This window comes from Nitratireductor arenosus (genome assembly GCF_009742725.1).
GTDB classification, from domain to species: Bacteria; Pseudomonadota; Alphaproteobacteria; order Rhizobiales; family Rhizobiaceae; genus Mangrovimarina; species Mangrovimarina arenosa.
Genome location: NZ_WPHG01000006.1, coordinates 1 through 55,168 on the forward strand (window position 1 = coordinate 1; position 55,168 = coordinate 55,168).

At 65.5% G+C, this 55,168-nt stretch carries 57 protein-coding genes and 2 pseudogenes (1 of these 59 cut by a window edge); 30 read left to right on the forward strand and 29 right to left on the reverse strand.

Annotated features, from left to right (window positions below; translation table 11 throughout):
• Positions 1-119, forward strand: a pseudogene (locus GN330_RS19610) (IS5/IS1182 family transposase); the annotation flags it as partial.
• On the opposite strand, the gene GN330_RS19615 reads toward GN330_RS19610, so the two are convergent.
• The 3 genes from GN330_RS19615 to GN330_RS19625 form a co-directional block, all read right to left on the reverse strand.
• Positions 116-757, reverse strand: a complete 642-nt coding sequence (locus GN330_RS19615; RefSeq protein ID WP_156714684.1) for an MBL fold metallo-hydrolase — start codon at positions 755-757, stop codon at positions 116-118. The pseudogene GN330_RS19610 and the gene GN330_RS19615 overlap by 4 nt on opposite strands.
• Before the next feature lie 142 nt (positions 758-899).
• Positions 900-1,184, reverse strand: a complete 285-nt coding sequence (locus tag GN330_RS19620) for a hypothetical protein (RefSeq protein ID WP_156714686.1) — start codon at positions 1,182-1,184, stop codon at positions 900-902.
• 153 nt (positions 1,185-1,337) lie between these two features.
• Positions 1,338-2,234 (reverse strand): branched-chain amino acid aminotransferase, encoded by an 897-nt coding sequence (locus GN330_RS19625; RefSeq protein WP_156714688.1) that lies wholly within the window; start codon positions 2,232-2,234, stop codon positions 1,338-1,340.
• Positions 2,235-2,472: 238 nt separating this feature from the next.
• Between GN330_RS19625 and GN330_RS19630 the strand changes: the two genes are divergently transcribed.
• From GN330_RS19630 to GN330_RS19650, 5 genes are all read left to right on the forward strand, one after another.
• Positions 2,473-3,006: a MarR family winged helix-turn-helix transcriptional regulator gene (locus GN330_RS19630; protein WP_156714690.1), complete on the forward strand. Its 534-nt coding sequence runs from the start codon at positions 2,473-2,475 to the stop codon at positions 3,004-3,006.
• Positions 2,999-3,703 carry a response regulator gene (locus GN330_RS19635; protein ID WP_156714692.1) on the forward strand — a complete coding sequence of 235 codons (705 nt, stop codon included), beginning with the start codon at positions 2,999-3,001 and terminating at the stop codon, positions 3,701-3,703. Before GN330_RS19630 ends, GN330_RS19635 begins: the two co-directional genes overlap by 8 nt.
• 58 nt (positions 3,704-3,761) lie before the next feature.
• Complete coding sequence (locus tag GN330_RS19640; protein WP_156714694.1) at positions 3,762-5,177, forward strand: ATP-binding protein; 1,416 nt, start codon at positions 3,762-3,764, stop codon at positions 5,175-5,177.
• A gap of 61 nt (positions 5,178-5,238) precedes the next feature.
• Positions 5,239-5,664: an antitoxin Xre-like helix-turn-helix domain-containing protein gene (locus tag GN330_RS19645; RefSeq protein ID WP_246188774.1), complete on the forward strand. Its 426-nt coding sequence runs from the start codon at positions 5,239-5,241 to the stop codon at positions 5,662-5,664.
• A complete protein-coding gene (locus GN330_RS19650; protein WP_156714696.1) occupies positions 5,661-6,341 on the forward strand; it encodes an RES family NAD+ phosphorylase in 681 nt (226 codons plus the stop codon). Before GN330_RS19645 ends, GN330_RS19650 begins: the two co-directional genes overlap by 4 nt.
• A 25-nt stretch (positions 6,342-6,366) precedes the next feature.
• On the opposite strand, the gene GN330_RS19655 is transcribed toward GN330_RS19650, so the two are convergent.
• Genes GN330_RS19655 through GN330_RS19665 form a run of 3 tightly spaced genes read right to left on the reverse strand, consistent with a single transcriptional unit; the run spans position 6,367 to position 11,094 of the window.
• Positions 6,367-7,491 (reverse strand): osmoprotectant NAGGN system M42 family peptidase, encoded by a 1,125-nt coding sequence (locus tag GN330_RS19655; protein ID WP_156714698.1) that lies wholly within the window; start codon positions 7,489-7,491, stop codon positions 6,367-6,369.
• Positions 7,488-9,314 (reverse strand): N-acetylglutaminylglutamine synthetase, encoded by a 1,827-nt coding sequence (gene ngg, locus GN330_RS19660; protein ID WP_156714701.1) that lies wholly within the window; start codon positions 9,312-9,314, stop codon positions 7,488-7,490. The genes GN330_RS19655 and ngg overlap by 4 nt, the downstream gene beginning before the upstream one ends.
• A 4-nt stretch (positions 9,315-9,318) precedes the next feature.
• Positions 9,319-11,094 (reverse strand): N-acetylglutaminylglutamine amidotransferase, encoded by a 1,776-nt coding sequence (locus GN330_RS19665; protein WP_156714703.1) that lies wholly within the window; start codon positions 11,092-11,094, stop codon positions 9,319-9,321.
• A gap of 102 nt (positions 11,095-11,196) precedes the next feature.
• On the opposite strand from GN330_RS19665, the gene GN330_RS19670 reads away from it, so the two are divergent.
• Positions 11,197-11,670 carry a MarR family winged helix-turn-helix transcriptional regulator gene (locus GN330_RS19670; protein WP_156714706.1) on the forward strand — a complete coding sequence of 158 codons (474 nt, stop codon included), beginning with the start codon at positions 11,197-11,199 and terminating at the stop codon, positions 11,668-11,670.
• A gap of 70 nt (positions 11,671-11,740) precedes the next feature.
• Here GN330_RS19670 and GN330_RS19675 read toward each other — a convergent pair whose 3' ends face one another.
• Together GN330_RS19675 and GN330_RS19680 are read right to left on the reverse strand one after the other, a co-directional pair.
• Positions 11,741-12,997: an MFS transporter gene (locus tag GN330_RS19675; RefSeq protein ID WP_156714708.1), complete on the reverse strand. Its 1,257-nt coding sequence runs from the start codon at positions 12,995-12,997 to the stop codon at positions 11,741-11,743.
• A gap of 38 nt (positions 12,998-13,035) precedes the next feature.
• Positions 13,036-14,523, reverse strand: coding sequence for a carboxylesterase/lipase family protein (locus GN330_RS19680; protein ID WP_197435253.1), 1,488 nt, complete (start codon positions 14,521-14,523; stop codon positions 13,036-13,038).
• A 98-nt stretch (positions 14,524-14,621) separates the two neighbouring features.
• Here GN330_RS19680 and GN330_RS19685 point away from each other — a divergent pair, with 98 nt between their 5' ends.
• Both GN330_RS19685 and GN330_RS19690 read left to right on the forward strand, forming a co-directional pair.
• Positions 14,622-15,557, forward strand: a complete 936-nt coding sequence (locus tag GN330_RS19685; RefSeq protein WP_156714712.1) for a LysR substrate-binding domain-containing protein — start codon at positions 14,622-14,624, stop codon at positions 15,555-15,557.
• Positions 15,558-15,574: 17 nt separating this feature from the next.
• On the forward strand, positions 15,575-16,006 hold the full coding sequence (locus GN330_RS19690; RefSeq protein ID WP_156714714.1) for an SAM-dependent methyltransferase: 432 nt from the start codon (positions 15,575-15,577) through the stop codon (positions 16,004-16,006).
• 99 nt (positions 16,007-16,105) lie between these two features.
• On the opposite strand, the gene GN330_RS19695 is transcribed toward GN330_RS19690, so the two are convergent.
• The 3 genes from GN330_RS19695 to GN330_RS19705 all read right to left on the reverse strand — a co-directional run bounded on the left by GN330_RS19695 (position 16,106) and on the right by GN330_RS19705 (position 17,659).
• Positions 16,106-16,465 (reverse strand): tRNA-binding protein, encoded by a 360-nt coding sequence (locus tag GN330_RS19695; protein WP_156714716.1) that lies wholly within the window; start codon positions 16,463-16,465, stop codon positions 16,106-16,108.
• A 75-nt stretch (positions 16,466-16,540) separates the two neighbouring features.
• A complete protein-coding gene (locus GN330_RS19700) occupies positions 16,541-17,041 on the reverse strand; it encodes a type III secretion system chaperone family protein (protein ID WP_156714717.1) in 501 nt (166 codons plus the stop codon).
• Positions 17,042-17,368: 327 nt separating this feature from the next.
• A complete protein-coding gene (locus GN330_RS19705) occupies positions 17,369-17,659 on the reverse strand; it encodes an accessory factor UbiK family protein (protein ID WP_156714720.1) in 291 nt (96 codons plus the stop codon).
• A 217-nt stretch (positions 17,660-17,876) separates the two neighbouring features.
• Between GN330_RS19705 and lgt the strand changes: the two genes are divergently transcribed.
• From lgt to GN330_RS19735, 6 genes are all read left to right on the forward strand, one after another.
• Positions 17,877-18,719, forward strand: a complete 843-nt coding sequence (gene lgt / locus GN330_RS19710) for a prolipoprotein diacylglyceryl transferase (protein WP_156714983.1) — start codon at positions 17,877-17,879, stop codon at positions 18,717-18,719.
• Positions 18,716-19,804, forward strand: a complete 1,089-nt coding sequence (locus tag GN330_RS19715) for a class I SAM-dependent methyltransferase (protein ID WP_156714722.1) — start codon at positions 18,716-18,718, stop codon at positions 19,802-19,804. Before lgt ends, GN330_RS19715 begins: the two co-directional genes overlap by 4 nt.
• A 60-nt stretch (positions 19,805-19,864) precedes the next feature.
• A complete protein-coding gene (gene pgeF / locus GN330_RS19720; RefSeq protein ID WP_156714723.1) occupies positions 19,865-20,653 on the forward strand; it encodes a peptidoglycan editing factor PgeF in 789 nt (262 codons plus the stop codon).
• Complete coding sequence (locus GN330_RS19725) at positions 20,653-21,804, forward strand: M24 family metallopeptidase (RefSeq protein WP_156714726.1); 1,152 nt, start codon at positions 20,653-20,655, stop codon at positions 21,802-21,804. Before pgeF ends, GN330_RS19725 begins: the two co-directional genes overlap by 1 nt.
• Before the next feature lie 91 nt (positions 21,805-21,895).
• Entirely contained in the window at positions 21,896-22,480 is a 585-nt protein-coding gene (locus GN330_RS19730; RefSeq protein ID WP_156714728.1) for a hypothetical protein, read from the forward strand.
• Between the two features lie 168 nt (positions 22,481-22,648).
• Positions 22,649-23,581, forward strand: a complete 933-nt coding sequence (locus GN330_RS19735) for a ribose-phosphate pyrophosphokinase (protein ID WP_156714730.1) — start codon at positions 22,649-22,651, stop codon at positions 23,579-23,581.
• A 12-nt stretch (positions 23,582-23,593) separates the two neighbouring features.
• Here the strand turns inward: GN330_RS19735 and chrA are convergent, their stop codons facing one another.
• The 3 genes from chrA to GN330_RS19750 all read right to left on the reverse strand — a co-directional run bounded on the left by chrA (position 23,594) and on the right by GN330_RS19750 (position 26,732).
• Positions 23,594-24,937, reverse strand: coding sequence for a chromate efflux transporter (chrA, locus tag GN330_RS19740; RefSeq protein ID WP_156714732.1), 1,344 nt, complete (start codon positions 24,935-24,937; stop codon positions 23,594-23,596).
• A complete protein-coding gene (locus GN330_RS19745) occupies positions 24,937-25,746 on the reverse strand; it encodes a chromate resistance protein ChrB domain-containing protein (RefSeq protein ID WP_156714734.1) in 810 nt (269 codons plus the stop codon). Before GN330_RS19745 ends, chrA begins: the two co-directional genes overlap by 1 nt.
• Before the next feature lie 137 nt (positions 25,747-25,883).
• Positions 25,884-26,732: a LysR family transcriptional regulator gene (locus GN330_RS19750; protein WP_156714736.1), complete on the reverse strand. Its 849-nt coding sequence runs from the start codon at positions 26,730-26,732 to the stop codon at positions 25,884-25,886.
• Between the two features lie 131 nt (positions 26,733-26,863).
• Here GN330_RS19750 and GN330_RS23545 point away from each other — a divergent pair, with 131 nt between their 5' ends.
• Entirely contained in the window at positions 26,864-27,091 is a 228-nt protein-coding gene (locus GN330_RS23545; RefSeq protein WP_197435254.1) for a DUF1127 domain-containing protein, read from the forward strand.
• A 177-nt stretch (positions 27,092-27,268) separates the two neighbouring features.
• Here GN330_RS23545 and GN330_RS19760 read toward each other — a convergent pair whose 3' ends face one another.
• Positions 27,269-27,664, reverse strand: coding sequence for a (R)-mandelonitrile lyase (locus tag GN330_RS19760; RefSeq protein WP_156714741.1), 396 nt, complete (start codon positions 27,662-27,664; stop codon positions 27,269-27,271).
• A gap of 289 nt (positions 27,665-27,953) precedes the next feature.
• Between GN330_RS19760 and GN330_RS19765 the strand changes: the two genes are divergently transcribed.
• The 6 genes from GN330_RS19765 (at position 27,954) to GN330_RS19790 (ending at position 32,327) form a co-directional block, all read left to right on the forward strand.
• Positions 27,954-28,619, forward strand: a complete 666-nt coding sequence (locus GN330_RS19765; protein WP_156714744.1) for a 50S ribosomal protein L25/general stress protein Ctc — start codon at positions 27,954-27,956, stop codon at positions 28,617-28,619.
• Positions 28,620-28,646: 27 nt separating this feature from the next.
• The gene (pth, locus tag GN330_RS19770; RefSeq protein ID WP_343040958.1) at positions 28,647-29,369 is read left to right on the forward strand and encodes an aminoacyl-tRNA hydrolase; all 723 of its coding nucleotides are present in this window, start codon (positions 28,647-28,649) and stop codon (positions 29,367-29,369) included.
• Positions 29,370-29,507: 138 nt separating this feature from the next.
• Positions 29,508-30,611: a redox-regulated ATPase YchF gene (gene ychF, locus GN330_RS19775; RefSeq protein ID WP_156714987.1), complete on the forward strand. Its 1,104-nt coding sequence runs from the start codon at positions 29,508-29,510 to the stop codon at positions 30,609-30,611.
• A gap of 49 nt (positions 30,612-30,660) precedes the next feature.
• Positions 30,661-31,296, forward strand: a complete 636-nt coding sequence (locus GN330_RS19780) for a hypothetical protein (RefSeq protein ID WP_156714745.1) — start codon at positions 30,661-30,663, stop codon at positions 31,294-31,296.
• 99 nt (positions 31,297-31,395) lie between these two features.
• Positions 31,396-31,863: a MaoC family dehydratase gene (locus tag GN330_RS19785; protein ID WP_156714747.1), complete on the forward strand. Its 468-nt coding sequence runs from the start codon at positions 31,396-31,398 to the stop codon at positions 31,861-31,863.
• Positions 31,860-32,327 carry a MaoC family dehydratase gene (locus GN330_RS19790; protein WP_156714749.1) on the forward strand — a complete coding sequence of 156 codons (468 nt, stop codon included), beginning with the start codon at positions 31,860-31,862 and terminating at the stop codon, positions 32,325-32,327. The genes GN330_RS19785 and GN330_RS19790 overlap by 4 nt, the downstream gene beginning before the upstream one ends.
• Before the next feature lie 2 nt (positions 32,328-32,329).
• Here the strand turns inward: GN330_RS19790 and GN330_RS19795 are convergent, their stop codons facing one another.
• From GN330_RS19795 to GN330_RS19825, 8 genes and pseudogenes are all read right to left on the reverse strand, one after another.
• A complete protein-coding gene (locus tag GN330_RS19795; RefSeq protein WP_156714751.1) occupies positions 32,330-32,917 on the reverse strand; it encodes an HD domain-containing protein in 588 nt (195 codons plus the stop codon).
• A gap of 96 nt (positions 32,918-33,013) precedes the next feature.
• Entirely contained in the window at positions 33,014-33,559 is a 546-nt protein-coding gene (locus GN330_RS19800) for an adenine phosphoribosyltransferase (protein WP_156714753.1), read from the reverse strand.
• 100 nt (positions 33,560-33,659) lie between these two features.
• A complete protein-coding gene (locus GN330_RS19805; RefSeq protein WP_156714755.1) occupies positions 33,660-34,523 on the reverse strand; it encodes a cytochrome c1 in 864 nt (287 codons plus the stop codon).
• Positions 34,524-34,557: 34 nt separating this feature from the next.
• Positions 34,558-35,862, reverse strand: a complete 1,305-nt coding sequence (locus GN330_RS19810) for a cytochrome b (protein ID WP_156714757.1) — start codon at positions 35,860-35,862, stop codon at positions 34,558-34,560.
• 19 nt (positions 35,863-35,881) lie between these two features.
• Positions 35,882-36,445, reverse strand: coding sequence for a ubiquinol-cytochrome c reductase iron-sulfur subunit (gene petA, locus GN330_RS19815; RefSeq protein ID WP_343040960.1), 564 nt, complete (start codon positions 36,443-36,445; stop codon positions 35,882-35,884).
• A gap of 260 nt (positions 36,446-36,705) precedes the next feature.
• Positions 36,706-36,819: pseudogene (locus GN330_RS24145) on the reverse strand (DUF6665 family protein); the annotation flags it as partial.
• Between the two features lie 152 nt (positions 36,820-36,971).
• Entirely contained in the window at positions 36,972-38,867 is a 1,896-nt protein-coding gene (locus GN330_RS19820; RefSeq protein WP_156714761.1) for an ABC transporter ATP-binding protein, read from the reverse strand.
• A 75-nt stretch (positions 38,868-38,942) separates the two neighbouring features.
• Positions 38,943-40,790, reverse strand: a complete 1,848-nt coding sequence (locus GN330_RS19825) for an ABC transporter ATP-binding protein (RefSeq protein WP_156714763.1) — start codon at positions 40,788-40,790, stop codon at positions 38,943-38,945.
• A 547-nt stretch (positions 40,791-41,337) separates the two neighbouring features.
• Between GN330_RS19825 and GN330_RS19830 the strand changes: the two genes are divergently transcribed.
• Complete coding sequence (locus tag GN330_RS19830) at positions 41,338-41,811, forward strand: tRNA (cytidine(34)-2'-O)-methyltransferase (RefSeq protein ID WP_156714765.1); 474 nt, start codon at positions 41,338-41,340, stop codon at positions 41,809-41,811.
• Between the two features lie 36 nt (positions 41,812-41,847).
• On the opposite strand, the gene GN330_RS19835 is transcribed toward GN330_RS19830, so the two are convergent.
• Entirely contained in the window at positions 41,848-42,105 is a 258-nt protein-coding gene (locus GN330_RS19835) for a hypothetical protein (RefSeq protein WP_343040961.1), read from the reverse strand.
• 159 nt (positions 42,106-42,264) lie between these two features.
• On the opposite strand from GN330_RS19835, the gene hemF reads away from it, so the two are divergent.
• On the forward strand, positions 42,265-43,176 hold the full coding sequence (hemF, locus tag GN330_RS19840) for an oxygen-dependent coproporphyrinogen oxidase (RefSeq protein WP_156714768.1): 912 nt from the start codon (positions 42,265-42,267) through the stop codon (positions 43,174-43,176).
• Positions 43,177-43,283: 107 nt separating this feature from the next.
• A complete protein-coding gene (locus GN330_RS19845; protein WP_156714770.1) occupies positions 43,284-43,469 on the forward strand; it encodes a DUF1059 domain-containing protein in 186 nt (61 codons plus the stop codon).
• Positions 43,470-43,524: 55 nt separating this feature from the next.
• Here GN330_RS19845 and GN330_RS19850 read toward each other — a convergent pair whose 3' ends face one another.
• The 3 genes from GN330_RS19850 to GN330_RS19860 are packed head-to-tail and all read right to left on the reverse strand — an operon-like array spanning position 43,525 to position 46,057.
• Positions 43,525-44,799: a CCA tRNA nucleotidyltransferase gene (locus GN330_RS19850; RefSeq protein WP_343040962.1), complete on the reverse strand. Its 1,275-nt coding sequence runs from the start codon at positions 44,797-44,799 to the stop codon at positions 43,525-43,527.
• Positions 44,796-45,425 (reverse strand): CoA pyrophosphatase, encoded by a 630-nt coding sequence (locus GN330_RS19855; RefSeq protein WP_425487187.1) that lies wholly within the window; start codon positions 45,423-45,425, stop codon positions 44,796-44,798. The genes GN330_RS19850 and GN330_RS19855 overlap by 4 nt, the downstream gene beginning before the upstream one ends.
• A gap of 2 nt (positions 45,426-45,427) precedes the next feature.
• The gene (locus GN330_RS19860; RefSeq protein WP_156714995.1) at positions 45,428-46,057 is read right to left on the reverse strand and encodes a DUF1285 domain-containing protein; all 630 of its coding nucleotides are present in this window, start codon (positions 46,055-46,057) and stop codon (positions 45,428-45,430) included.
• A 133-nt stretch (positions 46,058-46,190) separates the two neighbouring features.
• On the opposite strand from GN330_RS19860, the gene GN330_RS19865 reads away from it, so the two are divergent.
• From GN330_RS19865 to GN330_RS19880, 4 genes are read left to right on the forward strand one after another with little or no spacing between them, the layout of a single operon-like run.
• A complete protein-coding gene (locus GN330_RS19865; protein WP_156714772.1) occupies positions 46,191-47,198 on the forward strand; it encodes an AAA family ATPase in 1,008 nt (335 codons plus the stop codon).
• A complete protein-coding gene (locus GN330_RS19870) occupies positions 47,198-48,121 on the forward strand; it encodes a DUF58 domain-containing protein (RefSeq protein WP_156714774.1) in 924 nt (307 codons plus the stop codon). The genes GN330_RS19865 and GN330_RS19870 overlap by 1 nt, the downstream gene beginning before the upstream one ends.
• Entirely contained in the window at positions 48,118-50,940 is a 2,823-nt protein-coding gene (locus GN330_RS19875; RefSeq protein WP_156714777.1) for a DUF4159 domain-containing protein, read from the forward strand. Before GN330_RS19870 ends, GN330_RS19875 begins: the two co-directional genes overlap by 4 nt.
• A gap of 9 nt (positions 50,941-50,949) precedes the next feature.
• Positions 50,950-53,019 carry a hypothetical protein gene (locus GN330_RS19880; RefSeq protein WP_156714779.1) on the forward strand — a complete coding sequence of 690 codons (2,070 nt, stop codon included), beginning with the start codon at positions 50,950-50,952 and terminating at the stop codon, positions 53,017-53,019.
• Between the two features lie 82 nt (positions 53,020-53,101).
• Here GN330_RS19880 and GN330_RS19885 read toward each other — a convergent pair whose 3' ends face one another.
• Positions 53,102-53,611 (reverse strand): GNAT family N-acetyltransferase, encoded by a 510-nt coding sequence (locus GN330_RS19885; RefSeq protein ID WP_156714781.1) that lies wholly within the window; start codon positions 53,609-53,611, stop codon positions 53,102-53,104.
• Positions 53,612-53,884: 273 nt separating this feature from the next.
• On the opposite strand from GN330_RS19885, the gene GN330_RS19890 reads away from it, so the two are divergent.
• Positions 53,885-54,874, forward strand: a complete 990-nt coding sequence (locus GN330_RS19890) for a glutathione S-transferase family protein (RefSeq protein ID WP_156714783.1) — start codon at positions 53,885-53,887, stop codon at positions 54,872-54,874.
• A gap of 14 nt (positions 54,875-54,888) precedes the next feature.
• Here GN330_RS19890 and GN330_RS19895 read toward each other — a convergent pair whose 3' ends face one another.
• A protein-coding gene (locus tag GN330_RS19895; protein WP_156714785.1) for an NUDIX domain-containing protein crosses the window boundary here: on the reverse strand, positions 54,889-55,168 show its 3' portion. The gene runs 221 nt beyond the window's last position; 280 of the gene's 501 nt are visible here — the last part of the coding sequence; the start codon falls outside the window, past its right edge; its stop codon occupies positions 54,889-54,891.

Consider the following 55,168-nt stretch of genomic DNA (forward strand, 5'->3'; position numbering starts at 1 on the left):
AACTCAAACACTTCAGGGCCATCGCCACTCGATACGACAAGCGCGACGACAATTTCCTCGCATCTGTCCAACTCGCCTCAATCCGCATCTGGTTGCGCAGTTATGAGTCGGTGACCTAGACCAGAAACGGATTGCCGCGCCGTTCCTCGCCGAAGCGGCCGCCCGGCCCATGACCGCAAATAAAACCGACCTCGTCGCCGAGCGGCAGCAATTTTTCCTTGATCGAGCGGATCAGCGTCTCATGGTCGCCGCCCGGCAGATCGGTGCGCCCGATCGAACCGTTGAACAGGACGTCGCCGACATGGGCGAACTGGGCCGCGCGGTTAAAGAACACGACATGGCCCGGCGCGTGGCCGGGACAATGCAGGATCTCGAATTCGTGAGCGCCGAAACGCACCGTTTCGCCCTCGGCCAGAAACCGGTCGGGCACGCAATTGCGCACGGGGTCGGCAAGGCCGAACATTTTTGCCTGTTCTTCCAGATTGAGCAGCATCTGCCGGTCGGCCTCGTGCGAACCGACGATGTCGACGCCGAGCGCCTCCTTCAGTTCCATCGCGCCGCCGGCATGGTCGATATGGCCGTGCGTCAGCCAAATCGCCTCGATCGACAGCGCATTCTCCTCGATCGCCGCGCGGATGCGCTCGACCTCGCCGCCCGGATCGACGACCACGCCGTGCTTGGTGTCGGTATCGAACAGGATGGTGCAGTTCTGCTGGAACGGCGTGACTGGAATGATACCGGCGTTGAGCTGTCCCATCGCGCTTTCCTCGTTGATCGACCACTCCCATAAAGGCCGGGTGCGGGAGCGTCCACCCGCGCCGAAAGAAGAATGGTTATGGACGGCGAACGGAGAAGGGCGGCCCCAAGGCCGCCCCCACCCAGGAATGAAACAGGCTGACTCAGCTCTTTTTCATCGATTGCATCACCGCCCCGACGATGCCGGTCAGGATGCCGCCGCCGGCAACCCCGCCGACCGCGTCACCAAGCATGCCGCCAAGCGCACCGGCGGTCGCCGGATCGCCGAGCAGCGAGCCGAGGATCGTCCCGCCGCCGACGCCGCCGATCGCCCCGACGACGGTGCGCAAAATCGCACTGACCGCCTGCTGCTTGAGAGCGCCCGAAACCGCGTGCCCGCCAATGGCGCCGGTTACCAACTGAACAATGATGGGGAGTATCGCTTCCATGCCGTTTACCCTCTGTGGCCAAGCCGGTTCCACTGCCGGCCTGATCATGGAAGAGCCAATTTGCCCCAGAGTCAAACATATGGCGATGCCACTTCACATATTACTTTAAATCGCAGCCATAAATTACCGACCTGGATGAAATATGAGAGGGCCTTACTCCGCCGCTTCGACCGCGCGCTTGGGATGGACCTCCGCCGAATAATCGGCCATCAGGTTGCGCGCGACCTCACCAGGCTGGAATCGATAAGGCCCGATTTCCGACACCGGCGTCACCTCGGCGGCCGTACCGGTCAGGAAACATTCCTGGAAACCGTCCATCTCCTCGGGCAGGATCGTGCGCTCCACGACCTCATAGCCGCGTCGGCGAGCAAGCTCGATCACCGTGCGGCGCGTGATGCCGTCGAGGAAGCAGTCCGGGTTCGGCGTATGGATGACGCCGTCCTTGACGAAGAAGACATTGGCGCCGGTGGCCTCGGCGACATGGCCGCGCCAGTCGAACATCAGCGCGTCGGCATAACCCTTGGCCTCGGCCGCGTGCTTGGACAAGGTGCAGATCATGTAGAGGCCGGCCGCCTTGGACTTGCAGGGCGCGGTGCGCGGATCGGGCCGGCGATATTCGGCAATGTCGAGGCGGATGCCCTTGAGCTTCTGCTCGGGGTCGAAATAGCTCGGCCACTGCCATATGGCGATGGCGCAGTTGATACGATTGTTCTGGGCCGAAACGCCCATCTGTTCGCTGCCACGCCAGGCGATCGGGCGCACATAGGCATCGCTGAGACCCTGCATCCGCAGAAGCTCCCGGCAGGCGCCGTCGATCTCGGCGACCGACCAGGGTATGGTGAAACCGAGAAAACGCGCCGATTCGTGCAGCCGTTCGCTATGCTCGGTCAGCTTGAAGATCTCGCCGCCATAGGCGCGTTCGCCCTCGAACACCGCGCTCGCATAGTGAAGGCCATGCGTCAGCACATGCACCTTGGCATCACCCCACGCCACGAACTCCCCGTTCATCCAAATGTGACCGTCGAGCCGATCGAATGGAACGGATGCCATCTTTACCTCCTGCGGACCAGCGCCGCATATGTGACAACGTACCGGAATTTTACACCGGATCCCGCGTTGGACTGAAACTGTCGCCAATCTTGCCGCGAAATGCAAAGGGAAGGAAACGTCCCCGACCCGGAAACGCCTTGCCTTTTCGTTCGCAATCTGCCGAAAAGCTTGACGAAAATTACCAGTCGATCCGATATATGTCAATAAGGCTGACATATTTTTCACCAACGGAAGCGTGATGCCAGGCAAGGAAGAACATGATCCCGCACCGATCCGTACAGCGCTGTCGCGCGAGGACGGGATCGATCTGGACATTATCGAGCTGCTTTTCTTCGCCTATCGCGACTTCACCTCCGACCCGGATCAGATCCTCGCCGCCGACGGTTTCGGGCGTGCCCATCACCGCGTGCTGCATTTCGTCAACCGCATGCCGGGTCTGACGGTGGCCGAATTGCTCGAGGTGCTGAAGATCACCAAGCAAAGCCTCGCCCGGGTGCTCAAGCAGTTGATCGACACCGGCCATATCGTCCAGCTTCCGGGACCGAAGGACCGCCGCCAGCGCGAGCTGTACCCCACCGGGCGCGGACGCGCGCTCGCCCTTGCCCTCGCACGGCCACAGTCGCGGCGCATCGATGCGGCGCTGAAGGAAACGGGCCGCGAAAAGCGTGACGTGATAGAACGGTTCCTCAAGGCGATGGTGAATCCCGATCTGCGCGCGCAGATCGACAATCTGCCGGGCAGGCCGGGCACTGTGGGATCCGACGATGGTTGACGAAATGATCATACCCGCCGACGATGCGCCACATCTTCTGGTGGTCGACGACGACACCCGTATCCGCACGCTGCTCAGCCAGTTCCTGGCGACCAACGGCTTCCGCGTCACCGTGGCCGGGACCGCGGACGCGGCGCGGCGCCACCTTGCCGGGCTGGATTTCGACCTGATCGTGCTCGACGTGATGATGCCGGGCGAAAACGGCGTCGACTTGACCAAGGCGCTGCGCGAAACCCGCGACATGCCGATCCTGATGTTGACCGCGTTGTCGGAGACCGACAACCGCATCACCGGGCTCGAGGCCGGAGCCGACGACTATCTGACCAAACCGTTCGACCCGCGCGAACTGATCCTGCGCATCAACAACATCCTGCGTCGCGGCGGCCCGCCGCAATCGCCGAAGGTCGAGCAGATCGTGTTCGGCCCCTATACGTTCCAGATCGCGCGCCGGGAGCTGAAAAAGGCCGGCGAAGGCATCAAACTCACCGATCGCGAGCAGGAAATCCTGGCGATCTTCGCCGAACGGCCGGGCGAGACCATACCGCGCCACGAACTGGTCAGCGGCGACACCGAAGTCGGCGAACGCACGATCGACGTCCAGATCAACCGCCTGCGCCGCAAGATCGAGCGCGATCCGGCCAATCCGGTCTGGCTCCAGACGGTGCGCGGTGTTGGATACAGGCTGAGCGTGGAATAGACTGCCCCGGCCCGCGCTCTGCGGCGGGCGAACGGACAGCACTCCACGGACGCTCCAGATGGCAACCACGAACGAAAGTTCCGCGACCGAGCAGCCCCGTCTGGGCCGGCGGCTGGCGCGAGCCGTCAGCCCCGTTCCCAACATCTGGCGGCGTTTCTGGCGAACAGTCTCGCGCCGCATGCCCAAGCGGCTCTACGCGCGCTCGCTGATCATCGTGATCGCGCCGATGATTTTGCTGCAATCGGTGGTGGCCTTCGTGTTCATGGAGCGGCACTGGCAGACGGTGACCCAGCGCCTGTCCACCGCGGTGACGCGCGACATCGCCGCCATCATCGACCTGATCGAGACCTATCCGGACGAACGCGGCAAACAGAACGCGGTACGCATCGCCCAGGAGCGGCTGTCGCTGCGGGTCGACATCATGCCGCCGGACCCGCTGCCGGCGCCGGGACCGAAACCGTTCTTTTCCATCCTCGACCAGATTCTCAGCGCGGAGATCACCAGCCAGATCAACCGACCGTTCTGGATCGACACGGTCGGCAATTCCAACGTCGTGGAAATCCGCATCCAGCTCGATGAGCAGGTCCTGCGCGTCTTTGCCCGGCGCAGCCAGGCCTACGCCTCCAACACCCACATCTTCCTGTTGTGGATGGTCGGCACCTCACTGGTGCTGATCGTCATCGCCGTGTTGTTCCTGCGCAACCAGATAAGACCGATACAGCAACTGGCCGAAGCGGCCGAGAGTTTCGGCAAGGGACGGCCGACGCCGGAGAATTTCCGCCCGCGCGGGGCCGAGGAGGTGCGCCGCGCCGGCCTCGCCTTTCTCCAGATGCGCGAGCGCATCGAACGTCAGATCGAGCAGCGTACCGCCATGCTGACCGGCGTCAGCCACGATCTGCGCACCATTCTGACCCGCTTCCGGCTGCAACTGGCCGTATCCGGCGGCAAAACGGACGTGGCCGCGCTCGACAACGACATCGAGGACATGCAGTCCATGTTGGAAGGCTACCTGTCCTTCGCGCGCGGCGAGGCGCTGGAAGACACCGGCCGCATCAATCTGGAAACGCTGTTTGCCAAGCTGGCCGAGGAGGCCAAATTGCGCGGCCGCACGCTGACGGTGCAATTGTCCGGCGATCCGGACGTGCATGTACGTCCGACCGCCTTCTCCCGGCTGGTGACCAACCTCGTCGGCAATTCCTTCCGCTACGCCAAGTCGGTCCATATCACAGCGATTCATGGTCCCGGCTCGCTGATCGTCACCGTAGATGACGATGGCCCAGGCATCCCGGCGGAGGAACGCGAACACGTGTTCCGTCCCTTCGTCCGCCTCGACGAGGCGCGCAACCAGGATGCCGGCGGCACCGGGCTCGGGCTCTCGATCGCCCGCGACATTGCCCGCAGCCATGGTGGCGACATTACACTCAACGACAGCCCGCTCGGTGGTCTGCGCTGTATCGTGCGCGTTCCGGCCTGATCCGCGGCCCGTAATCGCTCGACTTGATATCTCTGCCAAATGGCATTATATTGAACGCCAAATGGCTAATATCAGATCGACATCGAACGCACAGAACCTGCGGCGGACACCGCAAGGCGCCGCACCTGTCGACCGGGCAACGGTCGCGGCCAAAGCCTGCGCGCGTATTGCCGAAGCCTGGCAGCTGCGCAACGAAGAGGCCGCCGGCCTGCTTGACGTTTCGGCCCGCACCTGGGCGCGGGTGAAGACCGGATCGTGGACCGGTCGCCTGTCTCGGGACCAGTTGCTGCGGGCGAGCGGATTGGTCGGCCTTTACAAGGGGCTGCATCTTTATTTCAGCGACCCGCTCGCCGACGAATGGGTCCGCCTTGCCAATAGCGGTCCGTCCTTCGGCGGCCGCCGGCCGGTCGACGTGATGATCGCAGGCGGTCTGCCCGCGATCTTGCAGGCGCGCGACCATGTCGACGCGCTCAGGGGCGGCGTTTGATCCCTTCCGCCACGGCGATCGCCGAACCGGCAACGGTACGGCTGATCTCGACGGCCTACTTCAAGCCGCCAGTGCTGCGCCCGCTCGTGGACACCGACGAGGAACTGGCGTTGCTGGTCGAGATCGAGGGACTGACCAACCGGCGGCTACGTGCCGAACAGGGCGGCGTCGGCGGGCTCGACGCGCGCGAATTGCTGTTTCGCGCCTGGGGGCACACCTTTGTCAACGCTGCTTTCGCCTATACGCGGCCGAACGGAAACCGCTTCAATGACGGCGACCGCGGCGCCTGGTACGCCGCCTTCGACGACCTGACCGCGCTGGCCGAAATCGGCTATCACCGCACACGCGAACTTGCCCATATCGGCCGCTATCACGACGAAGGCGTGTACCAGGCGTTGCTGGCCGGCTTCATCGGCGACTATCACGATCTGCGTGCGACGGGAGGTCTCCACGCCTGTCTCGATCCCGATCCCGCCATCGGCTATCCGGCCGGACAAGCCCTCGCCCGTGACCTACGCGAGGCCGGCGCGCGCGGGCTGATCTATCCCTCGGCACGGCGGCCCGGCGGCACCTGCCTCGTCGCCTTCGAGCCGCATTGCGTGCAGAATGTGCGCCCCGGTGCGCGCTGGAAGCTGGTGTGGTCCGGAACGCCCGACTACACGATCACCACGGACTGAGCAGCGGCGGCAAGAACGAGACGACTCAGTCCTCGCGGTCGGCCGTCGGCTGCTCGGTAAAGCCTTCCATGTCGGAAATCTCGTCCACGTCGCGCTGGATTTCGAGCGGGCTTGTGACATAGGCCGTCAACAGTCGCGCGATCGAATGCAACGCATGTTCGTGGATACGCTCGTAACCATGCGAGGCATCGACGCCGAAGGCAACGAGCGCGGTGCGCACATCGTGCCCGGCCTCGACCGCCGAAGCCGAATCGGAGCGGTAGAAACGGAACACGTCCTTCTGGAACTCGATCTCGTTCTCGCGGCACAGTTCGACGAGCTTTTTGGTCAGATGATAGTCGAACGGACCGGTCTGGTCGGCCATCGCGACGGTGACGCCGAATTCCGACGAATTCTGGCCCGGCGCGCTGGTGCCGTTGTCGACCGTCACCATCGAGGCGACCTCCGGTGCGACGATCGCCGTGGCGCCGGTCCCGACCTCTTCGGCGATCGTGAACAGGAAATGGATGTCGACCGGCGTATGCGAGCCGGTGCGTTCCAATGCTTCGATCGTGGCCAGCGTGATCGCCGCGCCCGCCTTGTCGTCGAGATGGCGCGACACAATGAAGCCGCTGTCGAGGAATTCGGGCTGCGGATCGATCGCAACGATGTCGCCGACATCGATGCCCAATGCCCGGGTCTCCTCGCGCGAGGTCGTGCGCTGGTCGATCCTGAGTTCCAGATTGGTCCAGCCGACCGGCTGAGTGTCGATCTCGTCATTATAGGTGTGGCCGGACGCCTTGAGCGGCAGGACGCTGCCGCGGAAATTCTGCTCTTCCGAATAGATGTTCGCGCGTGCGCCCTCGGCGAAACGCGCCGACCAGTTGCCGATCGGCACAAGGTCCAGCCGCCCGTTCGGCTTTACCAGCTTCACCTGCGCGCCGAGCGTATCGAGATGAGCCACCACCGAGCGCGCGCCGTCGCGCCGGCTGCCCCGCCGCACCGCGCGGATGGCGCCGCGCCGCGTCAGTTCGGGCGTCAGGCCGAGCCGTTCCAACTCCTCGGTGCAATAACGCACGACCGTATCGGTGAAGCCGGTCGGGCTGTCGATCGCCAGCAGCGCCTTGAGCTGCTCGACCAAATAGCCGGTATCGATCGTGATCCCGCTCATAAGGTCGCCTCGACCCCGCCCGGAGCCGAGGTTTCCGCCCAGGGCATGCGCGCATGTGGAAATAGAAGATCGATGAAGCGCTCGGCCGTCGGCTGCGGTTCGTGATTGGCCAGGCCCGGCCGCTCATTGGCCTCGATGAAGACGTAGTCGGGCTCGGTCGGCGACTTCACCATCAGGTCGACCCCGACAACAGGAATACGGATCGCGCGCGCCGCCTTGCAGCCCGCCTCGACCAGGCGCGGATGCACTGTAGCGGTGACGTCGTGGATTGAGCCGCCTGTGTGCAGATTGGCCGTCTTGCGCACGACGATCTCGCGACCGGCGGCAAGCACCTCGTCGAGCGCGATCGATTGCGCGCCGAGGCACCGCACGGTCTCGTCGTCGATCGGGATCGTGCTTTCGCCGCCGGTGGCGGCCGCACGACGGCGCGACTGGTGCTCGATCAGCTTGCGCACGTCGCGCTCGCCGTCGCCGACAATGCGCGGCGGACGGCGAACGGCGGCGGCGACGAGCTTGCCGTCGATCACGACCAGGCGCAAATCCTCGCCCTCGAAACAGGATTCGACCAGAACCCGGTCCGACACGTTGCGCGCCTCCACGACCGCCTTGACGACCTCGTCCATGGTTTGCAGCCCGACCGCGACGCCACGGCCCTGTTCGCCGCGCGCCGGCTTCACCACCACATTGCCGTGGCGTTTGAGGAACGGGACGACATTGCCGGCGTCCCCGTCGGCCGCGATCTGCTCGGGCACGACAAGTCCGGCGCGCTCGACCACGCGGCGGGTCACTGCCTTGTCGTCGCAGATGGACACCGCCACGCCCGACGTCATTTCCGACAGGCTTTCCCGGCAATGAACGGATCGCCCGCCATAGGTGAGCCGGAAGAACCCGCCCTCCGCGTCGGTCACCTCGACCTTGATACCGCGCCGGCGTGCCTCATCGACGATGATGCGCGCATAGGGATTGAGGGCGTCATGCTCCTGGATCGGCGTGGCGAACAGCTTTTCGTTGATGGAATTCTTGCGCTTGACGGCGAAGATCGGCACCCGCCGGAAACCGAGCTTTTCGTAGAGCGCGATCGCCTGTTCGTTGTCGTGTATCACCGACAGGTCCAGAAAGGCCGCGCCGCGGGCCTGGAAATGCTCGGCCAGCCGGCGCACCAGCATCTCGCCGATGCCGGGGTGACGCGACTGCGGGTGGACCGCCAGGCACCACAGCGACGACCCCCGTTCGGGATCGCCGAAAAGCCGCTGGTGATCGATGCCGGTGATCGTGCCGATCACCTCACCGGTCGCCTCGTCCTCGGCCACGAAATAGGTGATCGACCGGCTGTCGCGCTGCGCCCAGAAGAAATCCGGATCGACGGTGACCATGCCGCGCGCGGCATAGATCGCGTTGACGGCCTCGGCATCGTCGCGCGAGGACAGCCTGCGCACGAAGTAGGCGCGCGGCTTACGCCGGCTCGGCCGGTAGGTCGACAGGTCGAGCCGGTAGGTGTGCGATGGGTCGAGAAATGTCTCCTGCGGCGCAAGTGCAAGAACGACATGCGGGTCGCGGATGTAAAACGCGATGTCGCGGCGTTTGTCGCCCTCCTCCTCGAGCGCGGCGATGATGCTTTCATTGTCGGGGAAGGTCTGCGCGAACAGCAGCCGCCCCCAGCCGCAATCGAGCGCCACCGCCTCGCGCATGGCGTCCTTGTCGCCCTCGCCTTGCGCGATCGGCGGTTTCAGCGAATCGGCGCGCAGACGCTTGAGCCTGTGGCCGAGCGCCTTGTCCGCACGGACGGGATGGTTTTTGGACTCAGCGCCGCGATCCTTGGCCATTGGACTAGATCCCATGCGTCTGTAGCCACATCTCGAGCAGGCCGGCCTGCCACAACTCGGACCCGCGCAGCGGCGTGATGTGGTCCGACGGCGCGGCAAACAGTGTTTCGAGATAGTCCTTGCGAAACAGGCCGCGCTCGCGCGCCGCCTGCGAGGTCAGCGCGTCGCGCACCATATCCAGGTAGGGGCCGTCGACATATTTGAGCTGGGGAACGGGGAAATACCCCTTCTTGCGGTCGATCACCTCGCTCGGCACGATCTGGCGGGCGACATCCTTGAGCACGCCCTTGCCGCCGTCGCGGACCTTTTCCTCGGGCGGAATCCGCGCGGCGAGTTCCACCAGCTCATGGTCGAGAAACGGCACACGCGCCTCCAGCCCCCAGGCCATGGTCATGTTGTCGACCCGCTTGACCGGATCATCGACCAGCATGACCGTCGAATCGAGCCTGAGCGCGCGGTCGACCGGCGTGTCGGCGCCCGGACGCATCAGATGGGCCTCGACCAGTTCGCGGCTGGGGTCGACGCCGTCGATCCAGTCCGCACCGAGCTGCGTCTTCAGCTTTTCATGCGTGCGGTCGAAGAACACCTTGGCATAGTCGCCGACCACGTCATTGGAGTTCATCAGCGGTGGATACCAGTGATAACCGGCAAAAATCTCGTCGGCGCCCTGGCCCGACTGCACCACCTTGATGTGCTTGGAGACCTCCTGGCTGAGCAGGTAGAAACCGACATTGTCGTAGGACACCATCGGCTCCGACATCGCCGCGATCGTGCCGGGCAGCGCGTCCATGAGATTGTCGGACGGCACGAAGATCTTGTGGTGGTCGGTGCCGAAGGTCTTGGCGATCAGATCGGAATAGACGAATTCGTCGCCCTTTTCGCCGTTCGCCTCCTCGAAGCCGACCGAAAAGCTCATCAGTCCGGTCTGGCCGGCCTCGGCGAGCAGGCCGACGATCAGGCTGGAATCGACACCGCCCGACAACAGCACGCCGACCGGCACGTCGGCCACCATGCGCCGCTTGACGGCGAGCCTGAGCGCCTCGAGCACCCGGTCGCGCCATTCCTCCGACGACACGCCGCTATCGTCCGGATCGCGGGCAAACGGCGGGTCCCAATAGACCGACTGGCGACTGCTGCCGTCGGCCTCGATGACGCGGATCGTCGCCGGCGGCAGCTTGCGCACGCCGGCAAGTATCGTCCGGGGCGGCGGCACCACGGCATGAAACGACATGTAATTGTGCAGCGCCGCCGCATCGATGCCGGTGTCGACGTCGCCCGCCGCAAGCAGTGCCGGCAGCGACGAGGCGAAGCGCAGCCGCCCGGCGTTTTCGGCGAGATAGAGCGGCTTGATGCCGAAGCGGTCGCGCGCCAGCACGATGCGACCCGTCTCGCGCTCCTGAAGTACAAAGGCGAACATGCCGTGAAAACGCTCGACGCAGCGCTCGCCCCAGGCATGCCAGGCCTTCAGGATCACTTCCGTGTCGCCGGTGGAAAAGAAACGGTAGCCCTTTTCTTCCAGTTCGGCGCGCAATTCGGGATAATTGTAGATACAGCCGTTGAAGGCGATGGTCAGACCGAGCTCCGGATCGCTCATCGGCTGGCGCGCGCGCTCGGACAGATCGATGATCTTGAGCCGGCGGTGGCCAAACCCGGCATTGCCGTGGACGACTATTCCCGCACCGTCCGGGCCGCGCGGCGCCAGCGCGTCGGCCATTTTTGAAATTGCGATGGCGGAAGGCTCCGCCCCGTCGAATCTGATCTCACCACAAATGCCGCACATAGGCGCGCGTTCAAACCTCCAGTGTCTTAAGGGATGCCATTGCTTTCGTGGCCGGTTTATTATAGTTCAAATGATTAGAAGTCAAATGATTGCCGGCTGCCGATGGACGAACAACAAACCTTTAACGCGCAACGCGACGGATCGTTCCCGACCGGGGAACTGCGCGGCCTGATGAAGTCGATCCGCCGGGTCGTGCGGGCGACCGACCTGCAGTCGCGCGCGCTGGCCCGCGCCAGCGGCCTGACCACGCCGCAACTGGTGGTCCTGATGGGGGTGGCCGAGCTCGGCGAGGTGACCACCAACGCGCTCTCCAATTACGCCGATCTAAGCCCGGCGACGGTCGTCACCATCCTCGACAATCTGGAAAGCCGCGCCATTGTCGGGCGCTACCGGTCGACCGCCGACCGGCGCATCGTCTACACGCGGCTGACCGACAAGGGCCGCGACATGGTCACCAACACGCCGGGCTTTTTCGGCGTCGACTTCGTCACCCGCTTTGCCGCCCTGCCCGAAAAGCGGCGCCGGGCGATCCTCGCCGGGCTTGAGGAACTCGCCGGGCTGATGGGCGGCGCATAGCCCGGCCGGACACCGAAAAACGGCGGCACCCGGGGCACCGCCGTAGATTTTTTCTCGGAAGAAACCCGATCTACCGGATCGAGACAGCCGCGTGGCGCCGTCCCAACAGGCCGAGCGCGGCGAGAACCGCAAGAGCAAGCAGCGCCGGCGCCAATGCGGTCAGGACGATCTCGCGCGCCGGCCAGGCGAACGAAAGCAACGCCCCGCCCACGGCGGGCCCGACGATCGAACCCACACGACCGAGCGCCGCCGCCCAACCGACCCCGGTCGCCCGCAATTCGGGCGGATAGAAGGAAACGGCAAGCGCCGCCTGGCCAACACAGCCGGTGATGAGACCGCCGCCCATACCGGCGATCAGCGGCAACACCATCGCCGGCGCAATATCGGCCTGGCTGATCGCAGCAATACAGCCCATCGCCAGAAGAGTCGTTGCCGCAAGCAGCCGTTTCACGCCAAACCTGGCAACAAGCGTCATCATAACGATGTTGCCGATCAGGCCTCCCATCCCGAAGGCGGCGATGGCGAGCGGGGCCTGCGAGGGTTCGAACCCGAAATCAGTCAGCAAAGTCGGCACCCAGAATGTCAGCGAATAGGTGGCGATGAAGATCAGAAAGGCGAACAACCACAGCAACATCGTATATGCGGCCAAACCACCCGAAAACAGCGCGACCACCGGATTGGAACCGGCGCCGCGCCCGGCATCGGCGACCTTGGCCGGTGATGCAGAAGACAGAACGCGGTAAAACAGAGGCAGCACCAAAAGCGGCAGCACGCCGCCGACCAGGAAGATAGAGTTCCAGCCGAATTCGCGCATCAGCGGGCCACCCAAAACGCCGCCCGCCACGCTGCCTGCGGAAAGTCCCGTGGCGACGATCATCGCGGCGGTTTCGCGGAGCCGCGCCGGCATGACGACCGATGCCGCGGCGACCGCGATCGGCAGGGCGCCGCCGAGCCCGATTGCCGACACGAAGCGCAGCGCGCTGAGCGAGGCGATGTCCCATGCCGCCGCCGTCAAAAGCGTGCCGAGCCCGAACAGGACGACGCTGCCCGTGCCGACCGCCCGCGCGCCGAACCGTTGTGCCAGCGGGCCGCAGGCCATGTAACCGACCACCGCCCCCAGGCTGGTGGCAACGAAAGCCGGCGTGAACGCGGCCGGCGGAAGCCCCCATTCCCGCGCAAGCAAAGGCGCGACAAAGGCGATCGAGGTCGTATCGAGACCGTCGAGCAAGACGATCAGAAAACAGATCACTAGCGTGAAGACCGCGCCGGAAGCGGGAACCTCGATCTCCCCCGCAATCTGCGCACCGGATTGTTTTTCGCTGGTCATCGTCTCGCCCTCCCTGCGATCGTGATTAAGATGCTTGATCAGCCGACCGGGCTCGACGCCTCCGTCAGCCGGTCGAAAAATTGAACCATCCGCGCCTGGCCGAAAGCCGGCCAGACCGGAAGGCCGGCTCGGTTCGGATCGCCGGTCGCGGCAAAAGCCGCAAGCGAACCGGAAAAGAGCCGCGCAAGATCGAGGATTTCGCGCCGGTCGGCGCTCGCAACCATCGGTGCGTCCAGCCAGATTTCGCCAGCGCCGAACAGAAAAGGCAGGTCGATGCAATGGCACGCACCGACGCCCGGCATTGGCGACTGCCAGTCGAAACGATAGGCATGGGCCGCGCCGCCATGCGCCGTTTGCGCGGCCGCGAAGTCGAGGTTCGGCCGCGCAAACAGCGTGTCCGTCACCAGGTCGCCAAGCACCGCCGGGGGCAAAGCCGGTGCCCGCCGCGCCCGAGCCTTTTCGAGCTCCACCGCCGCGCCGGCGCCGTATGCGCGTTGGAAAGCGCCGGCCACGACATCATCGCCAATCGCGGCAAGGGCCGGGTTGTCGACGTAAAACGCGGCCATCTCCTCGCGCGTGCTGCCGATCACCACATCGCACCACGCCGCTGCACCCGCGCCGAGCGCTGCGTTCGGGTCGCCCGTTACCAGGTCACCGTCGATCACCGGCAGAAAGGGCGGCGCGATGTCGCCAGGTTGCCGTGCGTCGGCCCGCGCCACCTCGGCCTGGGCGCGCAAAAGCGCCGCAACCGGAACCCTGTTGAGGGCATCACGGTCGCCGGAGGCAATGTCGAGCGCGGCAAGATAGCGTTCCGCCAGGTCGGCCGTTTGCCCCTCATGGGGAAGATCGAGCCCGAGCGGGGCGCTCATCAGGATGGCCCGCCGGAACAGATCCCGGCCCAAACCGTTGGCCAGCATCAGCGCAATCGAATAGGCGCCGGCCGACTGTCCGGCCACCGTTATGGTTTCGGGGTCTCCGCCGAGCGCCGGGGCAGCCTCGCGAACGAACCGCAGCGCCGCAAGCTGGTCGTGCAGGCCCAGATTGGCCGGCGCGATGCCTGCAATCGGCAGGAAACCAAGCGCGCCGAGCCGATAACTCACCGTCACGACGATCATGCCGCTCGCCTCGGCAAGCGCATGCCCATCGTAACACGGCATGGAGCCGCCGCCGGTCATGAAGGCGCCGCCATGCAGGAAGACGAACACCGGCGTGCCCTTGCCGGCGTCGGCCGGCACCCAGATGTCGAGATGCAGGCAATCCTCGTCCTGCGCGCAATCATAGTCGCCCATTACCTTGGCAAGGCGCGAGGGCAATTGCGGCGGCATCGGCCCCGGGCGGGTGCAGTCGCGCGGCGCACTCCAGGGCGCGGGCGGAACGGGCACGGCGAAGCGTCGGGGGCCGATCGGCGCCATGGCATAGGGCACGCGATGGAACGCGGTCACCCCGCCGCGCCGTCTTCCGATGACCGGCCCGCACGGCAAGACGACCATTGTTTCCTTGCCGAGTTCCGCGTTGATCTGGTCCATGCCTCCCCCCTTCGGATGCGCATCGAACCGTACCATTCGCAAGCCGGTCTGTTCGTTCTATTATCGGGACGATTTTAATCCAAATACGGGACATTATGATGAAGGGATTGGACGAACTCTATGCCTTCAAGACCGTGGTCGACTGCGGCGGCATCTCGGCCGCCGCCCGCCGGCTCGGCACGCCGAAATCGACACTGGCGCGGCGCATGAACGACCTCGAGGCCCGCCTCGGCGTCCAATTGTTCCACCGCGGACCGCGACGCTTCGTGCTCACCAATTTCGGCCGCGAATGCTACGCCCAATGTGCCCGGCTCGCCCGCGAGGCCGACAAGGTCTTCGCCATGGCCGATCGCACCGCGGCGATGCCGGCCGGGGCGCTTCACGTCATCTGTCCGCCGCTTCTCGGCGCCATGGTCATCGAACGGCTTGCGGCGGAATTCGCGATCACCGCACCGCGCGTCAGGCTCCATTTGGAGGAAACGGCGGCCATACTCGATCCGCGCCTGGTCTCGGCCGATCTCGTGATCTACGGCACGTTCGAGCCTCTGCCCGATCTCGACCTGATCGCGCGACGCATCTTTTCCAGCCCTTATGTGCTGGCCGCCCACCCGCGACTTTTCGAAAATTCGGCGCCGCCATCCGCTCCCGAAGAGCTGCGCGACCTCGACGCCCTCGGCTTCGGACCGAAATCAACACGCTGGTTCTGGCGGCTGCGCCGGGGTCGGGACAGCATGGTGGCGAACTATGAGCCCCGCTTCACCACCACGCAGCTTTCCGCCATCGTCGAAGCGGCTCGTCAGGGGCTTGGAATCGCGTCGCTGCCCCTCGCCATGATCGAGGAGGATTTGCGCGACGGCCGCCTGGTGAGGGTGCTTGAGGACTGGGAGCCGACCGCCGCCACAATCTACGCGATCTATCCGAGCCGGCGCACCTTGACCATGGCGGCCGAGCGCTTTCTGGATCTGATCGTCGAACGCTTGCCCGTTGTCGTGTCGGCCCGAACGTCCCCGGCCGATAGGGCCGGTCGGAGCTGATCTCCGGGAAAACGCCCATGGCGGACAGAGTATCACCCAGGCTCGCGGCGATCGTCGAGGCGTTGCCCTTGCGGCCGGGATTGCGCGTGCTGGAGATCGGCTGCGGGCCCGGCACGGCCGCACGCGCCATCGCCGAACGGATCGGCCCCAACGGGCATGTTCTGGCCACCGACCGCTCGGCCAAGGCGATCGCCCAGGCGCGCGAAGCCTGCAGGACCGAGATCGACGCCGGCGTTCTCGGCTTGCGCCAGGTCGCGGCCGAAACCTTTGTGCTGGAACCGGGCGAGGAGCCGTTCGACATCGCCCTGGCCGTCAGGGTCGGCGCTCTCGACGGCCGTTATCCCGAAGCCGGACGGGACGCCCGCCGACGCATCGCCGCCGCACTCAAGCCGGGCGGCGTGCTCTATATCGACGGCGGTAACCCGTTGCGGAAGATCGACTTAGACTGAGGCGCTGAAGCGCGCGCGCCGATCCTCCTTGCAGGCGTCACACCGGCAAGGTGCGAGCAGCGGCCGCTCTCCTGAGGAAAGGCGATATCCGGACCGGGTTTAGAACAGGCGCCCGCCGTCCGGCACGTTTTTGTCGACCGTCGCCAGCACCACGGCCCCCTCCTCGTCAGGAAAGCCCAGGGTCAGCACTTCCGACAGGAATTTCCCGATCTGGCGCGACGGAAAATTCACCACCGCCATCACCTGGCGGCCGACCAGTTCGTCGGGCCGGTAATGCCTGGTAATCTGCGCCGACGATTTCTTGACGCCGATCGCGGGACCGAAATCGATCCGCAGCTTGATGGCCGGCTTGCGGGCCTCGGGATAGTCCTCCGCGGCCACGATCGTACCGATGCGGATATCGACCTTGTCGAAATCGGCAAAACCGATCTCGGGCTTGCGGTCGTTCTCGCTGCTCATGGCTGGTTCCGTATCGTCAAACGGTGCATCGCACACATGCCGAGAACAGGCCCGGGAAATGCGGCGGCAAGAAAATCACGCGTTGCCCTGGGTCTCGAACATGGTGCCCGACAGCGCGTCGCGCGCCGAAACCCCCGACCAGACGACGAACTGGAATGCCTGGAAATAGCATTCGCAGGCCTCGAGCGCGCTCGCCAACAGCATTTCCACCTGCTGCGCGGTCGGCTCGGCGCCGCCGGCCAGCAAAAGCGCCTGGCGGAACATGATCGCGCCCTCCTGCTCCCACAGATCGAAATGGCCGATCAGCATCTGCTCGTTGATCAGCGCCAACAGCCGCATAACCTCCATCACCCGGGCATCCGTGACCTTGATGTCGAAGGCGCAAGCCAGATGCAGCGCCTCATATTCTTCCATCCACGAAAACGAGATGTGATAGTCGGTCCAATTGCCGGCGACCGAAATCGCGATTTCGTCGTCCCCGGCGCGTTCGAAAGCCCAGTCATTCGCGTGCGCGACCTGCTCGATGACATCGACGGGATGCGCGGTCCGCGCGAGGTCGAGTTCCAGAAGGCTCATCAAAAATTCCCTGTGATTGTGGACGCGCGCCCGCGCGCTCCGCCTAGAATGCATACGCGCGACAAACCGAACTGTCGGGTTACGAAACACCGGCCACATTGCTCCCGGCCGGAACGTCCCCTCCCCCGGCGCATGACCCAAAACGAATCATGCAGTAAATTCAGTGTATTGATGCAGAGTCCGAGTTCCAGCGCTTTTTTCCCGCAGTCCGCACCGGCATGTGGATAGATTATTTGCCGGCTGAGACCGTTGCAGCGTAAGGGATTCTGCGCGAAGCTTTTTTTTGCGTCCGAAGCCTGTGGACAATCGTCAGAAAAAAATCGCGACTTAAGAGTCGGACGCGGTTTTTCTGGACGATTTCTTGCCGGACTGCGCCAGCGACGCCTCGATCTCGACCAGTCGCGCCGCAAGCTTCTTGTTTTCCGCGCGTGCCTTGATCGCCATTTCGCGCACCGCCTCGAATTCCTCGCGCTGGACCACATCCATCGAGTTGAGGATCCGTTCGGCCTGGGCACGAAACGCCGTTTCGACCTCGTTGCGCACGCCCTGCGCGGCACCCGCCGCGTCGGTAAGCAGCTTGGCGAAATCGTCGAGAATGCGGTTCGGTCCGTTGCTCATGGGCGCTGCCTCGCGAACTTCGGCGCCTCGGCCAGACAGGCTGACCGACAAGCGCGCAGTCCGCAATTAGGGGCGTCGCCGCGCGATTGCAAGAGCGTTGGCCCCAACGGCGCGCGGATGCGTCGACTTGACCTTGCCGGGCCGCTCCCCCATTTTCGCGCCGTTTCACCCGGATGAACGGGCCCCGGCCCCAGCGGATTTTGCCGTGCCAGACCTCATGATCCTGCCCGTCGCGGCGCTGCCGTTTCCGCAGATCGACCCGGTACTGATTGAAATCGGCCCGCTGGCGATCCGCTGGTACGGGCTCGCTTACGTCGTCGGCATCCTGTTTGCCTGGTGGTATGGCAAGCGCCTTATCGCCAATCAGCGTCTGTGGACGCCCGGCGACCCGCCCATGCGGCCGCAAGACCTCGACGACTTCGTGGTTTGGGCGGCGGCCGGCGTCGTACTCGGCGGGCGCATCGGCTATATCCTGTTCTACGACTTCGCCCGCTATCTCGACAATCCGCTGGCGATTCTGGCGGTCTGGCAGGGCGGCATGTCCTTTCACGGCGGCTTTTTAGGCACCACGCTCGCCATGATCCTGTTCGCGCGCTCGCGCGGCATCGCCACATGGCGGCTTTTCGACGTGATCTCGGCCGGCGTGCCGGTCGGCCTCGGCCTGGTCAGGGTCACCAATTTCGTCAATTCCGAGTTGTGGGGTCGTACCAGCGACGTACCCTGGGCCTTCGTGTTTCCCAATGGCGGGCCGGAGCCGCGCCACCCGAGCCAGCTCTACGAGGCCGCCCTTGAGGGGCTGATCCTGTTCTTCGTCCTGCGCGTGCTCACCCACCGCTTCGGCGCTTTGCGCGCGCCGGGCCGGGTCGCCGGCGCCTTCGTCGCCGGTTACGGCATCTCGCGCATCATCGTGGAATTCTTCCGCGAGCCCGACGCCCATATCGGCTATCTCGCCGGCGGCTGGCTGACCATGGGCATGGTTTTGTCCGTGCCGATGGTGCTGATTGGCCTATGGGTGTTCGCCCGCGCCCGCCCGCAAGCGCCGCGCGCCGAAAAAGCATGAACCGGCTGGCCGAAAACATCGCCGGCCTGATCCGTCAGGCCGGTCCGCTCGGCGTAGCCGATTATATGGCGCTGTGCCTGTTCGATCCCCAACACGGCTATTACACCACCCGCGAGCCGTTCGGCGCCGGGGGCGACTTCATCACCGCACCGGACATCAGCCAGATGTTCGGCGAGCTCGTCGCCGTATGGCTTTATTCGGCCTGCCGTGCGAGCGGAACCCCGCTGCCCGTGACGATCGCCGAAATCGGTCCCGGCCGCGGCACGCTCGCCGCCGACATGGCGCGCACCTTGGGTAGGATCGATCCGCAATTCGCCGCCACCTGCGACCTTGCCCTGATCGAGACAAGCCCCCGCCTGGCTGACGTTCAAAGGCGCATGCTGGCGGCGACCGGCATGCCGGTATCCTGGCCGGCCTCGGTCGAGGCGCTGCCCGACAGGCCCGTCTTCTTCGTCGGCAACGAGATTTTCGACGCCATCCCGATACGCCAGTTCGTCAAGTCGGGCGACGTCTGGCGCGAGCGTGTCGTTTCACTCGACGAGGCCGGCGCGTTTCGGTTCGCCACAGGCCTCGACGCGCTCGACGAACGTCTCTTGCCGCGCCAGGCCGCCGACGCCGGGGACGGCGCGGTGTTCGAGATCGCGCCCGCCCGCACGGCCCTGCTCGAAACCGTCGCCGACCGGATCGCCCGACATGGCGGGGCGGCGCTGTTTTTCGACTATGGCCATCTGGAGCCAGGTCTCGGGGATACGCTGCAGGCCGTGCGCGGCCACGACCATTGCGACGTCTTCGAAACGCCGGGCGAGGCGGATTTGACGAGCCATGTCGACTTCGCCGCACTGTCAGCGGCAGCGCAAGCACGCGGGCTGGCGGCCCATACCATGACGCAAGGCGCCTTCCTGCTCGCGATGGGCCTTGCCGAGCGGGCCGGACGGCTGGGCGCGGCCGGCGACGCGGCGCTGCGCGAAAGGCTTACCTCCGAAGCCGAGCGGCTCGCCGGCGCCGACCAGATGGGGGAACTGTTCAAGGTCCTGGCGCTGTTGCCGCACCACCTGGACGTGCATCCGTTCCCGGCGGCGGATTGACTTGGCCATGTCCCTGCCCCACGATCCGCGCCGCCGCGGCAACCAATGGCAAGACGCACGATGCTGAACGAATTGAGGCCGGAGCCTCTGCGATCCCCGGCGCTTGACGGGCTTGAGGGGATTCGCCACGGTTTTTTCACCCGCGCGGGCGGCGCCTCAATGGGACTTTACCGAGGTCTCAATGTCGGCCTCGGCTCGCATGACGACCGCCAGACCGTGCTCGAAAACCGAGCCCGCGTGACGGCATGGCTTGGCGTGCCGGCCGCGAATCTGTGCACGCCGCATCAAATCCACTCGCCCGATATCGTCGTCGCCGACGCACCGTTCGGCACCGAACGGCCGCGGGCCGACGGCGTGATCACGGCCAGGCCGGGCCTGGCGATCGGCATCCTGACCGCAGATTGCGGCCCGGTGCTTTTCGCCGACCGCTACGCCGGCGTGATCGGCGCCGCCCATGCCGGCTGGCAGGGCGCGTTGCACGGCGTGCTGGAAGCCACGATTGCGGCGATGGTGGAGCTTGGCGCGCGCGCCGAACGCATCGTTGCCGTGCTCGGCCCGGCGATCAGCCAGGCGAATTACGAGGTCGGCCCCGAGTTCGTCGCCCGTTTCACGCTTGCCGATCCGGCCAACGACCGGTATTTCACCGCGTCGACGCATCCTGGTCATGCCATGTTCGATCTCAACGCCTATACGCTCGACCGGCTCGGCAAGACCGGCGCACAAGTCTCGCAGCTAACCCGTTGCACCTACGCGGAAGAGAACCTTTTCTTTTCCTACCGCCGCACCACGCATCGCAAAGAAGCCGACTACGGCCGTCAGATCTCGGCAATCGTCCTGGAGGAGAAGTGATGGCATTGCATTTCGAGCGCTCCGAATTCGACGCGCGCAAAGACCGCCTGCTGATCGAGATGGCCGATCGCAAGCTCGACGCCATGCTGCTGTTCGCGCAGGAAAGCATGTACTGGTTGACAGGCTACGACACGTTCGGCTTTTGCTTCTTTCAATGCCTGGTGGTGAAGGCCGATGGGCAGATGGTGCTTCTGACGCGTTCGGCCGATCTGCGCCAGGCGCGCCACACCTCGATCATCGAGGACATCCGCGTGTGGACGGATCGCGACGGCGCCGATCCGACCGTCGATTTGCGCAACCTTCTGAACGACCTGGATCTACTGGGATGCCAGATCGGCGTCGAATACGACACACACGGCCTGACCGCCTTCGAAGGCCGCCGGCTCGACGAACAATTGCGGACATTCGGCAAGATCGCGGATGCCTCCGGCCTGGTCGGCCGCCTGCGCCTGTTCAAGAGCCCGGCAGAGATCGCCAAGGCGACCAAAGCGGCGCAACTCGCCGACGACGCCCTTGACGCGGCGTTGCCGCTGATCAAGCAAGGCGGCGACGAAGGCAAGATCCTGGCCGCCATGCAAGGCGCCATCTTCGCCGGCGGGGGCGATTATCCGGCCAATGAATTCATCATCGGCTCGGGGCCGGACGCGCTCCTGTGCCGTTACAAGGCCGGCCGTCGCAAATTGCGCAAGAACGACCAGCTCACACTGGAATGGGCCGGCGTCTTCCACCACTACCACGCCGCGATGATGCGCACGGTCGTGCTCGGCAAGGTCTCCAAACGCCAGCAGGAACTGTTCGACGCCGCCCGCGACGCCATGGCGGCCGTCGAGGAAGCGATGGTGCCGGGCAAGACCTTCGGCGATGTGTTCGACGCCCATGCGCGAGTGATGGAAAGCCACGGCCTGACCCGCCACAGGCTCAATGCCTGCGGCTATTCGCTTGGCGCGCGCTTCACCCCCTCATGGATGGACAGGCCGATGTTCTACGCCGCCAATCCCGAACCGATCGCGCCCGACATGACGCTGTTCGCACACATGATCATCATGGATTCCGACACCGAAACCGCGATGACGCTGGGCCGGACCTATCTGACCACCGACGGCGCGCCCAAGTCGCTGTCACGCCACGACCTCGACTTGATCGTGCGTTGAATGCCGCCTTGGCCGGCGTCTTTCACTGTTCAATCGCAATGTGAAAGACGTTAAACTTACACGAAGCCAAACGACGGGAGAGCCAGGGAAGATGCGCCAGACGACGACGCGCGTTGGATGCTGCCTGCTTCTATGCGCGCTCCTGGCGGCCTGCAACAGCACCGAGGCCACGCTCGACCCCGCGAAAGCCGGGACCGACAAGCGGGCCGGCACGGTGAATGCGCTCGCCCCGCAGGAGACGGCCAACGGCGTCGCCGCGCCGGGCGCGGCCGGCACCATCCCGCCGCAAACCGCCAATCTGGCGCAGGCCGATGTGCGGCTGCAATTCGCACCCGTTGTCGGCGCGACGGTTCAGGCCGCCACGCCGCTGGCACAGCGCATTTCGCAACGCGCGAGCCAGCGTGGGCTTGCAATCACACCTGGCGGCGCCAATCCGCCCACCCATCTGGTAAAAGGCTATTTCTCCGCCATCACCGAAGGGCGCGAGACGATGGTGATCTTCGTGTGGGACGTGCTCGATCCGGCCGGAAACCGCCTGCACCGCATCCAAGGCCAGGAAAAGGTCGGCTCGGTCGCGCCCGATCCCTGGTCGGCCGTGCCGGCGGCCACGATGGAAACCATCGCCGAGCGCACCATCGACGAATTGTCGGGCTGGCTTTCGAGCCGCGACGGGTAGTTCTTCCGGCCCCGCCATGGCGTGCCGCCGTTTCGCCAGGTTGGCGATCTCGGTCGGATGGAAACCCTTTCTTTGGATTAGCCCGAGAATCCTGCCGCGTGCGCTTGCAATAGCGCCGCTGATCGCTAAAAGCCGCCTACATACCTTGCCGACCGCCGGGGACGCTGCATGAAACTTTTCGCGGGCAATTCCAATCGGGTGCTGGCCGAGGCCGTCGCCCGATACCTGAACACGCCGCTCGGAAAAGCAAGCGTCAGGCGCTTCGCGGATCAGGAAATATTCGTCGAGATCCAGGAGAACGTACGCGGCGAGGATGTCTTCGCGCTGCAATCGACGTCCTATCCGGCCAACGATCATCTGATGGAAATGCTCATCATGATCGATGCGTTCCGCCGTTCCTCGGCGCGCCGTATCACCGCCGTTATCCCCTATTTCGGCTATGCCAGGCAAGACCGCCGCGCCTCCGGCCGCACGCCGATCTCGGCCAAGCTGGTCGCCAACCTGATCACCCGGGCCGGCGCCGACAGGGTGCTCACCCTCGACCTGCATGCCGGCCAGATCCAGGGTTTTTTCGACATACCGACCGACAATCTGTTCGCCGTGCCGGTGCTGGCGCGCGACGTCAAGGCGCATTACGACCTCGCCAACGTCATGGTTGTGTCGCCCGATGTCGGCGGCGTGGTGCGCGCCCGTGCGCTCGCCAAGCGCATCGACGCGCCGCTCGCCATCGTCGACAAGCGTCGCGAGCGGCCCGGCGAATCGGAAGTGATGAACGTGATCGGCGACGTGCGCGGCAAGGACTGCCTGCTGATCGACGACATCGTCGATTCGGGCGGCACTTTGTGCAACGCCGCCGACGCGCTGTTGGGCAATGGCGCCACCAGCGTCACCGCCTACATCACCCATGGCGTGCTTTCGGGCGGGGCGGTGGCCCGCATCGCCGGCTCCCGGCTCAAGGAACTCGTGATCACCGATTCGATCCAGCCGACGTCCGGCGTCCAGGCCGCGCATAATGTCCGCGTCGTGACGATCGCAGACCTGATCGGCGAGGCGATCTCGCGCACGGCGAGCGAGGAATCGGTCTCCAGCCTGTTCGACTGACGCAGGTTCACGCTAGACGGCGACAAGCCGGACTGCCATTCCGGCCAGCGCGGCAAGCCCCAAGACCACGATCATGTTGGCCCGCAGCCAGATCAGGGCCAGGGCGGCGGCAAGCGCGATCGCCGCCGCAAGGGGATTGAACCCCACCGGATCGGGCACCGGCCATTCGAACGGGCCGAACCGCGCCTGCCCGACGGTCGCAAACAACACGTGCAGCGAAAACCACAGCGCGAGGTTGGCGATGACGCCGACCACGGCGGCCGTCACCGCCTCGAGCGCGCGCGCCAACCAGCGCACCGCGCGTACCGTTTCCACATAAGGCGCGCCGGCGAATATCCACAAAAAGCAGGGCACGAAGGTGAACCACAACGTCACCAGCGCGCCGCCAAGCCCGCCCGCCAGGGGCTCCAGTCCCGACAGCCGCGCCCCGCCGAGGAAGCCGACGAAGACCAGAACCAGGATCAGCGGCCCCGGTGTGGTTTCCGCCAGGCCGAGCCCGGTCAGCATCTCGTCCGGCCGCAACCAGCCGTGCACCTCGACCGCCTGCTGGGCGACATAGGCGAGCACGGCATAGGCGCCGCCGAAGGTGACGGTGGCCATCTTGGAAAAGAAGCCGGCCTCCTGGGCATAGACATGCGCGCCGCCCGCCACGGCCGCGATCGCAAGCAGCGGGCCGAACCAGATCGCAAGCCAGGTGACGATAGTGGCGAGGAGCCGGCGCGCGCTGGGTCGCGCCCATTCGGGCACCGTCACGTCCGCCTCCGGCATACCCGCCGTCCCTCGCCCCCCGACCTTGCCGCCAGCAAGATGCAGGGCCGCTCCGGCGGCAGCGGCCAGGACGATGATCAGCGGAAACGGGATTTTCAAGAAGGCGATGCCGACGAAGGCGGCAAGCGCGATCAGGGCCATCAGCGGCCCCTTGATAGCCCGTCTCGACACTCTGATCAGCGCTTCCAGAACCACAGCGAGCACCGCCGCCTTGAGACCGAACAGCAGCCCCTGGACGAGCGGCACGTCGCCGGCGACGAGATAGGCCGCCGACAAGGCGGTGATGACCAGCGCGCCGGGCAGAACGAATAAGAGCCCCGCGATCAGTCCGCCGCGCACCCCGTGCCCCAGCCAGCCGGCATAGGTGGCAAGCTGCATCGCCTCGGGGCCCGGAAGCAGCATGCAATAGTTGAGCGCATGCAGGAACCGCGCCTCGTCGAGCCATTTCTTCTCCTCGACCAGGATGCGATGCATCAGTGCGATCTGCCCGGCGGGCCCGCCGAAGGACAAGAGGCCGATGCGCGCGAAGGTCGCGGTCGCCTCGGCAAGGCTCGGCGACGAGGCCGGGCGGTCCGACTGGATCGCCATCACGCCATCCTCGCCGGCCAATTATGGGTTTCACCGGCGGCGTGGCGGCACCAGCCGTAAAGCGCGTCATAGATGATCATGCCCTTCTCGAGCTGGACCAGATCGTCGGGTTCCGTCGCCGACAGCCCAAGCGACAGGGCAAGCAACCCCGCCGCCTCGGGTTCCAGGTCGAGCATGGCCGTATCCGCGCCACGGACAATGCGCGCAAGGTGGTCAAGCGCCGCGTCGGCAAGACCGAACGCCGCGATCATCGTGTCGAATGTGCAACGCTCGCCGCGATGCGAATAAGGGACGTCGGCGACGTCGTAGGGAATGGCGCCGATTTCGCCGGCCACGTCGCCGACCCATTCGGCCGCCACGAAATGAAACACGGCCTGAGGGTCGACAAAACGGCGGATCAGCCAGGGGCAGGCGATGCGGTCGATCTTGGGCCGTTCGCGGGTCACCCATACGCTGACACGGCCCGACACATCGACACCGTCGACATCATTGGCGACTGTTACCCCGCCGGCCCGTACATAGGCGTCGAAACCGCCCTCGAGCACGGCGACCTCGACTCCGGCGACGGCAAGCGCAGCGGCCGCGATTTCGCTGACATTGTGTCCGTGGGCGCAATAGACGACCACGCGTCGGCTGGCGCCCAGGGCCGGTAGACGGGCCGCCGCGTCGCCGGCATCGCGTTTGATCGAACCGGCGATCCGCCGGCCGCTTTCACGGTAGGCCTGCTCACGACGCACGTCGATCACGACCGGCCAGGCGCCCGTACCGGTGAGGGCGATCAGGTCACTGCACGAAAATCTTCGAGGCATGGGATATCCTCCGCAAAAAGCCTGCGAAGGCGGAGCTTGGGCCGAAGCCTCAACGGGGAGTCCACCCATGCCCCCGTACCCGGCAGGCTATGCCAGGCAAGCGGGTGTTTCAAGCGCAATCCCCGAACAGCCCGCCTTCATTCCGGGTTTGAAGCGCCCCCGTCGCGGAACGCCTCGCGTACGGCATCCACCATCCCGTCGACCGCGGCCCCGTTGGAGCGTGGATTGCGGTAGAGCACCACGCGCGAGGTGTCGATGTCGCCGAATCCTTCCGCCGGGCCGAGTTCGCGGCATCCCTGCGGAATGTTGCTGCGCGAGATCGGTGCGATCGCCAGGCCCGAGGCGACGGCAAGCTTCAACCCGCCGCTGGTGTCGCTGCGATAGGCGACGCGATAATCACGCCGGCGCTGTTGGAGCGAGCGCATGGCAAATTCGGTGCACCAGCCGCTGGATTCATACAGCGCGATCGGCAGTGGGCGTTCCAGGTGCTGATTATGCTCGTCGGAGGTCACCCACACGGTCGGGTCGATCCGCAACGTCTCGCCGCTCGGATTATCCTCCCACTCAAAGACAATGGCGAGATCGAGCTGGTTGGCCTTGAGCGCGGTCAAATTGCGGTCCGAAGGCCCGTAATGGGCGGTGATATCCACTTTCGGGTGAATGCGCGCAAAACTTCCAAGCGCCAGCGACAACACTGAATATCCGTATTCTTCCGGCACGCCGATGCGCACACGACCGCTCAGCGACGGCGCGCGGAACGAGGCCTCGGTCTCCTCCAGCAAAGCAACAACACGGCGCGCGTAGGGCAGAAGCTGTTCGCCCTTGCGGGTCATGGCGACGCCGCGCGAACCGCGTTCGAACAATTGTTCCCCGACCGTTTCCTCGAGCCGCTTGACCTGCATGCTCACGGCCGACTGGGTCCTGCCGATACGGTCGGCTGCATAAGTGAAGTTTCCGGTGTCGGCCACGGCCACGAATGTGCGCAACTGATCGCTGTCGAGTTGAATCGCCTCGTTCCTTCATAAATTATGTTGATGTCAGACATAACTGCAATTCGTTTGAAACATGTCAAGGCTGCACCTATCTCATGGGCAATTCAACGCATGAGGTGGTCGCCATGGCCCTCACATTCGACTTTCAGACAGGGAATGGTTGGTTCGCACGGCGCATGAAAACGCCCGGCGTACCGGCTGCGCCCAAACTCGACGCACCGACGCGCGCGCTTCTGGCAAAACACGACGACCGGCTGTTGCACGATATCGGCATCAGCCGCGCCGAGCTTCAGGGGCAGGACGCGGTCGTATTCGACGATCTGGCGCGGCAGCGCCGGCTCTGGCAGCTTTGAAACTTGCCTGCCAACAACAAAATACCGATGCGCGGAACGGATCAGGCCGCAGCGAAAGACCGATGCTGACCGTGGCGCAGCGAAGCGTCATCAGGGTCTGACAATCGCACAGTTTTCGGAGATCGCACTCTCCTCACTCCCCGCCGGTTTTCGGGCCGGCGGGTCTTTTTTGTTTGCTCACGGATCGTAGTCGGCATCGACCACCGGTTCCTGCCATGCCACCGTCTCGCCGTCGAGCGCCTCCTGCATGGCAATGTGGGTCATATTCGTCTCCGGCCCTGCGCCATGCCAATGCCGCTCCCCGGGGGCGATCCATAGCGTATCGCCGGGTCTCAGCGCGACGATCGGCCCGCCCTCGCTCTGCGCCCGCCCGGACCCCGCAACGACATGAAGGGTCTGGCCGAGTGGATGCGTGTGCCAGTTGGTGCGCGCGCCGGGCTCGAAATGCACGACGAGCGCGCGCAGCCGCGCCGGTGCCGGCGCCTCCACGATCGGGTCCTGCCACACAGTGCCGGTGAACCAGTCACTGGGCGCGCGTCGCGAGGGCCGCGAACCGCCAGAGAAATGTTTCATCGCTCGTCTCCTGCCTCCCAAAGGGGTCGCCCGGATTTGGAGCCCAAGCGACCGCCCCGTCAAGCCGCGGCGTCTCCACGAGGGTCCCGCCGCTCAAGGCCGCGCCGGATTGCCTCCCGCAGCGCCGGCGGGCTTCTTGCCTTTTGCGACGTGTTCGCCTATAGCACCGCCACCCGCGTAGACACCCTTGGAGGCACCGCGGCGGAAGGCCGCCCGACCGGCGGCTTTCGACGTTTACGGGACTGGCCCAGCCAACCGTGAACGCTCCAGCAACGCGAAAGGAAAAGCCATGAGCGAGAGCTACGAGCTCACGGCCGAGGCGCGCGAACGGGTCGGTAAGGGGTCCGCCCGCGAAATTCGGCGCAACGGTAAGATTCCCGCCGTCATCTACGGCGAAAAGCAGCCCCCGCTGCCCATCACCCTGCCCTACAAGGAAGTGCATCTGCGCATCACCTCCGGCGGGTTCATGACCACGATCGCCACGATCAACGTCGACGGCAAGAAGATCCAGGTCCTGCCCAAAGACTACCAGCTCGACCCGGTGCGTGATTTCACCATGCATGTCGACTTCTTGCGGGTCGGCAAGGGCACGATCGTCACCGTCAACATCCCGGTCCACTTCGAAAACGAGGACGAATCACCCGGCATCCGCCGCGGCGGCGTGCTCAACATCGTGCGGCACGACATCGAATTCACCTGTCCGGCGAACGCGATCCCCGATGCCATCACCGTCGACCTGACCGGTCTCGAACTTGGCGATTCCGTCCACATTTCGGCCGTCAAGCTGCCGGAGGGCGTCAAGCCGACGATCACCGATCGCGATTTCACCATCGCCACGATCGCGGCCCCCGCCGGCCTGAAGTCGGAAGAGGACGCGGAAGCGCCCGAGGCACCCGAGACCGAGATCGTCGGCGAAGAGAGCACCGACGGCGAAGGCGAGAACGAGGCGGAATAGGCCCGGCCTGCCGGGAGCGTGCGAGCAGTGTTGATCTTTGCTGGCCTCGGCAATCCCGGCCCGAAATACGAGAACCAACGGCACAATGTCGGGTTCATGGCGGCGGACGCGATAGCCCGCCGCCATTCCTTTTCGCCCTGGTCGAAAAAGTTCAAGGCCGAGATCGCCGAGGGCCGGCTGGGGGATGACAAGGTGCTGCTGGTCAAGCCGCAGACCTTCATGAACCTGTCCGGCCAGGCAATCGGCGAGGCGCTGCGCTTCTACAAGCTTTCGCCCGCCGACCTGGTCGTCTTCTACGACGAACTCGATCTCGCCCCCGGCAAGGTCAGGATCAAGATTGGCGGCGGGTCCGGCGGCCATAACGGCATCAAGTCGATCGACGCTCATTGCGGCAAGGATTATCGGCGCGTGCGCATCGGCATCGGCCATCCGGGCGATAAGGCACTGGTCCACAATCACGTACTCGGCGACTTTGCAAAGGCGGACCGGACCTGGCTCGAACCGCTGCTCGACGCCACGGCCGACAGCGCCGCCCTGCTCGTCAAAGGCGACGATAATGGCTTCATGAACAAGGTCAGCCTGGCGGTGCCCGGCGCGGCGAAACCGGGCCGCCCGGCAGCCGCGACCGTCAACAAGCCTCAGGCGAAGGGCCAAAGCCATATCCGCCAGGCCCGCCCCCAAACCCCGACAACGCCACTGCCCGAAAGCGGACCGATGGCGGCGATGTTGAAAAAACTGTTCGGCAAATAGGACGACCGGCACATAGCCTGCGCCGCGCGCTTTCGGCACCACCGGCGGGTGCTACGCCCGCCAGGCGGAAAGACCTTGACGATCATCAATCCTTTCGCCCATACGCCGGGGCGATTTCTGGCACAGGACCTCTGCACCATGGGTTTCAAATGCGGCATTGTCGGCCTGCCCAACGTTGGCAAGTCGACGCTTTTCAACGCCCTGACCAAGACCGCGGCCGCGCAGGCAGCGAACTATCCCTTCTGCACGATCGAGCCGAACACCGGCGAGGTGGCGGTGCCCGATCCGCGAATGGCCCCGATTGCCCGCATCGCGGGCTCGAAGGAGCTGATCCCGACCCGGATATCGTTCGTCGACATTGCCGGCCTCGTGCGCGGCGCGTCGAAGGGCGAGGGACTCGGCAACCAGTTCCTCGCCAATATCCGCGAAGTCGACGCCATCGTGCATGTGCTGCGTTGCTTCGAGGATGACGACATCACCCATGTCGAAGGCCGCATCGATCCCGTCGCCGATGCCGAGACGGTCGAGACCGAACTGATGCTCGCCGACCTGGACAGCCTGGAACGGCGCATCGTCCAGACCCGCAAACGCGCCACCGGCAAGGAGAAGGAAGCCATCGCGGCGCTGCCGATGATGGAAAAGGCGCTCGCCCTGCTCCAGGACGGCAAGCCGGCGCGCCTGCTCTTGTCCGGCATCGCGGCGGAGGATTTGCGCATCCTCCAGACTCTGAACCTTCTGACGTCCAAGCCCGTGCTTTACGTGTGCAACGTCGCCGAGGGCGACGCGGCGACCGGCAACGCGGCCAGTGCGGCGGTCGAGACCATGGCCGCCGCGCAAGGTGCCCGCGCCGTGGTCATCTCGGCCGCGATCGAGGCCGAGGTCGCCCAGCTGCCGGACGCGGAAGCAGCGGAATATCTCCAGGCGATGGGGCTCGAGGAGCCGGGCCTCGACCGGCTGATCCGCGAGGGTTATGCGCTGCTCGACCTGATCACCTTCTTCACCGCCGGCCCGAAGGAAACCCGGGCCTGGACCGTGATGAAGGGCGCGAAGGCGCCGCAGGCCGCCGGCGTCATCCACACCGATTTCGAGCGCGGTTTCATCCGCGCCCAGACGATCGCCTATGACGACTATGTCGGCCTCGGTGGCGAGACCGCCGCCAAGGAAGCCGGCAAGGCCCGCGACGAGGGCAAGGAATATGTCGTCCAGGACGGCGACGTGATGCTGTTCAAGTTCAACACGTGAGTGGCCGCACACTTTACGCCGCCCGGCCGCTGGTCCAACTTGACCCGCGATGAACACCCAGTCCCATGTCCTGATGGGCGCCGCGTTTTTCGGCCGTCCCCTGCCACGTCTGGCCTGGGCGGGGGCCGCCGGCGGCATCCTGCCCGACCTGCCGATGTACACGATCGTGGCCGTGCTTGGCCTGCTCGGCTATTCGGTTTCCGACATCTTCGATCGCCTGTACTGGGAACCGTGGTGGCAGATCGCCAATGCGATCGGGCACAATTTTCTCCTGTGGGGCGCGCTCACGATCGGCTCCGCGCTGGTGATCGTCCGGCGCCGCGCCGGCCAGCCCCCGGCGCCCTCTCCCGCGCCCGATAGCGAAACGGCCGGCGCCGCGGCGCTCGTCTTCGCGTTTTCGGCCTCCGCCCTGCTGCATTCGCTGATCGATTTCCTCACCCATCGCGCCGACGCGCACATGCATCTCTGGCCGCTGTCGGACTGGCGCTTCCGTTCGCCGGTGTCGTATTGGGATCCGGACTACTACGGCAACTGGTTCGGCCTGTTCGAGGCCGCGCTCGGCGTCGCGCTGATTGTCGTGCTTTTCCGGCGCTACCGCGCGCTGCCGCTGCGTGCCGGATTGCTGGTCGTGCTCGGACTTTATGTCGCCGTACCGGCCTTTTTCTACCTCACCCATCACGGATGACGCCGGCGCCCGCTCTGGCCCCACCGAACGCGCAGCGATAGCGCTTGCGCAGCGGCCGCAAACCGGCGAAAACCCGTTCGCACTTGAACAGGTTTTGCGATGACGGACACAAAGATCGCCTATGAGGATTTCGAGGTCGGCGGCACGATCGAATTCGGTCCGCGCGCCGTGCTGGCCGAGGAGATGATCGATTTCGCGACGCAGTACGATCCCCAGCCCATGCATCTCGACCAGGCTGCCGGCGAGGCCAGCCTGCTCGGCGGGCTCGCAGCCTCCGGCCTGTTCACCGCCTCGATCTTCATGCGCATGATGTGCGACGGCTACCTGCTCAATTCCACGTCCCAGGGTTCGCCCGGGCTCGACTATGTCAATTTTCGCCGCCCGCTGATGGCCGGCGACACGGTGCGCGGCCGCACGACCGTGCTGGCCAAGCGCGAATCGACCTCCCGGCCCGGCCTCGGCTTCGTCTCCGTCAAGCACGAGCTGTTCAACCAGAACGACGAGCTGGTCTGCGAAATGGCCAATACCGGCATGTTCCTGATGCGCGGCGGCGGGGCGCCGGCATGACGCTCGACGCGGCACTGGCCATCGGCGAAACGATAACACTCGGTCGTCACGTCTTCGAAGCCGACGAAATCAAGGCGTTTGCGTCGAAATACGACCCGCAGCGTTTTCACCTCGACGAAGAGGCCGCCAAGGCGAGCGTCTTCGGCAAATTATGCGCCTCGGGCTGGCATACGGCCGCCATGTGGATGAAACACAACGTCGCCTCCTTTCCGGCCACGGCCGAACGGGCACGGGCACGCGGCGCCACCCTCACCTTCGGTCCGGCCGCCGGGCTGCGCGAGCTGAAATGGCTGAAGCCGGTCTATGTCGGAGACGCCATCACCTTTACCCGCACCGCCGAAAGCCACCGCACACTGGTGTCGAAACCCGGCTGGCGGCTGCTGTCGAGCCGCTGCGAGGCCCACAACCAGAACGGCGAGCCGGTGATGCGTTTCGTATCGCTGACGCTGGTGAAGGCCGAGTAGGCTCAGCCGCCGTCGACGCGCCGGCGCGTTTCGGCATCGACCAGCGCGCGCAATCGGCTGAGCAGCGGATCGCGGCTGGTCTGCGCCACGCCGTAATCGAGATTGAAGGCATAGTCGAAATCCGGCGGGTTGCGGCCGATCAGGTGCTGCAGCATCGTCTCCAGCTTGTCGAACCCCTTGGCCAGCGCCGCCTCCGGCGAAGTGGCCGCATTGTATTCGTCCCAAAGGGCCAGCATCTCGGCGCGCAGATCGTCCGGCAGCGGCGCGCACAGCGTTTCCAGATCGGCACGTTCGCGTTCGGCCCGGCCGTCGTCGCCGGCCTGGTGAATCGCCGGCACGTCGCCGGAAATCGCCTCGCCGAGATCGTGGACGATGCACAGTTTGAGCAGCCGAAGCAGATCGCGACCGGCCAGCTCGCGCTCGAACATGAGGGCCAGCAGGCACAGCCGCCAACTGTGTTCGGCCGTGCTTTCGGCGCGGCCCTGTCTGGTCACGCCGCTGCGCAGCGTATCCTTCAGCCGTTCCGCAGCCTGGATGAAGGCGATGATCCCGGCAAGGCGGGCGGTGTCTGGGAGCGCAGGTGATTCCATCGCCTCAGGCTAAAACCCTTCCTCTTTAAATGGAATCGTTTGACCCCGGGATTTCGCCGACCCGCCGGAAGCGTGCGCACGAACGCGGAGAGCCGTTCAATGCCCGTCATACGAGATCAGGGTCCGGACCGGGACGTCAAGCGTTTCGAGCTTGGACCGTCCGCCGAGCTCCGGCAGGTCGATAACGAAACAGGCAGCCACGATATCGGCGCCCATCTGCCGCAAAAGCTTGGTCGCACCCTCCGCCGTGCCGCCGGTGGCGATCAGGTCATCGACCAGCATCACCTTTTCGCCCGGTGCGACGGCGTCGCGGTGCATCTCCATCTCGTCGATGCCGTATTCGAGGCTGTAGGCGACCCGCACGGTCTCGTGCGGCAGCTTGCCCTTCTTACGAATCGGAATGAAGCCCGCCGAAAGCTGGTGCGCGATCGCCCCGCCCAGGATGAAACCCCGCGCCTCGATGCCGGCGATCTTGTCGATCTTGGTGCCGGCATAGGGATGCACGAGCTCGTCGACGGCACGGCGGAAAGCACGCGCATTGCCGAGCAAGGTGGTGATGTCGCGAAACTTGATGCCCGGTTTCGGATAATCCGGGATCGTGCGGATCGCGTCGAGAAGCGTTTCTTCCAAGCTTATATTCATGGCCCCTGCCCCGTTGCAGGACAGTTTTGACGGTAGCCGCGGCAAAAGAAAAGGGCGCTCGAGGCGCCCTTCCCAGAAATCACGCGGACAAACCGTCCGCTCAGTGCTCGATCCGCGACCAGACCTTGCGCTTGGTGAGATAGACCAGCCCCGCGAACAGGAGCAGGAAGACGATCACCCGGAAGCCGGTCTTCTTGCGGTCTTCCATATGCGGCTCGGCCGCCCACATCAAAAACGCCGACACGTCCTTGGCGTACTGGTCGACGGTTTGCGGCGAACCGTCGTCATAGGTCACCATGTCGTCGAACAGCGGCTGCGCCATGGCCAGCGACGCGCTGCCGATGAAATAGGGATTGTAATAGGTGCCTTCCGGCACGTTCAAACCTTCCGGCGGCGTCTCTTCATAACCGGTAAGCAGGGCATGGATATAATCCGGGCCGGCTTCGGCATATTGAGTGAACACGTCGAACACGAAAGTCGGAAACCCGCGTTCGACCGCACGCGCTTTGGCGATCAGCGAAAAATCGGGCGGTGCGGCCCCGCCATTGGCGGCCGCGGCTGCCTCCGCGTTCGGGAACGGCGCGGGAAAATAATCGGCCGGGATAGCCGGCCGGTCGAACATGTCGCCGCTGGCATCCGGCCCGGCCTGCACGGTGTACTCCGCCGCGAACGCCTTCACCTGCGCTTCAGAATAGCCGAGGTCGTGCAGCGTGCGGAACGAGACCAGGTCGAGCGCATGGCAGGCCGAACAGACCTCCTTGTAGACTTTCAGACCGCGCTGGAGCTGCCCCTTGTCGTAAGTGCCGAATGGGCCGGCAAACGACCAGTCCAGTTCTTTCGGCTTCTTGATCGGGAAATGCGTCGGCTCCGCCTGGTCGTGCGCGTCCTCGGCCGCGAAAGTCGGTCCGGCCAGTCCGGCGAAGACGAAGGCGAGCGCCGCGAAACCGCTCAGGATGGTCTTCATGCGGGAATTCCTTTCAAGCTTCACGGTCCTCGCCTCAGGCATTCTTGTCCGGCGCCGCATTCGCCCCATCGGGCAGCGCGGCCGCGCTTCCGGCGTTGCGCGCCAGCACAGCCTCGGTGATCGATCCGGGCAGCTTGCGCGGGGTTTCAAGCAGGCCGAGCACTGGCATGATGACGATGAAGAAGGCGAAGTAGTAGAGCGTCGCCACCTGCGCCATCACGACATAGGTGCCTTCCGCCGGACGCGAGCCGAGCCAACCCAGAAAGATCGAGTCGAGCACGAACACCCAGAAAAACAGCCGGTACCACGGACGGTAGACGGCCGAGCGCACCTTCGAGGTGTCGAGCCACGGCACCACGAACAAGACCGCGATCGCGCCGAACATGGCGAGTACGCCGCCGAGCTTGGAATCGATCGGCCCGATGTTGAAGGTGATCGCCCTGAGGATCGCGTAGAAGGGCAGGAAGTACCATTCCGGCACGATGTGGGCCGGCGTCTTCAACGGATCGGCCTGGATGTAATTATCCGCGTGGCCGAGGAAATTGGGAATGTAGAAGACGAAATAGGCAAACACGATGAAGAACACCACCATCGCGAAGCTGTCCTTGATGGTCGCGTAGGGCGTGAAGGCCACCGTATCGGTCTTCGACTTGACCTCGATGCCGGTCGGATTGGTCTGACCGGTCACGTGCAACGCCCACACATGCAGCACGACCACGCCGGCGATCATGAAGGGCAGCAGGTAATGCAGCGAGAAGAAGCGGTTGAGCGTCGGGTTGTCGACCGCGAAACCGCCAAGCAGCAGCTGCTGGATCCACTCTCCCACCAGCGGAATGGCGGTGAAGAAACCGGTGATGACGGTCGCGCCCCAGAAGCTCATCTGGCCCCAGGGCAGCACATAGCCCATGAAGGCGGTCGCCATCATCAGGAGATAGATGATGCAGCCCAGGATCCACAAAAGCTCTCGCGGCGCCTTGTAGGAGCCGTAATAAAGGCCGCGGAAAATGTGGATATAGACGGCAACGAAGAACATCGACGCACCGTTGGCGTGCAGATAGCGCAGCAGCCAGCCGGAATTGACGTCGCGCATGATCTTTTCGACCGAATTGAAGGCCAGCCCCGTATCCGACGCATAATGCATCGCCAGCACGACGCCGGTCAGGATCTGCGCCACCAGCATGATCGAAAGAATGCCGCCGAACGTGTAGGCGTAGTTCAGGTTGCGCGGCACCGGATAGGCGACGAAGGAATCGTACATCAGCCGCGGCAGCGGCAGACGCTTGTCGATCCAGCGTTCGAATGCGGTGTTGGGTTTGTAGGTGGAATGTCCGCCGGCCATGATGCTCTTCCCCAGGTCCTCAGCCGATCCGAATGGTGGTGTCGGAAACGAATTCGAAGATCGGCACGGCCAGGTTTTCCGGCGCCGGGCCTTTGCGGATACGCCCGGCCGTATCGTAGTGCGAGCCGTGACACGGGCAGAACCAGCCTCCGAAATCGCCTGCCTGGCCGAGCGGAACGCAGCCGAGATGGGTGCAAACGCCGACCATGACGATCCAGTTCTCCTTGCCTTCACCGGCCGAACGGTCGAGATCCGTCGCCGGCGCGTCGGAGGAGATGTTGGCGTTGCGGGCAACCGGATCCTTGAGCTCGTCGAGTTCGACGCCGGTGGCGGCCTCGATCTCTTCGGCCGTGCGGTTGCGGATGAAGACCGGCCGCCCGCGCCATTTGGCGGTAACCGACATGCCCGGCTCGATCGCCGACACGTCGACCTCGATCGTCGACAGGGCGAGGGTCGAGGCATCCGGGCGCATCTGATCGATGAACGGCCAGACCACGGCACCGGCGCCGATCACGGCCGCCGTCCCGGTCGCCACATAAAGAAAATCCCTGCGGTTGGGATCGTGGGTTTCGTTGACGCTCACAGGTCCTGTTCCTCTCGCGATTGTGAGCCGCACCCCGCACCCCGGCATCCCGGATCGGGGTTGTCCATGCGCACGCGCACGGACGGGCTGGAATCCCGGCAATTGGCGATGGTTTCTAGGCGCGATGGTTTCGCTTGTCCATATGATTGCCGAACAGGTGGGCAGTTTGTCGCGGGCTTTTTTGGCGCAAGCCGAACGATCACCGGCGTGAGGCCGGACAGCGCGCGCCCAGGTGGTTTTTTCCACACCGACGACCGGCTCTACCGCGCACCAAGCCGATCCAGCACCGCGCGCTGAATGCCGCATTCGCGGATCACATCGTCATGCCGGCGTATGCCGCACAATTCGCGCTGGATGAAATAGCCGTGAACGGCATGGCATGGCCACCGCCATCAACGCCTGGCTGCGCTCGGGTGCCGCCCCATCGACGCTGGAGGGAAGTCGGGGCTCACGTCACATCGTGCCGCCGGCACAGCCGAGCGCCGACGAGCAGGTGACCATCGCGAGAGCGCCCAACCAAACCCACCTACTCCGCCGCGATGCGGCCGGGCAGGAATCCGCCCGACTGGCGTTTCCACAATTGCGCGTAAAGACCGCGTTTGGCCACAAGCTCGGCGTGGCTGCCGTCCTCGACGATGCGGCCCTCGTCGAGCACGACCAGCCGGTCGAGCGCCGCGATGGTCGACAGCCGGTGCGCCACCGCGATCACCGTCTTACCCTCCATCATGCGCTCGAGATTGTCCTGGATCGCCGCCTCGACTTCCGAATCGAGCGCCGAGGTCGCCTCGTCGAGGATCAGGATCGGCGCGTCCTTCAGCATCATGCGCGCGATCGCGATCCGCTGGCGCTGGCCGCCCGACAGTTTCACGCCGCGTTCGCCGACATGCGCGTCGTATCCCTTGCGTCCCTTCTGATCGGCAACCTCGACAATGAAATCGTGCGCGGCGGCGCGTCTGGCCGCCTCGACGATCTCGGCCTCGCTGGCGCCCGGCCGGCCATAGGCGATGTTGTCGCGGATCGAGCGATGCATCAGCATCGGCTCCTGGCTGACCACACCGAACTGGGCCCTGAGCGAGCCCTGGGTCAGCGTGCGGATATCCTGACCGTCGAGCAGGATGCGCCCGCCCTCGACGTCGAACAGCCTGAGCATCAGATTGACGATGGTCGTTTTGCCCGCACCCGACGGCCCGACCAGCGCCATGCGCTCGCCCGGCCTTACATGCAGGTCGAAGCCCTCTATCACGCCGGCGCCCTTGCCGTAGTGGAAGGTGACGTTTTCGAAGCGGATGTCGCCCTTTGCGCGCGCCATCGTCGCCGCGCCGTCCGCGTCGCGGATCGCCGGCAGCACGGAGATCGTGCCGGTCGCGTCCTGGATGGTGGCGTAGGAGCGGATCAGGCCGTTAATGTTGAACATCATCCAGCCCGACATATTGTTGAGCCGGAAGACCAGCCCGAGCGCCGCGGCGATCGCCCCGGTCGAGATCGTGCCTTGCGTCCAGTTCCAGACCGCGATCGTACCGACCGAGGCCATCATCGCGCCGTTGAGGAAATTCACCGCCGCGCGCACCGTGGTGATGGCGCGGGTGAGCCGCACCACCGCGTTGAAGAAGCCCTCGAGCCCGTCGCGCACGAAGGCGTGCTCGCGCCGGCCCGAATCGAACAGCTTGACCGCCACGATATTGGTGAAGGCGTCGACCAGCCTGCCGTTGAAGATCGAGCGCTGGTCGGCCGTCGCCCGTCCCGCGCGCCGGAGCCTGGGCAGCAGATAGCGGATGATCATCAGATAGCCGGCGAACCACAGCGCCACCACCAGCCCCATCAGCGGATCGAGCGCGATCAGCAGCGAGGTCGCCAAGATGACGAAGGTCAGGAAGGACCATATCGACTGCAGCACGGAGACGATGAAGTCGCCGACGGCCTCGCCGCCCTGCATGATCTTGGTGGCGATGCGCCCGGCGAAATCGTTCTGGTAGAACTCATACGGCTGCTCGATCACGCGGCGGAAGGCCTGCCAGCGCACCATGGCGAAAAAGCCCGGCACGATGATCTGCTGTTCCACGACCGCCGCGCCGACCATCACCGAGGCGCGAATGACGAAGACGAGCACAAGCAGCCCGACCAGTTCGGGCCAATGCTCAGCGAACAAGGTGGCCGGCTCCGCCCTGTCGAGCAGGTCGACGAGCCAGCCGATCGACCAGTAGAGCCCGGCGTCGACCGCGCCGACCAGTCCGCCGGTGATCAAAAGCAGCACGAACGGCCCCTTCGCCTGGCGGGCGAAATACAGGATGAAGCGCCAGGCATCCTTGGGCAGGACCTCCTGCTCGGTGTCGTGGAACGGGTCGATCACGCCTTCAATCCGCCGCCAGAAGCGGTCGGGCTTGTCGTCCTGCGAGGCGCGATGCCTATCCGTCGATGCCGTCATTGCCCTTGTCTATCCGATTCCTTTTCCATCCGCCCCCGCCCGAAGAGGCGGGGGCGGATGGATTTCGAGCATGCTTCATTCCGCGGCCTGCGCCGTGTCCAGATCGAGGAAACCACCGGACTGTCGTTCCCACAATTGGGCGTAGAGCCCGCCCTGCGCAAGCAACTCCTCATGCGTCCCCTCCTCGATGACGCGGCCCTTGTCCATCACCACCAGCCGGTCCATCGCCGCGATGGTGGACAAGCGGTGCGCGATCGCGATCACCGTTTTGCCCTCCATCAGCCGATAGAGGTTTTCCTGGATCGCGGCCTCGACCTCCGAATCGAGCGCCGAGGTGGCCTCGTCGAGAATCAGGATCGGCGCGTCCTTCAGCATGACGCGCGCGATAGCGATCCGCTGGCGCTGGCCGCCCGACAGTTTCACGCCACGCTCGCCGACATGGGCGTCGAACCCTTTGCGGCCCTTCGGGTCGGTCAGTTCGGCGACGAAATGCAGCGTCTCCGCCTTCGCCGCCGCGTCCAGCATCATGTCCTCGGTCGCGTCCGGCCGGCCATAAAGGATGTTGTCGCGCACCGAGCGATGCAGCAGGGAGGTGTCCTGCGTGACCATGCCGATATTGGCCCTGAGCGAATCCTGGGTGACCCCGGCGATGTCCTGGCCGTCGATCAGGATGCGTCCGGCCTCGATATCGTAGAACCGCAGCACGAGATTGACCAAAGTCGACTTGCCCGCACCCGAGCGGCCGACCACGCCAACCTTCTCACCCGGACGGATCGCAAGCGACAACTGCTCGATGACGCCCTTCTCCTTGCCGTAATGGAAACGGACATTGTCGAACACGATCCCGCCCTGCGAAACCTCGAGCGGGCGGGCGTCCGGCTTGTCCTCGACCAGCCGCGGCAGCGAGATCGAATTGATGCCGTCGCGCACCGTGCCGATATTTTCGAACAGCGCCGACAATTCCCACATGATCCATTGCGACATGCCCCAGAGCCTGAGCACCAGGCCGAGCGCGACGGCGATCGCGCCGACCGTCACAGCCTCGGCGAGCCACAGCCAGATGCCGAGCGCACCGACCGCAAACAGGCACAGCGAGTTCAAGACGTAGAGCACGCCGTAAAGCCCGGTCACCAGCCGCATCTGCCGGTAGACCGCGTCGAGGAAGCTGGCCATGCCGTCGCGGGCGTAGCTCGCCTCGCGATTGGCATGCGAAAACAGCTTCACCGTCTGGATATTGGTGTAGCTGTCGACGACGCGGCCGGTCATCAGCGAACGCGCGTCCGCCTGCACCTCCGCCACGCGACCAAGCCGCGGCACGAAATAGCGCATCAGGAAGATGTAGGCGACCAGCCACGCCGCGATCGGGGCCGCCAGTCGCCAGTCGGCCATCGCCACGATGAACAGCATGCCGGCGAAATAGACGGTGACGTAGTTCAGCACGTCGAACAGCTTGATGACGCATTCGCGCACGGCGAGCGCGGTCTGCATCAGCTTGGTCGCGATGCGGCCGGCGAATTCGTCCTGGTAGAAGGTCATCGACTGTTTGAGCAGGTAGCGATGCACCTGCCAGCGGATGCGCATGGGATAGTTACCCATCAGCGATTGCTGGCTGACCAGCGAGTGGAGCCACACCATCAAGGGCAGCGCGAACAGCACGACGGCGCCCATGCCGGCGAGCTTCCAGCCTTCCTCCTGGAGAAAGGTGGCGCGGTCCTTTTCCGCCAGCCAGTCGACGATGTTGCCGAGGAAGGAAAACAGCCACACCTCGGCGATGGCGATCAGCGCCATCAGGATCGCGGCCGGCACGAGAGAAGGCCAGGCGCCACGCGTATAATGCAGGCAAAACGCCATCAGCGTGCGCGGCGGCTCTTCCGGCTCGTCCGGCGGAAACGGATTCAGTCTTTGTTCAAACCAGTGAAACATGGTTGGCCTCGAAAAAATCAATATAGGTCGAAAGAACGCGGGCAGGAGCGGTCGGAACCCCCGTGCTGCCAGCATGTGTCAGGAGACGTTTCGGTCCGCGCCAACAGATCCGGCTCGCGCGCCGCACCCCACGGTGCCGCCGCCGCGATCGCAAGTGCCAGCGCCACGAGGCTCGCGGCGACAAGCGTACCAGCCAGCAGCGCCGACAAATCCGCGCCTGTGCGGTCACGCGGGATCGGATGGGAGGCAAACGGCAATGACATGGATCGAATCCTTCGAGGTCGGGAACGGGACCCGGCGGGATTCGAAACGTGGCAGCTCTACATCTTTGGAAGCGTCGACCCGAAACCCGCCGTCAGGCGTGATATCCGCCCATGGGGCAGACTGTGGATAGCAACATCATGATCGCCATATCTGCCTCCGCGGTTCGGGTTGACGAGGACGGTCGTATAGCCTTTTTCGACCATGGAAACCAGCGTCATATTTTAGTGTTCTCTCATCCGCCGGCCGCTGTTGCCGATCTGCCACGCCTTTCGCGGAGCACGCCATGAACGATACCGACCGCGGGCCGCGCCTCGCCCTCTACCAGCCCGACATTCCCGGCAATACCGGCGCGATCCTGCGGCTCGGCGCCTGCGTGGGCATGGCCGTCGATGTGATCGGCCCGGCCGGCTTCGACCTGTCGGACCGGGCGCTGAAGCGCGCCGGCATGGACTATCTGGCCATGGCAGCGCTCACCCGGCACGACGACTGGGCGGCGTTCGCGGCCAGGCGCGAGGCCGAGGGCCGGCGCCTGGTGCTGTTTACCGCGCGCGCCACCCTGCTCTATACGCACCTGGCGTTTCGATCCGACGATATATTGCTGTTCGGGCGCGAATCGGCCGGCGTGCCCGACCATGTGCATGAAGCCGCCGACGCGCGCGTGCTTGTCCCAATGCCCGGCGGCGGGCGCAGCCTCAACCTCGCCCTGACAGCGGCAATGGCGGCCGGCGAGGTCATGCGGCAACTGGCGACGGGCTGAAACTCGGGACGCGCCGTTACCCAGTCACGGTCGCTGCTAATCGGCCGTCGGCAGGCGGCGCATGGTGAATTCGATCACGTCGCGCGGACGCTCGCACCAGCTTTCGATCGCGGTCCAGTAGGCCTGCCTGGGCCAGCGATCGAACCATTCGCGCGCTTTCGCCCGCGCATCCGCGCGCGGCAGCACGAAGGTTTCGCGCAAAAACCCGTCGCGCGGCAGGCGTTCGCCGTGGCTGCGGTGTTTGTCGAGCCTCTTCTTAAGCCCGTCGAGGGGCGGTCTCGGCGGTGTCCGCACGCAAAGCCTCTCCCAAGATCGGCCTCAAGCCTAGGATCGAATCCGCGCCAAGGCGAGTCTTTTCGTGTCGCCGGGCGTCGTGCGGCGATCGGCGGGCTGGCCTCCGGGCGCGCATGGCTCTATGGGCTTGGCAGGATCGAGGACCAGCGAGGACGCGCCATGCAACGCCCGGAGATTCCCGCCGACATGCCGGACGGCATCGAAGACAAGAAGGAGACGGCCAGGACCTGGTTCGAAAGCCTGCGCGACCGCATCTGCGCCGATTTCGAGGCGCTGGAGGACGCGCTGGCGGGCCCGCTTCGCGAACGCCCGGCCGGCCGCTTCGAACGCAAGCCCTGGCAGCGCGACGGCGGCAAGGGCGGCGGCGGCGTGATGTCGATGATGCACGGCCGCGTCTTCGAAAAGGTCGGCGTGCACACCTCGACCGTTCATGGCGAGTTCTCGCCGGAATTCCGCAAGCAGATCCCCGGCAGCGACGAGGATCCGCGCTTCTGGGCCTCCGGCATTTCGCTGATCGCGCATCCGCACAATCCCAACGTGCCGGCCGTGCACATGAACACCCGCATGGTGGTGACGGCCCGGCAATGGTTCGGCGGCGGCGCCGATCTGACCCCGGTGCTCGACCGGCGCCGCACCCAGGAGGACGCCGACGCGCGCGATTTTCACGCCGCCATGCAGGCCGCCTGTGCCCGCCACGAGGTCGCGGATTATCCGCGCTACAAAAAATGGTGCGACGACTATTTCTTCCTGCCGCACCGCGACGAGCCGCGCGGCATAGGCGGCATTTTTTTCGACTGGCTGCATTCCTCCAGCCAGGCCGGCGGCTGGGAGGCCGATTTCGCCTTTACCCGCGAGGTCGGCTCCGCCTTCGCGACGATCTATCCCGAGCTCGTGGCCCGCAATTTCGACAGGCCCTGGAGCGAGGCCGACCGCGAGGAACAGCTTGTCCGGCGCGGCCGCTATGTCGAGTTCAACCTGCTTTACGATCGCGGCACCACGTTCGGCCTGAAGACCGGCGGCAATGTCGATTCGATCCTGTCCTCCATGCCGCCAATGGTGAAATGGCCGTAAAATCCAGGCTCCACCGCCAATCGTGATCGCCTCGGGGGCAACGATTTGCCCGTTTTCGTGTTAGTCTGGGTGAACCCGCAAGCAGAACGGATCCAGGAGGAAAGATCATGAAGGAATATCACTGCGGATCGCTCGTTCCCGGCTGCGAATGGCATACCCGCCATGAAGACGAGGCCGAGATCATGCGCCGGGCCGTAGAGCATATGCGGCTCGACCACGGCGAGGACGTCATCCGCGAATCAATGGTCGCAGCCATCCGCTCTCGCATCGAAAAGACGCGCAACGCCGCCTGAAGGAGTGCAGCGCATACGGTGCCGGGCGTCGGCCGGCAAACCGGCCCCGGCTCCGTCAGGACAGAATGGTTCGCTTCAACTCTTCCGCGCGGGCAAGCAGTTCGGCTCGATCCAGCGAGAACCCCGAATCAATCCAGATTTCCTCCAGATCGCGCAGCGCATTGCCCATTTTCGGGCCGGCGGGAATGCCGATCGCGATCAGATCGGCGCCGCCGACCGGAAATTCCGGCATCGTCCAGCCGTCGAGGAATTTTTTCAGCCGGTAATAGCCGCCGGCCTCGATCATCGCCGTGTCGTCGGTGACGGCGCGTGCCCGCGCCGACGCCAGCGCCAGCCGCAGCCGGTCATCGAACCCGGCGCGGCCGGCCCGGTAGGCGAGCCGCGCCAACTCGGTTTCGCTCGCCGTGTGGCCGATCTGCGGCGTCGCCGCCCAGGCGACCAGCCGGTCGCGTTCGCCGTTCGACAGTTTCAGTCGTTGCGCCAGCGCGGCGATGCGCGGCGCGTCGGGCGGAATGATCGCAGCCAGCCGCAAGAGCGGGTCTGACGGCCAGGCAAGCTCACGCTCGGCCTGCACGAGACCGTGTATGGCGTCGATACCCCATTTTTCGCTTTCGGGCAGAATGGCGGTGAGCACGCCAGCCTGGCGCATCCACAACAGCGCGCGCGAAGGATCGTCGGCGGCCAGCAGCCGCTTGAGTTCCGACCACACCCGTTCGGCAGACAGCGTGTCGAGCCCCTGCTTGAGCCGCGCGCAGGCCTTTAGCCCCGCCGCGTCGGGCCGGCCCGAGCCGTAGCGTGCGAAAAACCGGAAAAACCGCAGGATGCGCAGATAGTCCTCGCGGATGCGGGCCTCGGCGTCGCCGATGAAACGCACAGTACGGCTGTCGACGTCGGCGAGCCCGCCGATCAGGTCGACGACGCGGCCGGCCGCGTCTGCGTAAAGCGCGTTCATGGTGAAGTCGCGCCGCTCGGCGTCGGCCTGCCAGTCGCGCCCGAAGCGGACCGTGGCGCGGCGCCCGTCGGTCTCGATATCGGCCCTGAGCGTGGTGACCTCGTAGGCGACGGCCTCGGCGATGACGGTGATCGTGCCGTGCTCGTAGCCGGTCGGCACGGCCTTGAACCCGCCCCGTTCTGCGCGCGCGACGATCTCGTCGGGCACACAGGTGGTGGCGATGTCGATATCGCCGGCCTTCTCGCCCAAAAGCGTGTTGCGGATCGCCCCGCCGGCGATACGCGCCTCCTCGCCGCCCTCGGACAAAAGGCCGAGAAGGCGTTGCAGCGCCGGCGCCGCAAGCCATGGCGCTTTGTCCGCGATCGAAATTGATGTCACGCGTAGAGCCTTTCGTAGACGGTGCGGATGATCCCGGCGGTGATGCCCCAGATATACCGGTTGCCATGCGGCATGGTGTAGAAAAACCGTTCGCGGCCGTTCCACAACCGGCTTTCGCGGTGATGGTTGGCCGGGTCCATCAGGAAACGCAGCGGCACCTCGAAGGCGTCGTCGACCTCGGCGGGGTTGATGGACATTTGGAATCCGGGGCTGACCGTGGCCAGCACCGGCGCGATGCGGTAGCCGCTGCCGGTGACGTAATCGGGCAGGCGCCCGACAACGGCGACATGGCCGGGATCGAGGCCGATCTCCTCGCGCGCCTCGCGCAGAGCGGCGAACTCCGCCGTCGCATCGTCGGGATCGATGCGCCCGCCCGGAAAGGCGATCTGGCCGGAATGGTTGCGCAGCGCGGCCGTGCGCGTGGTCAACAACAGCGTCGCCTCCGCGCCGCGGTCGACCACCGGAACCAGAACCGCCGCGTCGCGCAGCCTGTTGCCCAGGATCATGTCCTTGAGCGATGGATTGAGTACGTGGTCACCCAGCTCGACGGCATGTGGCGCCTTCTCGCGAACCGCGCGGCGGCTGAATTCCGCCGCCGTATAGGCGGGCGAGTGGCACAGCTCCATCCCTATGCACTCAGCCTTTCGAGCTCGGCTGCCGGCATGATCGGAAAAACCGCGCCGCCGGAGCGCACCGCAAACATCGTCTCGCCGTCGACCTCGATCTCCTCGCCGATCTCGACCAATTCGTACATCACCGCCCGCGCCACCAATGCCTCCAGGCGTCCGCGCACCAGCAGATAGGGTTTCAGCCCGTTGGTGTCGTCCTCAAGCACGAAGCGCAGCGGGTGGGCGTCGCCGGCCTCCACCACGTCGCCGACATTGGTGCGGAAGGTGAGTTTCCGGCTTTCGCCGGTGCCCGACACCGCGAGTTCGACCGCCAGGAACGGCGCGTCCTCGACCTTGATCTCGACCTTTTCCACCGGGGTGACCAGATAGGTCTTGCCGTCGTCGTCCTTGCGCAGAACGGTGGAAAACAGCTGCACCAGCGGCATGCGGCCGATCGGCGTACCCATGTAGAACCAGGTGCCGTCGGCGCGGATCTCCATGTCGATGTCGCCGCAATTGTCCGGGTTCCAGCGTTCTACCGGCGCAGCCCCCTTGCCGGCACGCGTCGCGCGCGACACCAAAGCGGCAAGCGATCCGGCGTCGCCAGCCTCGTTCAAGCCTTTGCCTTTAGTCTCGGATTGATCGACCATGGTCACGAAATAGTCACTGTCGTTCCGCTTGTCAGCCACTTTGGCCGTTTTAAGTTTAAGGTGCATATACCGGAATGGCGCGAATCGGGGGATCATGTCGCCGGTGGCGGTCGATCAGCGAAGGAAAAACGGCATGGGCGTCACGGTGAAGCAAAAGGCGGTCGACGAAAAGCAGATGATCGCCGCAGCGGAGAGCGCGCTGGCCGACATTTCCCGGACCCGCGACGCGGTCGGCAAGGTCATTTTCGGCCAGGAAGCGGTGGTCGAGCGCACGATGGTGGCAATCCTGGCGGGTGGCCACGCCTTGCTCGTCGGCGTGCCCGGGCTTGCCAAGACCAAGCTGGTTGAAACGCTGGGCGTGGTCCTGGGGCTCGATTCCAGCCGTATCCAGTTCACCCCCGACCTGATGCCGTCCGACATCCTCGGCTCCGAAGTGATGGAGCAGGACGACAACGCCAAGCGTTATTTCCGTTTCATCCCCGGCCCGGTTTTCTCCCAGCTCCTGATGGCCGACGAGATCAACCGCGCCAGCCCGCGTACCCAATCGGCGCTGTTGCAGTCGATGCAGGAATATCACGTCACCGTGGCCGGCGCGCGACACGACCTGCCCGCCCCCTTCCACGTGCTCGCGACCCAGAACCCGCTCGAGCAGGAAGGCACCTACCCGCTTCCCGAGGCCCAGCTCGACCGCTTCCTGATGCAGGTCGACATTGTCTATCCCGATATCGAGGCCGAGCGCCGCATCCTTCTGGAAACCACCGGCGTCGAGGAGGCCAAGGCCGAAAACGTGCTGTCTTCGCAGCGCCTGCGCGAGATCCAGGCGCTCATTCGCCGCATGCCGGTACCCGAAAGCGTCGTCGAAGCGATCCTCGATCTGGTGCGCTCCGCGCGCCCGGGCAACGGCAATGCCGATACCGACAAGCATGTAGCCTGGGGCCCGGGGCCGCGCGCCAGCCAGGCCCTGACCCTGTGCGCGCGGGCGCGGGCGCTCTATGACGGCCGCCTTGCCCCGTCGGTCGACGATGTGCACGCGCTGGCCGAGCCGGTGCTGCAGCACCGCATGGCGCTGACCTTCTCTGCACGCGCGGAGGGCATGAACGTGCGCGACGTTATCGCGAGGCTGGTGAAAGAAGGCGGTTGATGGTGGCGCCGATAGGCCAGGCGGCCCCCCCGGTCGCACCAAGCGACGCACTAGCCCGGGGGCGGTCGCGCGCCGCCCTTATTCCCGATCTGCTGGTCGACGCGCGCCGCATCGTCAATACGGTGATCGCCGGATGGCACGGCCGGCGCAAGCGCGGCATCGGTGAGAATTTCTGGCAGTTCCGCCCCTATGTAGAAGGTGAGGCGATGTCGCGCATCGACTGGCGCCGCTCCGCCCGCGACGACCAGCACATTTTCGTGCGCGACCGCGAATGGGAGGCGGCCCATACGGTGTGGTTGTGGGCCGACCCTTCGCCCTCGATGCTCTACCGCTCCGCCAACACACAGGTTTCGAAGGACTCACGCGCTCTGGTGCTGGTGCTGGCGCTGGCCGAGTTGCTGTCGCGCAGCGGCGAACGCATCGCCTGGCCCGGCCTGTCCGATCCGTTCGTGGCCCGCAACGGCGCCGAGCGCCTCGCCTCGGGCCTGCTACAGGCCAAAACCGTGCCCGACCGGCCCGAGCTGGCCGCCATCCGCCGCTTTTCCGACATCGTCATTGCCAGCGATTTCCTCGATCCCGTCGAGGAGACCATGGCATGGCTCGACGTGCTGGCGCGCCACGGCGTACGCGCCCATCTGATCGAGATTGCCGATCCGGCCGAGGAAAGCTTCCCCTATGCCGGGCGCACCGAGTTTCGCGACCCCGAGACCGGCGAGAAGCTGACCGCCGGCCGGGCCGAAACCCTGGCTGAGGATTATCGGAAAGCCTATCTGGCGCGCCGCGAGGCGCTGGCCGCCTGGTGCAAGCGCCTGTCGTGGAGCTACACGGTCAATCACACCGACAGGCTGGCCTCGGAGGCGCTGGTGCAGGTCCACCTGGCACTGAGCGCCGCTTTCGCCCGCACGGCGGGAGGGCCGCGATGAGTTTCCTGGCTTTCGGCCAGCCTCTGGTGCTGCTCGGCCTGCTCGCGCTGCCCGTCATCTGGTGGCTGCTGCGGCTGACGCCGCCCAAGCCCCAGTCCGAGCTCTTTCCGCCGCTGCGTATCCTGGCGCGCGTACTGAAAAAGGAGGAGACACCGCATCAAAGCCCGTGGTGGTTGACCTTGTTGCGGCTCGTGATGGCCGCGCTGGTGATCCTCGCGCTCGCCGAGCCGACCTTCCGCCCGCGGGAAAAACTCCAGACAGCCGGCGAGGCGCTGGCACTGGTCATCGACAATGGCTGGGCGTCGGCGGCGGACTGGGACCTGCGCGTCGCCACCGCCGAACGGCTGATCACCGACGCCACCGAAAGCGGCACCCCGGTCGTGCTGGCGCTGACGGCCGAAAAACCGAATGCCGAGATCGGTCCCTTCGACGCCGAGGAAGCTCGCAACCGGTTGCGGGCGGCCGAACCCCGGCCGGTGCCGGTCGACCGCGCTGCGATCTTCGGCCGGGTGGCCGGGACGCTGGAAGCCCTGCCTGCCGCGACGGTCGCCGTGCTTTCCGACGGCCTCGCCACCGCCGGCGACGAGGCCGCCTTCGCGCAATTGTTGGGCGGAACGGCCGGCGAACTAGTCTGGATCACACCGGAGCGGCTGGCCATGATCGGCCTGACCGCCACGGAAAACCGGCCCGATCATTTCGCAGTCACCGCGGTGCGGGCCTCGGCCGAGACCGGTCCGCGCCAAGTGACAGCCGGCGCCTTCGACGACCGCGGGCGACGCATCGCCGACACCGCATTCGCCTTCGCCCCCGGCGAGACAGTCGCGACGGCTGAGTTGCGGGTTCCGTTCGAGCTGCGCAACGACTTCGCCACCATCCGCGTCGACGGCGAGAACCAGGCCGCCGCCGTCAGGGTTCTGGACGAGAACTCCAAGCGCCGCCGCGTCGGGCTGGTCTCGCAGGCCGAAGGTGACCAGGCCCAGCCACTGTTGTCACCGCTCTATTACATTGAGCGCGCGCTCGAACCCTTTGCCGATCTGGTCGAGGCGCCGACCTCCGATCTTGCGCAGGCGATTCCGGAACTGCTCGAACGCAAACCGGCCCTGATCGTCATGGCCGATGTCGGCACCCTGCCGGACGCTGCCCGCGAGGCGCTAATCGAATGGGTCGAGGGTGGCGGAACGCTGGTGCGTTTTGCCGGATCGCGCCTTGCCGCGGCCGACAATGATGACGCGTTGCTTCCGGTCCGCCTGCGGCTCGGCGAACGCGCGCTCGGCGGATCGCTGACCTGGACCGAACCGCAGCCGGTCGCCGAATTTCCGCGCAACGGGCCGTTTGCAGACCTGAGACCGCCGCGCGACGTCACCGTCACACGCCAGGTGCTGGCCGAGCCGACACCGGATCTTTTCGAACATAGCTGGGCCAACCTCGCCGACGGCACGCCGCTGGTCACCGGTGCGGCGCGCGGCGAAGGAACGATCGCGCTGTTCCACGTCACTCCCGAGGCGACCTGGTCCAGCCTGCCGATCTCCGGCAGCTTCGTCGACATGTTGCGGCGGCTGGTGCAGATGTCGCGCAATCAAGGCGCGATCGAGGCTTCGGCCAATGGCAATGTTCAAACGCTCGCGCCGTTCCGCATGATCGCCGCCGACGGCATGCTTACACCGCCGACACCGGACGCCAAGCCGCTCGCGACCGGCGGCGCGCAGGCCGTGACAATCGAAAACCCGCCCGGCCTCTACGGCACCGAGGAAGGGCTTGTGGCTCACAATCTGCTCGGTGCCGAGGCCACGCTCGCCACCATCGAGCGCCCGGCGACCGACTTGCCGGTCTCGACCGCCGCCTATGCGCTCGACCAGTCGCGCGACCTGCGCGGTCCGCTGATCGGGCTGGCGCTGGCGCTGATGGTCCTGGACACGCTGGCCGTATTCTGGATCGGCGGCGTGTTTTCCCGGCGACGGCGCGCCATGCCCAGGACGGCGGGCGCGGCGCTTCTGGCCGTCGCACTCGGCGCTGGTCTCTTGATCGGTGCGGGCGACAGGGCCGCCGCCGAGGACGCCAAGCCGGGCGACGCCGAGGCGATCGCGGCGATCTCGACCACCCGCATCGCCTATGTGCTGACCGGCGACGCCGCGCTCGACGCCGTCAGCCGCGCCGGCATCGCCGGGCTTACCCGCTTCCTGATCGACAAGACCGCGCTCGAACCCGGTCCGCCGGCCGGTGTCGACATCGCCAGCGACGAGCTGGCCTTTTATCCGCTGATCTACTGGCCGGTCGATCCAGCCGCGCCCATGCCCTCGCAGGCCGCCATCGCCCGCGTCGACGCCTATATGCGCCAGGGCGGCTCGGTGCTGTTCGACACGCGCGACCAATATGCGACCGGCTTCGACCTGTCCGGCGCGGCAAGCCCGGCCACGCGGCGACTGCGCGACATCCTCTCGGACCTGAACGTGCCGCCGCTCGAGCCGGTGCCGGAGGACCACGTGCTGACGAAGTCCTTCTACATCCTGCACAATTTCCCCGGCCGCTACGCCGGCGGCCCGCTTTGGGTGGAGGCTTCGCTCAACGCGCAAAGCAGCGACGGCCGGCCGGTAAGGACCGGCGACGGCGTCTCGCCAATCCTGATAACCGCCAACGATCTCGCCGGCGCCTGGGCGGTCGACGCCAATGGCGATCCGCTGTTGCCGACGGTGCCGGCCGATCCGATGCAGCGTGTCTACGCGCTTCGCACCGGCGTCAACATCATGATGTACATGCTGACCGGCAACTACAAATCGGACCAGGTACATGTGCCGGTCCTTCTCGAACGGCTCGGACAATAGGAGCGGCTGATGAACTGGTCGCTCGCCTTCGAACCGCTCCTGTCCTGGCCGCTTATGGCGGCCCTCGCAGTGCCGATGGCACTGCTTGCCCTGGCCGCGCTCTATTTCCGCCAGCGCGGCGCGCTGTTGCGCGTCGCCGCCTTCGCCGCCCTGGCGCTCGCCCTCCTCAATCCGGTCCTTCTCGACGAGGAACGCGATCCGCTGCAAAGCGTGGTCGCCATCGTCGTCGACCGCAGCCAGAGCCAGGATATCGGCGCGCGCGCCGCGACCACCGACCAGACCGTCGAGGAGTTGAAGGCGAGACTCGGCCGGTTCAGTCAGTTCGACGTGCGCGTGGTCGAGGCCGGCCGGGTGAGCGAGACTGACGACCGGACCCAGACCCGGCTGTTTTCGGCGCTGGAAAGCGTGTTTCGCGACGTGCCTCCCTCGCGCATCGGAGGCGCGGTGATGGTCACCGACGGCCAGGTGCACGACGTTCCAGCCGCCTTCGACGGGTTGCCGGGTCCGCTGCATGCGCTGATCACCGGCGAAGACGACGAACGCGACCGCCGCGTGCGTTTCGTCAATGCGCCGCGTTTCGGTATCGTCGACAAGCCGCTGTCCATGTCCTATCGCGTCATCGGCACCGGCGAGGAAGGCCAGCCTATAGACGTGCGGGTTTCGATCAACGGCGAACAGGTGGCGCTGGAGCGCGCCATCGTCGGCTCGGAAATGCCGCTTGAGATCACCGTGCCGGGCGCCGGGCGCAACATCGTGGAATTGTCGGTCGAACGTGCCGAAGGCGAGATCACCGACGCCAACAACCGCGCGATCGCTATCGTCGACGGCATTCGCGAGAACCTGCGGGTACTGCTGGTGTCGGGCGAACCGCATGCCGGCGAGCGCACCTGGCGCAACCTTCTGAAGTCCGACGCGGCAGTCGACCTGGTTCATTTCACTATTCTTCGGCCACCGGAAAAACAGGACGGCACGCCGATCAACGATCTGTCGCTGATCGCCTTTCCCACCCGCGAGCTGTTTGTCGAGAAGATCAACGATTTCGACCTGATCATCTTCGACCGCTACCAGCATCGCGACGTGCTGCCGATCCTTTATTACGACTACATCGCCGAATATGTAGAACGCGGTGGCGCGCTTTTGATCGCCGCCGGCCCCGAATATGCGGGCGAGCAGTCGATCTCGCGCACGCCGTTGATGTCGGCTCTGCCCGCCCTGCCGACCGGGACCGTGATCGAGGAAGCGTTTTATCCGCGCCTGACGGAAACCGGTGCCCGCCACCCGGTGACGCGCGGGCTGGAAGGTTCCGGGCAGGAGCCGCCCAACTGGAGCCGCTGGTTCCGTCTGGTTGGCATTTCGCGGCCATTGGGCGATGTCGTCATGAAAGGGCCGCGCGAGGAACCGCTGCTGCTGCTCAATCGCAATGGCGAGGGCCGGGTCGGCATGTTTTTGTCCGACCAGGGCTGGCTGTGGGCACGCGGATTCGAGGGCGGCGGGCCGCATGTCTCGCTCTACCGCCGCATCGCCCACTGGCTGATGAAGGAACCGGAACTGGAAGAGGAACGCCTGACGGCGGCCGGCCGCGGCATGACGCTTGAGGTGAGCCGGCAGACGATGAGCGACGAGGCCGGGCCGGCGCGGGTCATCACCCCGTCTGGCGCGACGATGGATCTGCCGCTGGTCGCCGGCCGGCCGGGACTTTTTTCCGGCAGCGCCACGGTCGAGGAGATCGGCCTCTACCAGGTCGCCAACGGCGATCTGACCGCGCTTGCGCATGTCGGCCCGGTCAACGCCCCGGAATTCGCCGAAACCGTATCGACCCCCGATGTGCTACGGCCGGCGGCCGAGGCGACGGGCGGTGGCGTCCGCCGCCTCGCCGGCTTCGGCGGGCGGCTCGCAATGCCCGGCATCGTTCCCGTTCGCGCCAGCGGGGAAGCGTCGGGACGCGACTGGATCGGCCTGCGCACGACCCGCGACAGCGTTCTCAAATCGGTCAACCGCGTGCCGTTGTTCGCTGGCTTTTTCGGCCTGGCGCTGCTGCTGTTCGCCTTCTGCGCCATGTGGTACCGCGAGGGACGCTGACCCGCCGCGAGCGCGGCTGCGAGCGCGAGCCGGGCGAGTGATCGGTCGAAGCGATCGATCGATTGGTCCGCCTTCGGCACCGCTACGCGGCAACGGCGTGATCGGCGTGCGTCATAACGCCTTGTAGTGCGTCGAGCGCGCCGCCGGAAATCTCATGGATCAAGAGCCGGTTCGGATCGACCGGGCGCGGCATGACGATGCGCCGGGCCGGAACGCGCCGGAAGCCGAGCGGGCCGTAATAGGGTTCGTCGCCGACCAGGATGACGGCGGGAGCGCCGGCCGCACGGGCTGCCTCGACAGCGACACGGACCAATTCGCGCCCGATTCCCCTGTCCTTGAAGGCCGGCTTCACGGCCAGCGGACCGAGCAGCAGCGCCCGCCCCGCGCCGGCCGCGACGCGGGTGAGCCGGACGGTCGCGACTACCTCTCCGTCATGCACGGCAACAAAGGACAGCGCCCGCTCATGCGGGCCGCCTTCGCGGATCTTGTAGGCCGCGCGCGCATAGCGACCGGGCCCGAAGGCTTCGGCATTGATCTCTTCGATGGCGTGATCATGTTCGGCCGTCTCGGCCAGATAGGCAATGTCGAGCATGGTGTTCCGTATCGCAAAACGGTGACGACAGCCGCCCGAGGGCGGAAGGCAAACGCGGCTACCCGCGCGGGCTTGGTCGTCGTCGCTGGATACGGTTCATGTCCGCTTGGCCCCTTTGGAAGCCTCAGCTAGCACCAATTCGCCCACCGGTCCACGCGAAAATAGACCGGTTGCGGCCGATGTCGCCGGGACGGTGACGATCCGTTCAAGGCCGGATGGGCTGTGAAATCCGGGACCAATGCCTAGATTGGTCACCAGCAAGGGAGTTCCGGCATGGGTCTGCTCGTCGACGGAAAATGGCACGACAAGGGATACGACACGAAAAAGTCCGGCGGGCGCTTCGTTCGTTCTGAATCCCAGTTTCGTGATTGGGTGACCACCGACGGCGCGCCAGCCACGGGTCGCGAGCGCGGTTTCAAGGCCGAGGCCGGGCGCTACCATCTTTACGTGTCGCTTGCCTGCCCGTGGGCGCACCGGACCTTGATCCTGCGCGCGCTCAAGAAGCTGGACGACGCGATCTCGGTCGCCGTGGTGGACCATTTCATGGGCGAGAGCGGCTGGACCTTCCGCAAGCGCGACGGCGCCACCGGCGATCCGCTCTACGGCGCCGACTTCCTTCACCAGATCTACACCAGGGCCGATCCGGCCTATTCGGGCCGCGTGACCGTCCCGGTTCTGTGGGACAGGCAGGGGGAAACCATTGTCTCGAACGAATCCTCCGAGATCATCCGCATGCTCAATTCCGCCTTCGACGAATGGGGCGACGCCAGCGTCGATTTCTATCCGGCCCAACTGCGCGCCGAAATCGACAGCTGGAACGAGCGCGTCTACGGCCCGGTCAACAACGGCGTCTACCGCTGCGGCTTCGCCACCACGCAGCAAGCTTACGAGGAAGCCTTCGCCGAACTTTTTTCCACTCTGGACGAGATCGAGGCACATCTGGAGCGGCACCGCTACCTGGTCGGCGACCGCGTGACGGAGGCCGACTGGCGGCTTTTCACCACGCTGGTGCGTTTCGACCCCGTCTATGTCGGGCATTTCAAATGCAATTTGCGGCGGATCGCCGACTATCCCAACCTGTCGAACTATCTGCGCGAACTCTATCAGGTGCCGGGCATCGCCAGCACCGTAGACCTGTTCCACATCAAGCAGCATTATTACGGCAGCCATGAGAGCGTGAACCCGACGCGTATCGTGCCGGTCGGCCCCGTGCTCGACTATGAGGCCCCGCACGACCGCGCGCGGCTGCGCGCCGCCGCCTGAGGGCGCACCTGCGGCTACCAGTAACGGGAAACCGGCGCGTCGCCGAAAATCTCGTCGACCCGCCGGCGCGTGGCCGGTGTCGTGTCTGCCGGCAACACGTCGAGGCCAAAGAAGCGCGCTTCGACGATCTCGCGGTCCGGCACCTTCTCTCCCGTCTGACTGAAACTGGTAACAAGATAAAAGGCGACGTGATCGCGGCGGCTGGCGTTGCGGTTGAAATAGACCGCCTTCAGCGCCGGCGGCGCGGCAAGTTCGATATTGGCCTCCTCGCGCAATTCGCGCGCGAGCGCCTCC

Coding starts and splice junctions, on each gene's coding strand:
- GN330_RS19615 (WP_156714684.1), bottom strand. CDS start 757: ATGGGACAGCTCAACGCCGGTATCATTCCAGTCACGCCGTTCCAGCAG.
- GN330_RS19620 (WP_156714686.1), bottom strand. CDS start 1,184: ATGGAAGCGATACTCCCCATCATTGTTCAGTTGGTAACCGGCGCCATT.
- GN330_RS19625 (WP_156714688.1), bottom strand. CDS start 2,234: ATGGCATCCGTTCCATTCGATCGGCTCGACGGTCACATTTGGATGAAC.
- GN330_RS19630 (WP_156714690.1), top strand. CDS start 2,473: ATGCCAGGCAAGGAAGAACATGATCCCGCACCGATCCGTACAGCGCTG.
- GN330_RS19635 (WP_156714692.1), top strand. CDS start 2,999: ATGGTTGACGAAATGATCATACCCGCCGACGATGCGCCACATCTTCTG.
- GN330_RS19640 (WP_156714694.1), top strand. CDS start 3,762: ATGGCAACCACGAACGAAAGTTCCGCGACCGAGCAGCCCCGTCTGGGC.
- GN330_RS19645 (WP_246188774.1), top strand. CDS start 5,239: ATGGCTAATATCAGATCGACATCGAACGCACAGAACCTGCGGCGGACA.
- GN330_RS19655 (WP_156714698.1), bottom strand. CDS start 7,491: ATGAGCGGGATCACGATCGATACCGGCTATTTGGTCGAGCAGCTCAAG.
- ngg (WP_156714701.1), bottom strand. CDS start 9,314: ATGGCCAAGGATCGCGGCGCTGAGTCCAAAAACCATCCCGTCCGTGCG.
- GN330_RS19665 (WP_156714703.1), bottom strand. CDS start 11,094: ATGTGCGGCATTTGTGGTGAGATCAGATTCGACGGGGCGGAGCCTTCC.
- GN330_RS19670 (WP_156714706.1), top strand. CDS start 11,197: ATGGACGAACAACAAACCTTTAACGCGCAACGCGACGGATCGTTCCCG.
- GN330_RS19675 (WP_156714708.1), bottom strand. CDS start 12,997: ATGACCAGCGAAAAACAATCCGGTGCGCAGATTGCGGGGGAGATCGAG.
- GN330_RS19680 (WP_197435253.1), bottom strand. CDS start 14,523: ATGGACCAGATCAACGCGGAACTCGGCAAGGAAACAATGGTCGTCTTG.
- GN330_RS19685 (WP_156714712.1), top strand. CDS start 14,622: ATGAAGGGATTGGACGAACTCTATGCCTTCAAGACCGTGGTCGACTGC.
- GN330_RS19690 (WP_156714714.1), top strand. CDS start 15,575: ATGGCGGACAGAGTATCACCCAGGCTCGCGGCGATCGTCGAGGCGTTG.
- GN330_RS19695 (WP_156714716.1), bottom strand. CDS start 16,465: ATGAGCAGCGAGAACGACCGCAAGCCCGAGATCGGTTTTGCCGATTTC.
- GN330_RS19700 (WP_156714717.1), bottom strand. CDS start 17,041: ATGAGCCTTCTGGAACTCGACCTCGCGCGGACCGCGCATCCCGTCGAT.
- GN330_RS19705 (WP_156714720.1), bottom strand. CDS start 17,659: ATGAGCAACGGACCGAACCGCATTCTCGACGATTTCGCCAAGCTGCTT.
- lgt (WP_156714983.1), top strand. CDS start 17,877: ATGATCCTGCCCGTCGCGGCGCTGCCGTTTCCGCAGATCGACCCGGTA.
- GN330_RS19715 (WP_156714722.1), top strand. CDS start 18,716: ATGAACCGGCTGGCCGAAAACATCGCCGGCCTGATCCGTCAGGCCGGT.
- pgeF (WP_156714723.1), top strand. CDS start 19,865: ATGCTGAACGAATTGAGGCCGGAGCCTCTGCGATCCCCGGCGCTTGAC.
- GN330_RS19725 (WP_156714726.1), top strand. CDS start 20,653: ATGGCATTGCATTTCGAGCGCTCCGAATTCGACGCGCGCAAAGACCGC.
- GN330_RS19730 (WP_156714728.1), top strand. CDS start 21,896: ATGCGCCAGACGACGACGCGCGTTGGATGCTGCCTGCTTCTATGCGCG.
- GN330_RS19735 (WP_156714730.1), top strand. CDS start 22,649: ATGAAACTTTTCGCGGGCAATTCCAATCGGGTGCTGGCCGAGGCCGTC.
- chrA (WP_156714732.1), bottom strand. CDS start 24,937: ATGGCGATCCAGTCGGACCGCCCGGCCTCGTCGCCGAGCCTTGCCGAG.
- GN330_RS19745 (WP_156714734.1), bottom strand. CDS start 25,746: ATGCCTCGAAGATTTTCGTGCAGTGACCTGATCGCCCTCACCGGTACG.
- GN330_RS23545 (WP_197435254.1), top strand. CDS start 26,864: ATGGCCCTCACATTCGACTTTCAGACAGGGAATGGTTGGTTCGCACGG.
- GN330_RS19760 (WP_156714741.1), bottom strand. CDS start 27,664: ATGAAACATTTCTCTGGCGGTTCGCGGCCCTCGCGACGCGCGCCCAGT.
- GN330_RS19765 (WP_156714744.1), top strand. CDS start 27,954: ATGAGCGAGAGCTACGAGCTCACGGCCGAGGCGCGCGAACGGGTCGGT.
- ychF (WP_156714987.1), top strand. CDS start 29,508: ATGGGTTTCAAATGCGGCATTGTCGGCCTGCCCAACGTTGGCAAGTCG.
- GN330_RS19780 (WP_156714745.1), top strand. CDS start 30,661: ATGAACACCCAGTCCCATGTCCTGATGGGCGCCGCGTTTTTCGGCCGT.
- GN330_RS19785 (WP_156714747.1), top strand. CDS start 31,396: ATGACGGACACAAAGATCGCCTATGAGGATTTCGAGGTCGGCGGCACG.
- GN330_RS19790 (WP_156714749.1), top strand. CDS start 31,860: ATGACGCTCGACGCGGCACTGGCCATCGGCGAAACGATAACACTCGGT.
- GN330_RS19795 (WP_156714751.1), bottom strand. CDS start 32,917: ATGGAATCACCTGCGCTCCCAGACACCGCCCGCCTTGCCGGGATCATC.
- GN330_RS19800 (WP_156714753.1), bottom strand. CDS start 33,559: ATGAATATAAGCTTGGAAGAAACGCTTCTCGACGCGATCCGCACGATC.
- GN330_RS19805 (WP_156714755.1), bottom strand. CDS start 34,523: ATGAAGACCATCCTGAGCGGTTTCGCGGCGCTCGCCTTCGTCTTCGCC.
- GN330_RS19810 (WP_156714757.1), bottom strand. CDS start 35,862: ATGGCCGGCGGACATTCCACCTACAAACCCAACACCGCATTCGAACGC.
- GN330_RS19820 (WP_156714761.1), bottom strand. CDS start 38,867: ATGACGGCATCGACGGATAGGCATCGCGCCTCGCAGGACGACAAGCCC.
- GN330_RS19825 (WP_156714763.1), bottom strand. CDS start 40,790: ATGTTTCACTGGTTTGAACAAAGACTGAATCCGTTTCCGCCGGACGAG.
- GN330_RS19830 (WP_156714765.1), top strand. CDS start 41,338: ATGAACGATACCGACCGCGGGCCGCGCCTCGCCCTCTACCAGCCCGAC.
- hemF (WP_156714768.1), top strand. CDS start 42,265: ATGCAACGCCCGGAGATTCCCGCCGACATGCCGGACGGCATCGAAGAC.
- GN330_RS19845 (WP_156714770.1), top strand. CDS start 43,284: ATGAAGGAATATCACTGCGGATCGCTCGTTCCCGGCTGCGAATGGCAT.
- GN330_RS19855 (WP_425487187.1), bottom strand. CDS start 45,425: ATGGAGCTGTGCCACTCGCCCGCCTATACGGCGGCGGAATTCAGCCGC.
- GN330_RS19860 (WP_156714995.1), bottom strand. CDS start 46,057: ATGGTCGATCAATCCGAGACTAAAGGCAAAGGCTTGAACGAGGCTGGC.
- GN330_RS19865 (WP_156714772.1), top strand. CDS start 46,191: ATGGGCGTCACGGTGAAGCAAAAGGCGGTCGACGAAAAGCAGATGATC.
- GN330_RS19870 (WP_156714774.1), top strand. CDS start 47,198: ATGGTGGCGCCGATAGGCCAGGCGGCCCCCCCGGTCGCACCAAGCGAC.
- GN330_RS19875 (WP_156714777.1), top strand. CDS start 48,118: ATGAGTTTCCTGGCTTTCGGCCAGCCTCTGGTGCTGCTCGGCCTGCTC.
- GN330_RS19880 (WP_156714779.1), top strand. CDS start 50,950: ATGAACTGGTCGCTCGCCTTCGAACCGCTCCTGTCCTGGCCGCTTATG.
- GN330_RS19885 (WP_156714781.1), bottom strand. CDS start 53,611: ATGCTCGACATTGCCTATCTGGCCGAGACGGCCGAACATGATCACGCC.
- GN330_RS19890 (WP_156714783.1), top strand. CDS start 53,885: ATGGGTCTGCTCGTCGACGGAAAATGGCACGACAAGGGATACGACACG.